This is a genomic window from Rhodococcus sp. MPR-R1B, from assembly GCF_058793255.1.
In genome coordinates this window covers 113,502-169,558 of record NZ_JBXAFO010000012.1, presented here as the reverse complement: position 1 = coordinate 169,558, position 56,057 = coordinate 113,502, and the positions used below count along the sequence as shown (strand labels likewise).

The window sequence follows — 56,057 nt, the reverse complement described above, 5'->3', positions numbered from 1 at the left end:
TAGCCGAGACACCGCTGTAGCCGAGCAATGACAGATGCCCGCCACGACTTTCGTGGCGGGCATCTTTCGGTTCTTCACAAAGATCAGTTGCGCGTGCTCAGCGCCTGAGAGATCTGATCTGTCTGTGCCTGGCCCTCGAGCAGTTGGCGAACCAACCACAGCCGCAGCACCTTTGCCACCGATGCGGCCAGGAAGAGTGCGGCACCGGCCACTGTCAGGGCGAGGAAAACCACGGTGAGGATCTGGTACGACACCAGATCCCGCAGGTCCGAGAGCGTCAGCGAAGAGATGTAGACGACGAAGGCGCCGACCACTCCGACGACCATGAGCACCAGGCCCGCGATGCGCGTCGCCGCGTCGCCGCCTGCCTGCTTCTTGTCCAGCTTCAACTCTGCGATGTTCTTCTTGAATTCCTCACGGCGATCTTCGGCGAGAGTAGTCATCGTCATCCTCCTAGATAACTGGTAGAAAGTTCGTTTTCGATGTCGTGTGGATCGCCGGTCTTGACGACGCGTCCCTGCAACATCAGTGCGGCCGAGGTCGCGATGGGCAGCACCGCTCGCGCGAACTGCTCGGCGACGAGAATGGAAATGCCTTCGGCTGCAAGCGAGCCGACGACGTCGTACATCTGCGAGACGATTCGAGGTGCGAGACCCATCGACAGCTCGTCGAGCAGGAGCACCGTCGGGTGAGTGCCGAGTGCCCGTGACAGCGCCAGCATCTGCTGCTCACCACCGGACATCGATCCGGCCAACTGTCCGCGCCGCTCCCCCAGGATCGGGAACCTGCCGTACGCAACCTCTTCGAGTTCGGCCAGCCCGACGCCCGTTCCGGTGGCGATCCACAGGTTTTCCCGCACAGTGAGGTTGGCGAAGATCCCGCGTCCTTCGGGGATGGAGCAGACCCCCAGCCGAGCCAACTCCGAAGGCTCGACTCCGTTCACGACCTGGCCCGCGAGCCGGAACTCGCCGCGGGTGACCGGAAGGACGCCCGAGCAGATCTTGAGCGTCGACGTCTTGCCGCCACCGTTGGGTCCGAGTAGCGCCACCACGGCGCCCGGTTCCAGAATCAGGTCCACCCCGTGCAGAACTTCGATGGATCCGTAACCGGCGCGGACACCGGACAGTTCGAGCAACGGTTCGGCGCGGTCGGGGCTGCGTATACCCTCGTCGATTTTCGCCTCGCCAATTTTCGCTGACGTCATACCGCCTCCTCCTCGGTCCCGATGTAGGCCGCGATCACTTCCGGATCCGTCCGGATCTTCTCCGGATCACCCGAGGCGAGGACTGCGCCGTAGTCGAGCACGTGGATGGTCGAGCACACTTTCATCACCAGCGGAATGTCGTGCTCCACCAGACAGATTCCGAGTCCACCCGCAGCAAGTTCGGTGAGCATCTCGGCAAAGACCTCGGTTTCCTGCTCGGTCTGACCCGAGGCCGGTTCGTCGAGCAGCAGCACTCGCGGGTCGGTCATGAGCGCCCGTGCAACTTCGACGACGCGGGCGCGTCCGGTGGGGATGTCCGCGACGTCCTTGTCCGCGACATCCGTCAGCCCGGTCAGCTCCAGCAGACGATCCGTCTCGCTGTCCACGTCGATCTTGTTGCGGCCGTTCGCCTTGTGGATGTCTCCGGCGACGCGCAGGTTGTCACGCACCGACAGCGAGACGAACAGTTCGAGCCGCTGGAAGGTACGTGCAAGCCCGCGACCTGCCCGCTTGTGCGGCGGTAGCTTCGTCACGTCGACGCCGCCGAGGAACACCTGACCGGACGTGGGTTTCTGCAGCCCGGTGATGGTGTTGAAGAGCGTCGTCTTGCCGGCACCGTTCGGTCCGATGAGTCCTGTCACGGTGCCGGGTTGCACGGTGAGCGAAACGTCCTTGACCGCGACGTGTCCACCGAAACGAACGCTCACACCGCGCGTTTCGAGAAGTGGTGTATCAGACATGGACGGTCAACTCCTTCGGCGAGCCACCCTGGTACTGAGGAATCCCCAGTTCGCGGTCGATCTCGTCACGGATCTCGGGGCTGTAAGGGACATCGATCCCGATGTCCTCGGGAACGACTGTCGCTTTGGCGGCCAGTTCCTCCGGAGTGAGAACCGCGCTGGGCATGACCATCTCACCGATCACCGGCAGCATGAACACCACCGCGATCGTGATGGACGCGAACCACCAGTTGCCGAGTACACCGGTCAGAGCAAGGACGTAGGTCAGCAGAACGACTGCGGCGCCGCCGATCAGAACAGGCTTGGCACCGGCGAGCCGTCGGTAGCCCTCGATCACGCTGTGGACCGTTCCGCTGGGGTTCGCGCCGACGCCGATGCCGATCAGTGCCGGGCTGACTGCCGCGATGTTGCCGAAGAGCAGCCACATTCCCTCCAACTCCGGTTGCGCCGAAGCCAGATTGGTGAACGAGACCATGATGACCGCAAACCCGATTCCGGCCATCAGTCCACCGAACAGGGCGCCGGTGACGTATCCGATACCCGCGACGACGGTCAGCATGAGCAGCGAGAGGCTGACCATGATGGCAAAGCTCTCGCCCGAGACGGACCCCATGGCGCTCGACATCAGAATGCCGCCGAGACCGGCGATCCCCGAAGAGATCATGAAGACGCTCAGCTTGAGCCGAACCAGGCTCTGTCCGAGCATGGCCGAACCGGCCGGGCTGTCCTTCATCGCCGCGAGACGGCGCCCGTAGCCGCTGTTACGCAACGCGATGACGCCGACGCCGAGTATCGAGAACAGCGCGGTCACGGTCATCAGGAACACCGTCTCGTTGCTCAGATCGAGCGGACCGATCTTCAGCGGAGGGAGGGCGATGTTCCCGTCCTTGAACAGCGAGTACTTCATGCCGAACATCTCGTGTTCGGTGGTGTCACGAAGAACCATGTTGGAGAGGAACACTCCGAAGGCCATGGTTGCCAGCGCGAGATACAGCCCTCTCAGCCGCAGCGCCGGTAGGGCGACGAGGCCACCGATCACGGCGGTGACGAGGACTCCGACGACGATGCCCCACAGGTTGAGGTGCGCAGCCAACCCGGAACCGGAGATCCCGAAGTGGAAGGCCACGATGGTAGCGATAGCGCCGAAAGACACCGGCGCCAAGTTCAATTCACCCGCGTAACCGGTGAGGAGTGTGAGCGAGAGCGCGATGATCGCGAAAGTCATTCCGATGGTCAGTGTGGTGACGGCGGACGTCACCATCAGCAGACGGATCAGGTAGACGATGACGATCAGTGCCAAGCCCCAGACGACGGCCTTGCGCACGCTCGGCACGTGGTAACGCTCGCGAGTACGGGTGACCGCTCCACGCAACCGGTCCTGTGGGAGCACGATCAGCACCACGAACAGCGCGATCATCGGCAGGGAGACACGGAAATTCGACGTCCAACTCCAACTCGTCGGGAAGTACGCCAATACGTACGTACCGGCAAGCCCGAGGACCACGGCGCCGACGAACGTGCGCGGAATGCTGCGCAACCGGCCGAACATGGCCGCGGCAAACGCGTCGATCACCAAGAGTGTCAACATGTTCGCCTCGAGTGTGCCGCCACTGATCGGGGTGATCAGGATGCCGGCCAGGACTGCGAGCGTCGAACCCATCGCCCAGGACAGGGCCGCAAGACGCTCCGGATTGTGGCCGTTGAGGCGCAACAGTTCCGGATCGTCGACGACGCCGCGCATCGCGACACCGGCGCGGGTGCGCGTGAACAGGATGCGCAGGCCGACGGCGATGGCGATCGCAACGAGGATGCAGATCAACTCGTGGTAGCGGATGCTCGCGCCGAACACCGTGATCTTGGACTGGTCGCCGAAGAACATCTGCATCGTCCGAGCGGTCTCGGGGTGCCAGAACCAGTGCGAGATCGAGAGCATTCCGAGCAGGATCGAGACCGTCACAACGATTTTGGTGACCTCGGCGGTATCGCGCAGACCCTTCATGATCAGGACGTAGAGGCCGAGGCCCATCAGTGGCCCGACCAGGACGAGTGAAATCAGCAAAGCGACGACGGTGGGAAGTTCCCAGCCGTAGCGCAACTGCCAGTAGATGAACGCACCGAGCATTGCCTGTGCACCGTGCGCGAAGTTGAAGATGCCTGACGTGTTGTACGTGAGTACCAGCCCGGAGGCGGCGATCGCGTACACCGACCCCAGGACCAGGCCCAGGATCGTGAAAGTGACAAAAGTGTTCATGGCTGAACCCTCGTTAGGGACTCGGGCGGCGGTTGGCGCTCGCCGCCCGAGTCGGAAGAATCAGGACTGCGGCTTGATGACGTTGGCGTTCTGGTACTTCGTCGACACGCGGTCAGCCCCGAGTTCGGTTCCCCAGGTGCTCTTGTCGGTCGCGACGAGGTACTTGGGGTCGCACTTGAATTCGCCCGCGGTGGACGGGAATGCCTGCGCGTAGGTACTGCCCTTCAGCGAGGTCATGAGTCCGCAGGTGGCCGGCATGTTCTTGCCGGGATCGGTGACGGCATGCAATCCGCCGCCGTCCCACTCGTGAATGTTCGAGAGTTCGTTCACCATGCACTGACGCGTCAGATCGCTACCGCACTCGTCCGCGGCGGCCGCCCACAGCAGGAACGACGACGCCGCCTGCATACCGAGAAGCGCAGTCTTGCCACCTTGCTCGGAGACAAGATCGACGTACTTCTTCACTGCGGGGACCTTGTCCGCGTTCTCGAGCATCTGGAAGGTCATGCCCGCGTTGAGGTTGTCGAGCAGTCCGGTGTCCTTGTTCCAATCGGAGACGGTCGCGCCGTACCAGGTGGCTTCACCGAAGAAGATGGGATCGATCCCGACCTGATCGAGCGCCTTCACGAAGTTCAGCTCCGACGGGCTCGCCGATCGTGACGTCCAGATCCCCTTCGCGCCGCACTCCTTGTACTTCTCGGCGAACGGCACATAGCTCGATTCCCCCTCGTAGTTGAGGGTGACGCCGCAATCCTTGAGCTTGAAACCCGCAGCCTCGGCGATCGAGCGAATCTTCGTGGTGGAGCTGATGATCGTGGGCATCGTGCTGTTGACGACGTCGAAGTCGTTCACCAGATCGGGGTGCATCTCGGCCATCTGGAACCACTGCGAACCGTTCGCGTAGTCGACCGGGAACGGGACACCCTGGAATGTCATCGGTCCGTTGGCTGCGTCGGGTGACACGGTGAAGCCTGGCACGGACACCAGGTTGCACGCGACACGCGTCTGCTCGGCGGTCTGATCCATCGCGAAGCCGTAGCCGACCATCATGAACTGGCTCGCGCACGCTTCCTGCATGACCGAGTTGGCCTGCGTCATCGCGGCGTCGTAGTCGGTACCGACAACCTTGCGGCCGTTGATGCCGCCCTGATCGTTGCACCAAGAGATGAGCGCGTTCACCGCATCGCTCATTTCCTTGTTCAGCCCAGGAGACTTCACATAACCGCGGTCGTCACCGAACCCGATCTTGATCTCGGTGTCGCTGACGCCTTGATCGGTTGCGCCGGTGGCGTCGCCTTCACCACAGGGCGAATCGAGGGTGCCGAACTTCGCGTCGGATGTGCTCGACGCAAGGTCTGCGCTGACGCCGGGTCCGCCGACAGCGACGGCGTAGGGATCGTCACCACGATTCGATGCGCAGGCTGACGCCAGAACGGCGGTCGCGGCGAGTGCCACGATCAGCTTCGTGGACTTGTTGGGCTTCACGGTCGGAGCTCTCCTTCTCACTGACAGACACCGAGAAACAGGGGTGAAACCCCTGTTCCGGTGCGCTCGGTGCCCGTAGGTAATCAGCGTTTAAAACGGTCCGAATGTGCCTTCCCGGTGAGTGAGACCAAAAAGTGAGGTCCCACACAGGGTTCCGATTTCGTGGCGCTGAACACATCGCGAACGGCAGCGCCGCAGCCCACGCGCGGGGACGTACTCCGCGGAGCCCCTGTTCGCATCCCGTTCGCTGTACTTTTACGCGTTCGATACGCACAATTCACGTTGTGACCGCAGAGCTCGTAATCCTCCTGGTGGTAGTTGTCACCGCCCTCGCGTTCGATTTCACGAATGGTTTTCACGACACCGGTAACGCAATGGCCACCTCCATCGCGACCGGAGCACTCAAGCCCAAAGTTGCGGTCACACTTTCCGCGATCCTGAACCTGGTCGGTGCGTTCCTGTCCGTCGAGGTCGCTGCGACCGTGGCCAAAGGCGTCGTCAACCTCGGCGCGGTCAGTGGGCAGGATCTGCTGCTGATCGTCTTCGCCGGTCTCGTCGGCGGAATCATCTGGAATCTGGCGACCTGGCTGCTCGGATTGCCGTCGAGCTCCTCACACGCACTGTTCGGCGGATTGATCGGCGCCGCAATCGCCTCCATCGGTATGGGCGGCGTCGAGTGGGGTGGAGTTCTGACCAAGGTCGTCGTCCCCGCGATCCTCGCGCCGGTCGTCGCGGCCCTGGTCGCAGGCGTCGGTACCAAGCTCGTGTACCGAATCACCGCATCCGTCAAGGAAGACGAGCGTGAGCGCGGTTTCCGTTTCGGCCAGATCGGCACCGCCTCGCTGATCTCACTTGCGCACGGCACCAATGACGCCCAGAAGACTATGGGCGTCATCTTTTTGGCCCTGGTCGCTCACGGCACCATCACCGCCGAGACCGAGATGCCGTTCTGGGTGAAGTTCACCTGTGCCGTCGCGATCGCTCTCGGCACCTACCTGGGCGGTTGGCGCATCATCCGCACCCTGGGCAAGGGCCTTGTCGAGATCGCCGCGCCGCAGGGTCTGGCAGCCGAAGCGTCGTCCGCCGCCATCATTCTCACGTCGAGCCACCTCGGACTCCCCCTCTCGACCACCCACGTCGCCACCGGATCGATCCTCGGTACCGGCATCGGGCGCAAGGGCGCCGAGGTCCGCTGGGGCGTCGCAGGCCGGATGGCCGCCGCCTGGTTGATCACCTTGCCGTCGGCTGCAGTGGTCGGCGCCATCTGCTGGGCACTCGCGCATCTGATCGGCGGCCTGGCCGGCGTGCTCGTCGTCTTCGCTGCCCTCATCGCGTTCGCGATCTTCATGTACCTGCGTTCGCGTAAGGAACCCGTAGACGCCGCCAACGTGACCGCCGAATGGGACGAGAATCCGGATGCGACGGCTCGCGAGATTCCGACTGCTGATCCCACTCCGTCCACCGAACCCACTCGCAACTCCTGAAAGGGGCGCAAGAGAATGCATCTACTCACCGATACCCTCGATTCGCTCTGGCAGGTAGTGGCAGTCGGACTGCTCTTCGGAGCCGGACTGCCGGCGATCTTCGCCTTCGGCCTCAAGTCGCTGAGTCTGCCGAACGCCGACGGCACCGAAGGACCGTCCACCCTGGGTAAAATGGGTGCGTACCTCTGTTTTGCGGTCGTGCTCGTCACGATCTTCGCCGGAATTCTGTTGTTGATGAAGAACTTCTTGGCCAGCACGTTCGGAATCCACGTCTTCTGAGTGGTCGTCGCGGCGCACCACTGAAACCACCGAAACGAAAATGAGGCCGAGGATTTGAGCAAGTATTCATTGCGCAGCGTGCTCGACTGGCTGCGTGCCGGGTATCCCGAGGGCATCCCGGACAAGGATCATTTTGCGCTGCTCGCCGTTCTCCGTCGTCGTCTGACCGACGAGGAGATCGAGCAGGTCGTTTCGATGTCCATCGAGTCGGCACACGAAGTGCCGGACCGCCACGTCGACTACGACACCATCCGCGCCATCATCGAGGGAATCCTCAACGAGGAGCCGTCCGAGGACGACGTCGATCGTGTCACCGAAAGGCTGCGCGCAGGTGGGTGGCCGGTCATCGAAGACGTGGACACCGACAACGAAGTTCGAGACGTGAGCTGACGTCATGGCCCTTCCGCCCTTCCTCACGTCGATAGTCGGCTGGTTGCGGGCCGGCTATCCCAATGGCGTCCCCGAGCAGGACTACATCCCACTTTTCGCGCTCCTCACTCGCAGACTCTCCGAAACCGAGGTCGACGCCGTCGCCGATGCGTTGATCGAGGACGGCGATCTGCCCATCGAGAAGACCGACATCCAGGTCCTCATCACGAAGATCACCAACGAGATGCCACTCGAAACCGACGTCGACCGCGTACGAAGCCATCTGGCTGCCGGTGGTTGGCCGCTGGCCGGGCCGGACGTCCGGTGAACGTTCTTCGCACACTGGCCGTTCCACAGGGTGAGGCGGTCTTCGAGGTACTGCCTGCCATCGCGCAGATCCTGGACGGCGTGCACGACGCCGTGCTTCCCGTCCCGGCGGCCGACGCACGCGAGACGGCCCGACTGAGCGACGCTCTGCACCCCGATCAGCCCATCGACGACGGCATCTCGCTGGTGGTCGCCACGTCGGGGACCACCGGAACCCCGAAGGGCGCGATGCTCGCCGCGAGCGCACTGCGAGCCAGCGGCGACGCGACCCATGAACGCCTCGGCGGCACCGGATCCTGGTTGCTGGTTCTCCCCCCGCACCACATCGCCGGGATGCAAGTTCTGTTGCGCAGTGTCCTCGCCGGAACACAACCGGTGATCGTCGACGTCAGTGCGGGTTTCGACCCTGCCGCATTGCCGGGCGCTGTCGCCGCGATGAGCGGACCGCGCCGCTACACCTCGTTGGTGCCGACGCAGTTGGTCAAGGCACTCGGTGATCGCGCCGCGGTCGAGGCTCTGGCTTCGCTCGACGCGGTTCTGCTCGGCGGCGCTGCTACTCCCGCACCGGTACTCGCGCAGGCCACCGAAGCGGGCATCACCGTCGTCCGCACCTACGGGATGAGCGAAACGTCCGGCGGTTGCGTCTACGACGGAATCCCGTTGTCCGGAGCGCAGATTCGTATCGACGACGGCCGAGTTCTGCTGGGCGGTCCGATGCTCGCGTCCGGGTACCGCGGGCTTGCCGACCACCCCGCTTTCGCCGAGCCCGGGTGGTTCCGGACCGACGACGCCGGATCAGTGGTCGACGGAGTCCTGCGCATCACCGGCCGGTTGGACGAGGCAATCTCCACCGGCGGGCTGACCGTCGTACCGCAGGTGGTCGAGGCCGCGCTGGCCGATCACCCCGCCGTTCGCGAGTGCGCGGTGATCGGCATCAAGGACCCGCGGCTGGGGCAGCGGGTGGTGGCCGTGGTCGTACCCGAGGGCGAAGCTCCGACGCTCGACGAACTGCGCGCACATGCTCAGCGGACACTCGACGTCACCGCGGCGCCGCGGGAACTCTTCGTCGTGGACGCGCTCCCCCTGCGTGGACCGGGAAAGCTCGACCGCGCCGCCCTGGTAGAGCGGTTCAGCTAGCAGCCGCAGCACCGACCTCGCGCGCTGTGCAAGTAACCGCAAGTTCCACGCAAGGTCCATGCAAGATCGGTCTGCCAAGCTTCATCCCATGAACCACACAGCTTCGCCTCTTGCCATCGAGGCCGACGGACTCGTCAAGAAGTTCGGCGAGCACCGCGCGGTCGACGGCGTCAGCCTCACCGTCCCCACCGGCTCGGTGTTCGGCGTCCTCGGGCCGAACGGCGCCGGCAAGACCACCACCGTCCGCATGCTCGCCACTCTCCTTCGCCCCGACGGCGGTGAGGCGCGCATCTTCGGCCACGACGTCAGCCGTGAACCCACCGCGGTCCGATCCCTGATCGGCGTCACCGGCCAGTACGCCTCCGTCGACGAGGATCTGACGGCGACCGAGAACCTCGTGATCTTCTCGCGGCTGCTCGGCCTGAGCCGCCGCGATGCGCGCACCAAGTCCCTGGAACTCCTCGAGGAGTTCGATCTGGTCGAGGCCGCGACCAAACCGCTGAAGAACTTCTCCGGTGGCATGCGTCGACGCCTGGATCTGGCGGCAAGCCTGATCGCGCGCCCGCCGCTGCTGTTTCTCGACGAGCCCACCACCGGCCTCGATCCGCGCACCCGCGCCCAGATGTGGGTGACCATCCGGCGACTCGTCGCCGAGGGTTCGACGGTGTTGCTCACCACGCAGTACCTCGACGAAGCCGATCAACTGGCCGATCGCATCGCGGTGATCGACCGCGGCCGCGTGATCGCCAACGGCACCGCCGACGAACTCAAGGCTTCGGTCGGGATCTCCTCGCTCCAACTCAAGCTGGTCGATCGTGATCGCACCGAGGAGGCTCGCTCGCTCATCGCCGCTGCGCTGAGCGTCGAGGTGGGTGTCACTCCCGAGGTCGGGCGGATCACCGCCCCGCTGAGCGACCCGTCGATCACGGCGGACCTGTTGATCCGTCTGCGTGAGCAAGGTATCGCCGTCGACGAAATCAACGTACAGAAACCCAGCCTGGACGAAGTGTTCCTGACCATCACCGGGCACCAGCCCGAAGACGGTGGTCGCAACGACGCCCAGTCCGACAACGACTCCGATCGGAGCGTCGCATGACAACCACTCTCACCAAACCCCGGTCGCCGATAGCCCAGCCGGATGCCGCACCCCGCCGCATCAGCCTGCAGCAGAGCTTCGCGAACACGTTCACGATGGCGTACCGCGGAATTCTCAAGATCAAGCACAACCCCGAGCAACTGTTCGACGTCGTCATCCAGCCGATCATCTTCACGTTGATGTTCACCTACATCTTCGGCGGCGCGATCGCCGGTGACGTGACGGCATATCTGCCGACGATCATCCCCGGCATCCTCGTCCAGACCGTCATCACCGGTTCCATCGTCACGGGCACTCAGCTTCGTGAGGACATGGACAAGGGCGTGTTCGACCGCTTCAAGTCCCTTCCCATCGCTCGTATCGCCCCGCTGTCCGGTGCATTGCTCGCCGACGTCGTGCGCTACGGCATCGCCACGACCATCACGTTCATCGTCGGTTTCGCGATGGGTTACCGCCCCGCAGGCGGCGTGGTCGGCATTCTGTCTGCCGCGATCCTGGTCATGGTGTGCGCGTTCTCCATCAGCTGGATCTTCGCTCTCATGGGCGTGCTGATGAACAAAGCGTCCACGGTGCAGGGTGTTTCGATGCTCGTGCTGTTCCCGCTGACGTTCCTGTCGAATGCGTTCGTCGATCCTGCCACCATGCCGAGTTGGCTTCAGAAGTTCGTGAACGTCAATCCGGTCTCACACCTGGTGACCGCGGTTCGCGAGCTGGCCAACGACGGCCACTTCGGTATCCACGTCGTGTGGTCGCTGGTGGGCGCCGCGGTGATCGTTGCCGTCATGGCACCTTTGACCGTGCGGATGTACATGCGCAAGACATAAGTCCCGCACCATCGTCCAGACCTAGTCCAGCACCGGTCCGCGAAGCGCAGCCAACACTGCTTCGCGGACCGCTCTGCGTGAGTAACCCGATACCTTCTCGGTTTCCACAGACCACCTGTCGGCTCCGACCAGACCAACCGCGAAGTCGGAGAGGCGCGCGTGATGGAGCGAGACGAAGTCTTGTCTCCCCGGCATTTTCAACGACAAAGCCATCAGTTCGACTCCGCGTTCGATGTTGCCCGTGACAAGATCGAACGACCCGATCGCCGACGCCAACGAACCCGCGAGCGGCAGGTCCGCGTAACCGTTGGGATCGAGCTTGAGAGCACTCGACTCCTTCATCTGCAGAACGCGGCCCGCCACCAGTTCGTGCCGGCCGTGAACTGCGTGAGCGCACACAGCCGCGGCACCGAGCAGAACGACGAAGGGATCACCGAAGATGTTCTCGATCGCAGAACCCAACAGCTCCAGCGCTTCTCGATACCGAGCCAAGCCCTCGTCGATACGGCCGTCCGCGAGATCCGCCTCGGCGATACTCGCTGTGAGCGCCGCGCGCCGTTGATCGGTTTCGATGGCCCCGGTCCCACCCGAATGCGCCAATGCCGGACGTGCACGATCGAGAAGCACCCGACCACCAGCGGTGTCACCGGCCGCGATCATTGCTCCGGCTTGAAAGCAGATGAGCTGCATCGCCTCGTCACGCGCACCGAGGCGTTCCATCGACGCCGCCGCGATCGCGTAGAACTCGATGGCCTCGCCATAGCGGGCGGATTGGCTGTGAACCGACCCGACATGTTGGGCCGCCATCGCCAGACCCCACTCGTCACCGATGCTGGTGGCGTAGTCGAACAGAGTCTCCCCGTCCAGCAACGCACCGCGCAGATCTCCGATGTTCTCCCGCATGTTCGAACGCGCGGACAGCGCCGCCATTCGGGTCTCGGGATCGGAACTGCGAACGCCTTCGGCCACCAACCGCGCAAGTTTGTGGTTGGCGATCCCACTCGTGGTCAGCTTGATCAGAAATGCGAACAACGGACCGAGATCATCGCGCTCACGCAACAGCTTTCGAAGTCGGATCCGCGCACGGGCATGGTTTCGATCGGCCTCTCCGAAGAAGAGATGCATCGCCACCAGGATGAACGTAGCGCCCACCAGTTCTGCATTCACGTCGCGCAGATCGTTGTCCGCGGTCGCCCCGACGATCTTCGACGCCCAGTTCGAAATTTCCGAGTTCGATCCTCGTACGGCCCACAGAATCGCAAGGACGGGGAAGACGTTGGCTACGGTCACCGCGTCGCCGCGTTCCACGGCCCAGCGAAGTACAGCCAGAAGGTTGTCGTGCTCGGCGTCGAGGTCGGCAATCAGACGGAGCTGATCCGTCCGTGCACGCACGACGGCATCCTCGGCGATCGCAATCGCCCAGTCGTCGAGGCGCCGAATCACTTCCGGTCCCTCCCCGGACGCGGCGAGTTGCTCCTCGCCGTATTCACGGACAGTCTCGAGCATGTAGTACCGAAGATCTCCCTGCCCGTCGCTGACGGAAAGAAGTGACTGATTCACCAGCGCTTCGACGGCACTTGCCACATCGGTCAACTCGCCCCACCCGGCAACGGCCTGCGCCGAAGAAAGGGTGAAGCCGGCCGGGAATCGGCACAATCGACGCAACGCAATCTGATCCCCGCTGCCCAACAGATTCCAGCTCCAGTCGATCACCGCGTGCAGGGTGCGATGCCGATCCGGAGACGTCGGATCATCGGAGCGCAACAACGCGAACCTGTCTCGCAGTCTCGAACCGATTTCGTCGACGCTCATGGTGCGGACCCGCGCGGCAGCGAGCTCGATCGCCAGCGGGAGTCCGTCGAGCGTCGTACACAGCTTGACGACCGCGTCGACGTCCAGATGAACAGACGGCCGCACCGCACGGGCTCTCGCCGAGAAGAGTTCGACTGCCGAGCCGGTTCCGTCTTCGATCGCCAACGGCGGCAACGGGTACACCGCCTCGGCACTGATCATGAGCGGAGAACGACTGGTGGTCAGTACCGTCAGCTGACGACCGGCCGCGATCATCTCGGCCACGATCTCCGAACACGCGCCGATCACGTGCTCACAATTGTCGAGGATGAGCAACATCGGACCGGCGGACAGCGCCTCTTTGAGTCGCTCTCTCGCCGAATGCGTTCGGCCGACGGTCAATTTGCCTGGCGCCAGATCGGATTCGCTGATTCCGAGGGTGCCTCCGATGGCCGCGATGACATCTTCGCTGCTGCGCAACGACGCCAACTCCACGAGGACCACCGAGACGCCCGGCTGGTTCACGGATCCGCGCAAGCCCAATTCGTGTGCGAGACGGGTCTTTCCGGCGCCACCAGGTCCGAGAATGGTGACGACGCGCGAGCGGGCGAGCAAGGATTCGATCTGGTCGATGTCGTTGTCGCGACCGAGCAAGGTGTTGGGGGCAGCGCGGAGACCGATCGCACGCGCGGCCCGCGGTGTAGCCGCAGGTGCCCCGAGAAGTTCAGCATTGAGGGTCACCAGTGCGGGTGACGGATCAGCGCCCAGGCGATTGGCGAGGTGGTTGCGGAACTCCGCGAACACTTCGAGTGCCTCGTTGACTCGGCCTGCTCCGGCGAGCGCACGCATCAACGCCTCGGCCGCTGTGTCGTCGAATGGGCTCGCCAGATGGCGTCCGCGCACCAGGGGAATGGCTGCCGCGTACTCCCCCAATGTGAGCAACGCGTCGATCTGCGCCGTCTCCAGTTCGTCGTACACCCGGCCTGCGTCGAGCGCCAGACGATCTGCAACGTCGCCGACGACGTCACTCCCGGGGGTACCGCGCCACAGGCGCAATGACGCGGTCGTGACGGCGAGCGCTTCGGACGCGTCGGCGCCGACGGTGCGCAGACCACGGGCGGCGTCCGCAGCCCTGGCCAGGTCGACACGCTCCCGAGCGAGAGTGAGCCGGTATCCGGCCGCCGTGACTTCGAGGGCCCCGTCCGGGAGTGCAGATCGCAGGCGCGAGACCTGAGTGTGGAGGGCGTTCATCGGTGAGCGCGGCGGCTCCAGCCCCCAGACGTCGTCGATCAGGCTCTGCGCGGTACGTGGCTCACCCGGATTGCGAGCCAGCGCAACCAGCAGAGTTCGAGCTCGCGGACCCGGCAACGGAACCAGACGATCGCCCACTTTGGTCGAAACGGGTCCGAGCAAGGCAATGTCTGCCAGGTCTTCGCCCGACTGCGCGTACCTGGCGCGCTCACTCACGTCTCGAGTCATGTGCTGATCCACCGCGTTCGATCGTATTGCACAGTGCAAAGATCGTTGTATGGCAACAGCTGCTCAATGGATCGAAGGCGCGAGGCCGCGCACACTCCCGAACGCGATTGCGCCCGTGCTGGTCGGCACCGGAGCCGCGGCGTCCCTGGACCTCGCAGTGTGGTGGAAGGCGCTCCTGGCACTGATCGTCTCCTTGGCCTTGATCGTCGGGGTGAATTTCGCGAACGACTACTCCGACGGAATCCGCGGAACGGACGACGACCGCGTCGGGCCACTGCGCTTGGTCGGATCGAAGTTGGTCAGTCCCGGAGCTGTGAAGGCCGCGGCGATCAGCTGCTTCACCGTTGCCGCGGTAGCCGGGTTCGTTCTGGCGGCGACCACAGCCTGGTGGCTGGTTGCGGTCGGCGTGTTCTGCATCATCGGTGCCTGGTTCTACACCGGCGGCAAGAAGCCTTACGGATACAGCGGGTTCGGCGAGATCGCCGTGTTCATCTTCTTCGGACTGATTGCAGTGCTGGGAACTCAGTTCGTACAGGCCGAGCGGGTGGATCTGGCCGGGCTGGCCGGCGCGATCGCCATCGGCTCGTTCTCGAGCGCGGTGCTCGTTGCCAACAATCTTCGAGACATCCCGACCGACACCGAGTCCGGAAAGATCACTCTCGCAGTCCGGCTCGGCGACGCCAGGACACGCACGCTGCACGTGATCCTGCTGGCCGTCCCGTTCGTCGCGACCCTGCTGCTGATCCTGCGTACTCCGTGGGCATTGCTCGGATTGCTGGCGTTGCCACTGGCAATCCGAGCCAACGCCCCACTGCGTTCGGGCGGGCAGGGTATGGCCCTGATCCCCGCGTTGCGCGACACCGGACTCGCCATGCTCGTCTGGGGTGCCGCGACCGCAGTTGCGCTCAGTCTCGCCTGAAAGTCGACGGACTCAACGGTTGTCCGGGACGAACGCGCTGAGCAGGAAGTTCACGATCGAGATGATCAGCGCGCCCCAGACTGCCGTCCAGAAGCCGTCGACCGTCAAGCCGTAGGACGTTCCGGACGAGATCCACGCCGTCAGCATCAGCATGAGGGCGTTGATCACGAGCGTGAACAATCCGAGAGTCAGGATGAGCAGCGGTAGCGAGAGAAGCTGCACTACCGGCTTGATGAACGCGTTGACCACCGTGAAGATCAAAGCGATCACCGCGATCACGAGAACCGTGCCCCAGGTGCCGTTGTCGTGGTTGGCGATCGTGATGCCGGTGACCCACGCCGACGCCAGCCAGATGGCTATGCCGTTGATGATGAGACGTGCCAGAAATGTCATGTCTGAATGCTGGCACATCCCTCCCGTGCATGCGGAACCGTGCCGAATCTAGGCCGCGCGATTCATCTTCGCTTCCAACCGCTCACGGATCGCCGACATCGTGACCTGCGTTTCGAGGGCCTGACGGGTAGGCCCGTCGGCGACACGCAGGATGCCGAGCAGGATGTGTTCGGCGCCGATGCGATTGTCCTTGTGCGCGAGCGCTTCACGGAGCGAGAGTTCCAACACCTTCTTGGAGTCCTTCTCGAATCGTGAACGAGGGAACCCGAATCGGCTCTTGCGAGAAGTATCGACGCCGTCCGGCACAGGAGTCTCGTCCAGCACACCTTCGCCGAAGGACTGCTCGAGACTCTCCCGAACCGCATCGAGATCGATGCCGATCGACTTGAGTATCTCGGCGTCGTCGTCGAAATTGTTCGAGCTACCTTCGTTCGAGCCGGCGCCGGCGTGGCGGATCACGTCGAGCGTGACACCAGACTCGGTGAGCACCTCGGTGGCGATGCCCCGATCAGAGGTGAGCAGCGCGGTCAACAGTTCCATCGGAGTGACAGGACCGGAGCCGGCGACAGCATCGACAACGACGCCTCGAGCCTGTGCGGAGAACCTTTCGAACATGGCAATTACCTGCCCTTCTCGCGCAGTGAACGCAGCATCGATTCCGACTGCGCGGACGCGTATTTCTTGTGGACGGCTTGACGGCTGACCTCGAGAGCTTCCGCGATCGCCTGCCAGGACCATCCGTGACGGCGCGCATTGGCGACCTGAATGGCCTCGAGTTTTTCGAGTAGACGACGCAGCGCTCGAACAGCACGCAATCCCTCGGTGGGATCCGGGCTACCGGCGGCAGCAGCGAGAGAGGTTGCTTCGGTCATGTTGTCAATTTAGGTTGACAACCGGAATTTGTCAACCAAAATTGACAGGCGCGCCTAGTACCCGGCGACGGCCCCGTCCACTGCCACCTGCAAGTCGGCCTGCACAGTTCGGGCGATATCCATCGGCTTGTCCGGAAGTTCGGTCACCGGCATTCCGACAAAGACACTCGCGGCCTTGACGTCGCCGGCCACCGGACCGTAATTGATGCCGATCGACACCAGCGCCGGTGAGCATCCCAACTTCTCGGCGCGCGCGACGATGTGGCCGATTCCGCTGTTGACGTGCTGCAGCCGCGTCGGATCTTCGGTGTTGCACGTCCCTTCCGGGAAAATCGCCAGACAGTCCCCGTTGCCCAGCCGCTCGGCCGCGACGTCCATCATCACTCGGCCGGCATCCGAAACTGCACGGAGGCCGTAGTTCTTGCTGCGAAAAACCGGGATGCTGCCCATCATGTCGACCTTCTTGCGCTGTGAAGGATCAACGAAGAGTTCGTCTTTGGCGAGGACCCGGGTCCGTCCGATCACTCGACGCAACGGAGTACGCCACGCGGTCGCGGCGAGCGTGAACTGGTCGCTCTCGGTCAGATGATTGACTGCCACGACCAACTGCGTCTTACGTTCCAGGAGAGTCTTCAGCGCAGCTTCCGCACCCGGCGCGTACCTCACTCGCGGGCGGTACTTCAGCGCCAATGCGGCATAGGCGAGCTTCGCCACGAATCGGTTCTGCTGATGACTGCGGTAGTACTCGTACACAGCCTCGTAATTGTCGAGTGAAACTTCAGGATTGCCCATGATCCGCCCTCGCTGGAGAAGTGCCCCTTGACCAAACGATACACAACCTACGGTTGCGTAGGTTTGCGTTACAGAAGGCGTAGCGCTGGGAGAAACGCACTTCTCGAGGTAAAACGGTTTCTGTGATCCGCTCGGCCATATCCACCGACCTACCCGCACTGCAACAGATCGAGGTCGCCGCGGGCGAACCGTTCCGAGACATCGGGATGGACGCCATCGCAGACGATCCACCGCCGACGCTCGACGAGTTGAACGATTTTCTCGCGGCCGAGCACATCTGGGTTCAGACCGACGCGAACGACGTGCCCGTTGCGTACGCACTCGTCGAGATCGTGGACGGCGGCGCGCATATCGAACAGGTCTCCGTTCACCCCGATCATGCCCGCAAAGGCCTCGGAGCCCAGCTGATCGACGCCGTCACCGAATGGGCGGCGGACCATCACCACGATCTCGTGACTCTGACGACGTTTGTCGACGTTCCGTGGAACGCGCCGTACTACGAGCGCCTCGGGTTCGTGCGCCTGGCCGAGAACACGCTCTCCCCCGGCCTGATACGCATCAGAACGGACGAGCAGTCGTCCGGGTTGGACGCCTGGCCGCGCGTGACGATGAGCCGCCCGTCACACGGTCCGGCGCCGGCGATTCAGGAACTGGCCGTCCACGCACCCGAACGGACGAACTCGTCCAGCACTGTCGTCGGGCCGAGCAGGTCGATCCCTTCCGAAGCCACCCATTCGTCGTTGTAATAGGTGCCCGAGTAACGCTCTCCGCCGTCGCACAGGAGGGTGACGACGCTGCCGCTGCGCCCGGCCGCCATCATTTCGGCAATCAACGCAAAAGCTCCCCACAGGTTCGTCCCCGTCGAGCCGCCCACTTTGCGCCCCAGGGCTGCGCTGGCATGCCGGGCAGCCGCGATCGAGCCTGCGTCCGGCACCTTGATCATTCGGTCGACCACCTGACCGACAAAAGACGGTTCGACGCGCGGACGGCCGATGCCCTCGATCCGGGAACCTCGAGTACCGACGATCGACGGATCGCTCGCTCGCCACGCGTCGAAAAACACGGAGTGCTCCGGGTCCACCACGCACAGCCCCGTGTCGAATTTCCGGTAACGAAGAAAGCGGCCGATCGTGGCACCGGTTCCGCCCGTCCCGGCTCCGACGACCACCCAGTCGGGAATCGGATGTTCCTCGTGTTCGAGCTGAGTGAAGATCGATTCGGCGATGTTGTTGTTTCCGCGCCAATCCGTCGCGCGCTCGGCGTGGGTGAACTGGTCCATGTAGTGACCGTTCAACTCACTCGCGAGCCGATGCGATTCCGAGTAGATCGACGACGGATCGCTCACGAAATGACAACGTCCCCCCTGCGCCTCGATCAACGCGATCTTGGCGGGACTCGTGCTCGCGGGCATCACCGCGACAAAATCCAGGCCCAGCAACTTCGCGAAATACGCCTCGCTGACAGCCGTCGATCCGGACGACGCTTCGATGACAGTGGTCTCTTCGGTAACCCAGCCGTTGCAGATCGCGTAGAGGAAAAGCGACCGTGCGAGTCGATGCTTGAGACTCCCCGTGATGTGGGTCGACTCGTCCTTCAGATAAAGCTGGACGGTCCAGTTACTCGGCAGCGGATAGCGCAGCAGGTGAGTGTCCGCGCTGCGTTGCGCGTCGGCTTCGATCAACCGCACCGCGTTGTCGACCCACTGGCGTGAGGTCCGACGGTCGACGTCGAGCGACCCCGTGGTCACCGCCCGTCTCCGCGCAGCTTGGAGCGAAGATCGTCACGATCGGACCGACGCTGGGCGTCGACCGCCGCAATGCCCGCATTGACACGCTTGCGCAGTTTCGCGAAGAGCAGCAACGACAGCGGCAGCGCGATCAGAACTGCGAACAGCGCCGCGACGATCAAGGGAACGTCCGTGCCGGCGAGCTTTCCGCCACCGATGATGACGGCACCGATCACGACGACAAGCAGCAGCCGAGCGACCGAGTACAGCACCACATCGCGGGCTAGTTGACCCTTGGTCACCGGCCCGGAAGCCGACTTTGCTTGCCCAGAGTTTGCGGAAGGTTTACTGGCCTTGACCGGCTCAGAAGGAACATTTTCGGGGTTTTCAGACAACTGACTCACCCTCTCAGGTTACCCATTCCGAATACGGGTGGGACCGAGCCCGCTATATCCATTTTGTCCTTTACTTAAACATTACTTTTTCTTGAAAGATCGACTACCCGGCTATATCTGTGCAAACATTGCGCTACCACTCAGAAAACGGTCGAATGTGAGCGAAGGACTTCGAAACAAACTCGACGCAGGTTTTTGGCAACTGGTCGACACACCGGTTCGGAACCAAAGTTCGGAATCACTGCTCGGTTCGGAATCACTGTTCGTCAAACGTTCGACATCAACATGGAGGACCTCACAATGAGCGCACCAACCTTCAATACCGCCGCAGACGCACTCATGACGCCCGGACAGGTAGCGGCATTGTTTCATGTCGATCCCAAGACCGTGACCCGCTGGGCACACGCAGGACGACTGGGCTCGCTTCGCACGCCAGGAGGACATCGTCGATTCCGTGAGACCGAGGTCATGCAGCTTCTGCGCTCGCTGACCACCGAAGCAGACAACAACTGAGCAACTTCAGCTCACTTCGAAGCACTTTGCGGTACCCGACAGATCTTGCAGTACCCGACAGATACAGCACTAGCGCACTGAGCCGAAACGCTTGTCCGCACCACTTCTGGTGAAGCGGGGCGGAGACTGAGTAGGCTCGACTTCAGTTCCCTGAGGAGGTGCGCCGTGTTGTATCTGTTGGCGTTGGTGGGTTTGGTGACATTGATCGTTCTGATGTGGAAGGCATTCGGGCCCGATCCGTCGACGCGCACCCCGGTGAGCGGTGTACGCGGGCCGGATGACGATCCCGAATTCCTGTGGAATGTGAACCAGCAAACACGACGCAAGCGCACGGAAGGTCCGGACGTACCGCCGACTGACGCGTCGACGTAGCGTCCGGGCTCGCCCGGCTATCCGATTACCGCCCCGTCAACGCGAACGGGGAGGCCGGAAAGTCCTGCGCAACCACCGCAGCCAACTCCAGCACCGCTTCCCGAGTACCTGGACGCAGCCGGTCCAGATCGATTTCGGCGCCCTCTTCCAAATGCGGATCGAACGGAATCAGTTTCACCGCTCGACAGCGCTGCTCGAAGTGCTCGACGACCCGCGGCAGATCAACCTTGCCCGAGCGAGGCCGTACCGCGTTGATGACAGCCACGGACGTGGCGACCAGCCTGCTGTAACCGTGAGCGTCGAGCCAGTCAAGTGTTGCGGAGGCGCTACGTGCACCGTCGACGGAACCGGAACTGACGACGATCAACGAATCTGCACCTTCGAGAATGGCCTGCATCGCCGAGTGCATCAATCCGGTGCCGCAATCGGTCAGAACTATGCTGTAGAACTTCTCGAGCATGTCGACCGTGCGCGTGTAGTCCCCACCGCTGAAGGCCTCTGAAACTGCTGGATCGCTGTCGGAGGCAAGCACTTCGAGCCGGTGTCGATTTTGCGATGTGTAGCCACGGACGTCGCTGTACTTCTCGATGCTGTTCTCGTCGCGCAGCAGGTTTCGCACTGTTGCCGGAGTTTCGAGCGGGATCTTCTGGCTCAGCGTTCCCCGGTCGGGGTTTGCATCGACAGCGACGACGCGATCGCCGCGGATCGAGCCGAACATCGACCCCAGTGTCGCTGTGGTCGTGGTCTTTCCGACGCCGCCTTTGAGACTGAGCACCGCAACCTTGTAGCAGCCCTGCAGCGGCTGGTTGATCTGGCGCGTCAACTCGACGAGGTGCTGCTCCTTTGCACCGTTTCCGAGGTTCACCGATCGGCCGGACAACGTGTACAGCGCCTTGCGCCAGCCGCCCACCGGCGCAGGCCGGACAGGCCGCTTGACGAGGAGCGCAGCCGAGAGATCTTGCGCAGTCATCGGGAGAGCGGACTCGAAGCGACTGTCCGGAGCCGAGGTGAGTCCGGTCTGCGGCATCGGAGCGCGAGTAGGTGGCACTGTCGGCGGGGCCATCGGCACGGCCTGACCATTCTGGAGGGTGTGGCCGTTCTGCACCGGCGCAGCGCCGGGATGACCGAACTGCCGAATCGCGGGATTGGGCGGATGGACGCCGGGCGAAAAAGGTGCCTGCGGTTGCTGGAGCGGTCTCGCGGATGAATGCGCCGTCGGGCCGGGCTGCGAATTCTGAACAGGATGCAGGTTCTGAACAGGCTGCGAGTTCCGAACAGGCTGCGAATTCTGAACAGGCTGCGGAACGCCAGTTCGTGAATCCGGAAGCGACCCTCCACGATTCGTAGGTTCGTAGGTCTGCATCGGCATCGCAGGCGAGGTCGAGAACTGGCCGTTGATCGGGCCTGGCTGCGCTGCCGGATACTGGATGACCGGAGTCTTGGGACCTGGTACCGGAGCCGCTGGGGTCGTCGTCGGCGGCGGAGCGGCGGGTGCACTGGGCGCCTGGCCGGCGACTTGCTGGAGCGGCCCGGAGTCGACCGGGGCCACGAAGAGACTACGAACGTCGCTGGGAACCGAGTCCGATGACGGCTCGGGCGCGGATGCGCGCGGCTCGCGCCGCGTCGGCTCGGCAGGGCGCACCGGCTCCCACAATCCTGCTCCGGCGTCTTCAATCTTGTCGGCCATCTCGCCGCTCCCCCTCGTCGATCCCACAGCTACCAGACAGCTAGTAATTCGCCAAGCTGCATCGTAACTGTTGCCCGCCCCTGACGTACCTACCGGTAATACCTACAGACCGGTCGGCAGCCACCCACGGTACCTCGAGAGGATCAGGTGAGTCCCGCGTAGGAGTGCAAGCCGGAGACGACCATGTTGATGATGAAGAGATTGAACAGCATCGCAACAAAACCGGCGATGTTGATCCAGGCGGCCTTCGTCTCCCGCCACCCGGAGGTTGCCCTCGCATGCAGGTAGGCCGCGTAGATCACCCAGGCGATGAAGGACATCGTCTCCTTCGGATCCCAACCCCAGAAGCGTCCCCACGCAGCTTCCGCCCAGATGGCACCGAGGATGACGCCGGCGCCGAACAGCGGAAACGCGATGATCGTGCTCTTGTACGCCAAGCGGTCGAGAGTCTGGGCATCCGGCAGTCGCTCTGCGATCCGGCCACCGATGCTCGTGCCTTCCTCACCGGGCGGGAACTTCAGTCGCAGCAGGAACAGAAGGCTCGCGATACCGCCGATCATGAAGATTCCGGAGCCGACGCTGACGATCGTCACGTGAATCGGAAGCCAGTACGAGCGTAGCGCCGGCACCACGGGAGCCGCGTCGGCGTAGAGGACCGTGCCGGCGAGGAACATCAAGATCAGAACCGGCACCAGCAAGAAGACCCACATCGGACGGTACGCCGGCTTGATCAACAGGACGTGCCCGACCAGCAACGACGCCGCACACGCCATCGCCACGAATTCGTACATGTTGCCGAGCGGGAATCGTTCCGTCGCAAATCCGCGGAGCACGATCGACGCGATGATCAGCACCGTTCCGACGACCAGGACAGCTCGGCCCATTCCGCCGAATCGTTCCGAGAGCGACTTGCTCGGAGTCTCCGCGACCCTGCCAGGCACGGATGCGTCGACACCGCCGGCGGAGACCAGTTCCTTGTCCTGAACCGCCTTTGCTCTGGCCGACGCGTACTGCACGATGAGCAGCACAAACGCCAGCACGAGCACGGTGAAGGCGGACTTGAAGGCCCAGTCGCTGTACTGCGCGAGTGTCTCGTTCGTTGTCATCGGGCGTTCTCCTGCGCGTGCGGTTGGTTCACCGCGGTGGTCGGATTGCTTTTCAGCAAGCGGTCGGCGAGGCGGTCGAACTCGTCGCCCCAGCCTGCGTGGTCGGTGCGGGCAAGCCCACCAAGTTCTACTACAGTACGTCGTTCGTCATCTGGATAGATACGTGCCCAGACGCGGCGACGCTTGATCACGAGCGAGACGAGTAGGCCCGCCATCATGGTCAACGCCGAAACCAACACCCACACCTGAGCGGGATCGTGGGAGACCTGCAGGTTCACGAAGTCGACGGCACCATCGAATCGCACCTGGGTTCCGTCGGCAAGCGTCGCGCTCTCCCCCGGAAACAGATTGACTCGATCCTGCTTGACCAGTCGGCCCTGATTGATCAGTTCGGTGTTGAGTTCGAACAGCGATTGCGGGTTACCGGTATCGAGTCCGGTGTCCCCCTTGTAGATGTCGATGGCGACTGCCGGATCGTTCATCGCCGGGTAACTCGACGACAGCAGGTTGCCGTGGAACAGCGCGGTGGGCGCGAACAATCCTTCGATGGCAATCTGATTCTTCCGACGCTCGTCCGCATCGGGATACATGCCGCCCGGCGGGTCGAAGCGCATCGCGCCACTGCTCAGGAACGTCGTGGCGTCGTCCGGACGCCACTGGAGCGTCTCGGTGCGGGTCTCACCGTTCGGGAACGTGACGGTGAACGTCGGCGCGTATCCGTGTCCCTGCAGGTACACACGATCGCCGGCGATCCGCAGCGGGTGGTTCACCTGGATGGTCGTGTCCCGCCAGGTATCGGACTCGAGGTCGTCGCCTGCCTGGTACGAGATGTCCGAGGTGAACATCTCGGCCTGACCGGTCTCGAGGTAGTCGGCCTGGAAATTCTTCACACGTACACACAGCGGGGTCATGCCGGTGCCGTCGAGGCTCAGACCGGCGACGAAGGAGTCGAACACTGCCGGCGAGGTCGTGCAGAACCCGGGGCCGTCGTTGGCGATGACGATGCGATTGCCCTCGTAGCCGAACAACTTGCCCGCGGCGATCGCGATCAACAATCCGACCAGCGAGAGGTGGAACACGAGGTTGCCGAACTCGCGGAGGTATCCCTTCTCCGCCGAGATGGTGATCTCGCCTTCGCGTCGTGATTTCGAATCGCCGCGACGCGTTTCGACGCGCCACCCGCGCAGTTCTTTCGACACCCGGGCAGCAAGTTCGTCGGGAGTCTCGCCGTCCACGACGCTCGTGGTGTGGTGCGGCAGGCGAGCAAGATTGCGCGGCGCATTCACCGGACGGGTGCGCAGCGCCTTCGCGTGCTCCACGCAACGCGGCAGGATGCAGCCGACCAGCGAGATGAAGAGCAATGCGTAGATCGCGGTGAACCAGAAACTGCTGAACACGTCGAACAATTCGAGGCGGTCCATCCACGGACCGAGCGTCGGACGCGCGGCGATGTAGTCGGTGACCTTGCCCTCGTTGAGGGTTCGCTGTGGCAGCAGGGCGCCGGGGATCGCAGCGAGCGCGAGGAGGAACAGCAGTACCAGCGCGGTCCGCATCGAGGTGAGCCCGCGCCAGGTGTTGCGCCCGAGTGCAACGACTCGACCGATCACCGACTGCTTCGGCAGCACGGGTTTCGGGTGGTCGTTATTGTCGTCAGCTGTCATATCGGCAGCGTCACCTCCGAGATAAATGCGTCGCGAACCCAGCCGACGAACTGGTCCCACGCGCCGGTGACGAGGGCGATTCCCACTGCCACCAACATGATTCCGCCGAAAATTTGAATGGTGCGTGCATTACGACGCAACCAGCCGACGCCGGTCAGCGCGCGCGCCGATCCCAGCGCCAAGATGATGAACGGCAGGCCGAGTCCGATGCAGTACGCGACGATCAACGTGACACCACGCGCGGCGGTCATCCCGTCGGTTCCCGCCGCTACGGACATCACGCCTGCCAATGTCGGACCGAGGCACGGCGTCCAGCCCAGAGCGAACACTCCCCCGAGCAGCGGCGCACCCACCAGTGACGACACGCGACGCGGTTCGAAACGAACGTCCTTCTGCAGCGCCGGAATCAGCCCGATGAAGACGAGACCCATTGCGATGGTGACGACACCGCCCACTCGCATCAGGACCTCGCGGTTGACGAGCAGCGTGGAGATCACGCCGAATACCGACGCGGTCGCGAGGACGAACACAACGGTGAAGCCCGCGACGAACAGTCCGGCCGCACCGGCCACCCTCAGTCGACTGCTCCGGGTGATCGTCCGCGTCTTCGCCTCTTCGGCGGTGATCGCGGGAGCGTCGGCACCGACGACGCCGGCCAGGTAGGACAGGTAGCCGGGAACGAGCGGCACGACGCACGGTGAAGCGAACGACACCAGACCGGCGAGCACACAGGCGCCGAGGGCGAGCAGAAGCGGACCGGACGACGCCGCGTTCTGAAACGCTTCGCCCACACCGGCACTCAATGTGTCGCTGCCGGCCAGCAGCGTAGTGGTCGTGGTTGTCATCTTTACTGCGCGTCTTCCTGAGCTACTCGCTGGACGACGGGCAGTAAATCCTCGGCGAGAAGTTCTTGGAGGAACACCGCGGCGACGCGATGCTGGCGGTCCAGGACGATCGTCGTCGGAATGACCGACGTGGGGTAGCCGTCACCGAGGGCGATCAGCGAACGCATCGACGGGTCGTAGATCGACGGGTACGAGACCTTGTTGTCGACCACGAAGTCCTGCGCTTTGTTCTTGGTGTCGTCGCGGACGTTGATGCCGAGGAACTGCACGCCCGAATCCTTGGTCTGCTCGTAGACCTGTTCCAGGTCGTCGGCTTCGGCGCGGCACGGTCCGCACCACTGACCCCAGACGTTGAGAACGACGACCTTGCCCTCGAAGTCCTCGACACCGACCTTCTGACCTTCGTTCATCAGATCGGGCCCGGAGAGCTTGCCGATGGTGCCTCGGTCGGACGGCGGATCGTAGAAGATCTTGGTTTGTCCGCCCGGTGAGACGAAGTCGAAAGTTCCGCCCTGTGCGACGGCGTCGTCGCCGGTCGCGCAGGACGAGAGAAGAAGCATCGCCGACGCAGCGGCTGCGAATGCTGCGGCGATGCGGCGCGAAATCATGCTCCTGTCACTCTCGGGTCGGAGGCGCCGGCAGGTTCGGAGTAGACGATGTCGACCAGGGTGTCGCCTTCGTAGACCAGTGACGTCAACGACGCCAGTCCACACTGACGGTGACGGGGATCGTGCCACAGACGCTCACCCTGCAGGAATCGACGCAGAGTCCAGACCGGAAGCTGATGGCTGACGACGACGGCTTCGTGTCCGACTGCCGCGACGCGTGCGGCATTGACGGCTGCGAGCATGCGATGCGCGATCTGCAGGTAGGGCTCGCCCCAGGACGGGGTGAACGGGTCACGCAGTTTCCACCAGTGACGCGGACGCGAGAGCGCACCGTCCCCGACGGCAACCTTGAGACCCTCGAACTCGTTGCCTGCCTCGATCAGGTTTTCGTCCGTGACGATGTCGAGCTTGTGTGCCTCGGCGATCGGAGTCGCGGTCTCTTGCGCCCGCTGCAGCGGCGACGCGACCACGTGGGTGATGTCGTGATCGGCGAGCACCGACGCGACCGCACGAGCCTGAGCTTCGCCCGCCACCGACAACCGGAAGCCCGGGAGCCGTCCGTAGAGGATCCCGCGCGGGTTGTGTACTTCGCCGTGGCGCAGGACGTGGACGATGGTGCGGGTGGACGTGTGGTCGGGGTGATCGGCGTCGGTCACAGTCGAGGGTCCTCGCTGAAGATGATGGATGTCGGAAGCGTGCGGGTGTTCTGGAATGGGAACTGGTCAGGGCTTGACGGCAGCAGCTGCGGCCTTGGCTGCGTGAGGCATGGCGTCGGCGATGATCGAGAAGGCTCGATCGTCGAGGGCTGCGGAGACGAACCACGCTTCGAACGCGCTCGGCGGCGGGTACACGCCGCGGGAGAGCAGTGCGTGGAAGAAGGCGGGGAATCGCCAGGTCTGCGCGGCTTTGGCTTCGTCGTAGTTGGTCACCGTGTTCTCGGTGAAGAACACGCTCACCAAGGTGCCTGCGTACTGCACTCGGTGTTCGACGCCTTCGGCGGTGAGTGCTTGGGTCATGAGGTCGCCGAGGGCGGTCGCGTTCCGGCCGAGCTTGGCGTACACCTCGGCGTCGGCGGCGCGCAGGCTCGCGAGTCCGGCGGCGACGGCTACGGGGTTACCCGAGAGGGTGCCTGCCTGGTAGACGGGACCGTCCGGTGCGAGGTGGCCCATGATGTCGGCGCGGCCGCCGAATGCTGCGGCAGGCAGGCCGCCGCTCATGACCTTGCCGAAGGTGTAGAGGTCGCCTGCGACGTTGTCGATGCCGTACCAACCCGAGGCACTGACGCGGAATCCGGTCATCACCTCGTCCATGATCAGGAGTGCGCCGTGCTCACGGGTGAGACGACGCAGACCTTCGTTGAAACCGGGAAGCGGTGCGACGGCGCCCATGTTTCCGGCGGCAGCTTCGGTGATGACGCACGCGATGGCGCCGGGATTGGCCGCGAAGGCCGCGGCCACCGCGTCGAGATCGTTGTAGCGCACGACGATGGTGTCTTCTGCTTGAGCGCCGGTCACGCCGGGAGAGGTCGGCAGCCCGAACGTCGCGAGGCCGGATCCGGCGTCGGCGAGAAGGGCGTCGACGTGGCCGTGGTAGCAACCGGAGAACTTGACGATCTTGGTCCGCCCGGTGAATCCGCGGGCGAGGCGGACTGCGCTCATCGTGGCTTCGGTTCCGGAGTTGACCAGGCGAACCTTTTCCACGGGCGCGACGCGGGCGACGATTTCCTCGGCGAGAGCGACTTCGCCTTCGGTCGGCGCACCGAAGGAGAGACCTCCGAGCGCGGCTTCGCGAACGGCTTCGACGACTGCCGGGTGAGCGTGCCCGAGAATCATCGGACCCCAGGACGACACCAGGTCGACGTAGTTGTTTCCGTCGACGTCGGTGAGGGTGTAGCCGGATGCTTCGCGAATGAATCGCGGTGTTCCGCCGACCGAACCGAACGCGCGGACGGGCGAGTTGACGCCACCCGGAATCACGTTGCCGGCACGTTCGAAGAGCCGAGCGGAGTTCGTTGCATGCACGTCGGGATCACCGGAAGACACAGTCACGGCTTCCAGTGTCCCAGTTCTGTCGAATCTGACAACGACAGGGTGTAGGACTTCGGTGCTCGAGGCGAGTTTTCCGGTCGAACCGGGCCCCGCGTGAGACGATTCCGGGCATGAAGCGACTGTTGACGACGCTGATGGTCTCGGCTGCGATTCTTCTCACATCGTGTGGTTCGGACGCTTCGAACGACGACAAGGCGACAGTTTCGTCGCCGCCGAGCGCCACCGACTCGGCTCGAACCACCGCGGCGACGAGCACCGACCCCGCGTTTCTCGGCGGGTGTTCGGCGGTGTCCGTCTACGTTCAGCAGCGTGTTCAGAGCGGCGACACGTCGACCCAGACGGCGGGCGCCGACTTCCTGAAGATCGTCGAGAACGACCCTTCGTACCAGGCTATGTCCGAGAGCGAGAAGGAACTCTTCCGCCAAGGAATCGAAGCGGGTGCCGCGGGCTCCTGCTGAATGTGAGGTTGGGATCGAACCGGGTTGCCCGCGGTGCGCTACGCGCTATCGTCGGTTCCATGGCCACCACAGCGGACCACCTCAGGACAACACTCGACGGACGCTGGCGGGAGGTGCGTGAGCGCGTTCGCGGCGAATTGAACGACGAACGTTTTGCTCCGCACTACACACCCAACACCGCCATTGCGCGCTCCAAGGCTCTCGAACAGATGCGGGTCCTCGCCGATCTCGGTTACGCCGCAAACGGTTTCGCCGTCTCTCACGGCGGAACGGGCGACGCGGGTGGCGCCGTCACCAGCATCGAGATGCTCGCGATGTCCGACCTCTCACTGATGGTCAAGGCCGGCGTCCAGTGGGGTCTGTTCGGCGGCGCCATCGAAAACCTCGGCACCGAGCGTCACCACCAGGCGTACGTCAAGCCGCTGATCGATCTGGACCTGCTCGGTTGCTTTGCGATGACCGAGACCGGTCACGGCAGCGACGTCCAGGAACTCGAAACCACGGCGACCTACGACGTCGAGACGGGCGAGTTCGTCGTCAACTCCCCCACTCCGTCCTCTCGCAAGGACTACATCGGCGGCGCTGCCCAGCACGCCACCGTCGCAGCGGTGTTCGCACAGCTGATCACCGGAGGCGAAAGTCAGGGCGTCCACTGCTTTGTCGTGCCGATTCGTGACGACGCCGGCAACGACCTCCCCGGCGTCACGACGTCCGACTGCGGGCTCAAGGGTGGACTGCCCGGAGTCGACAACGGCCGCATCGTCTTCGACCAGGTCCGCATCCCGCGTGAGAATCTACTCAACCGTTACGCCGACGTCGCCGAGGACGGCACGTACAGCTCGGCGATCGAGAACCCGAACCGTCGTTTCTTCACGATGGTCGGCACACTGGTTCGTGGACGTGTCACCGTCGGTGGTTCCGCGGCAGCGGCCGCCCGCGTCGGATTGGCCATCGCCGGTCGATACGCCCTGCAGCGCAGGCAGTTCAGTGCTCCGAAGAGTGACGACGAAGTCCTGATCATGGACTACCTCGTCCACCAGAAGCGTCTGCTGCCGTTGATCGCCCGCTCGTACGCTCTGCAGTTCGCACAGAACGAACTCGTAGCCGCGATGCACGACATCCAGAGCAGCGACGACCCAGATCCGCAGGAGCAGCGCGAACTCGAAGGTCGCGCCGCCGGACTCAAGGCCGCCAACACCTGGCATGCCACTCGGGCCATCCAGGAGGCACGCGAAGCCTGCGGCGGCGCAGGCTATCTCGCCGAGAACCGCCTCACCGCACTCAAGGCGGACACCGACGTCTTCACCACGTTCGAGGGTGACAACCACGTTCTGACGCAGTTGGTCGCAAAAGAACTCCTCACCTCCTACGCCGACGAAGTCCGCGGCATGAGCCCGGTCGACTGGATGCGCTTCGCCGCTACGACGGTCTCCGACGTGGTCAAGAAACGCACGGCAGCGCAGCAGATCCTGCAGACGATCGTCGACACTCGCCAGGACAACGAAGAGGACGGCAGCCTCTTCAATCGCGGCACCCAGATGAAGATGTTCGAAGACCGCGAAGAGTACCTACTCGCCACTGCGGCAAGGCGATTGCAGGCAGCGCAGAAGCGCGAGGAGAACCCGTTCGACGCGTTCAACTTCGTGCAGGACCACGTGCTCAAAGCCGCTCAGGCGCACATCGAGCGCGTCATCCTGGAAGCATTCGTCGCCGGCATCGACTCGTGTGAGGACGAGACCGCGAAGGAACTCTTCGGCGAGGTGTGCGATCTCTACGCACTGTCCGTGATCGAAGAGGACAAGGCCTGGTTCATGGAGCACCGGCATCTGTCGGTGGAGCGTTCGAAGGCCGTGACGCGCGGAATCAACGAGCGTTGCCGCACCCTGCGCCCCCACGTCGAGACACTGATCGACGGGTTCGGCATTCCGGACATCCTGCTGGGGTCCGCGATGCTCGACGGACCGGGCACCGACGCGGTACGGCTGAAGTAAAGGGTTCGGGTGGGGTCGGCAATCGCCGGCCCCACCACACTCAGTGCGCTGCTGCCTTTTTCGACTGGCGAGAGGCGAGCAGTCCGGTCAGGCCGAGTGCCGCGACCAGCCAGATCCCCAGAACGAGCAGGTGCGGTCCGGCGCCGCTGCCACTGAAGTAGATGACGGAGCGGATGGGCTCCATGGCTGCCGATCCGAGCCAGAACGAATGGATGTGCTGCCAGAATCCCGGCAGGAACGACACCGGAATGGCACCACCCGAACTCGGGAAGTTGATGAAAACGAGCACCGTCAGCACCGCGAAGATCGCGGCTTGGCCGAGCAGTCGATTGAGCAGGATGCTCACCGCACCGACGGTGAACGTGTAAACCATCGAGATTCCCAGCAGTTGCAGGATCTGGCCGAACGACGCCCCGAAGGCGTGCATGAAGATGCTGGTGATGCCGAAGGCTATGAGCGGGGTGAGTATCGCCGCACCGGCCAGGATCGAATACTGCTCTCGCAACCGCATTCTCGGCGCAACCTGACTGAGCACCGTGATGGTCAGGTAGCCACCGAGGGTGCAGACGATCAGGAAGTAGAAGAGTCCGACGGTCGAGGAGTCTCGCGCCGTGACAGGCGCCGAGTCGATCACCGTGACCTGCTGCCCCGTCTGCTCCGCAACCGAATGCGCCAAGCTGCTCACCACGGAAACCGTCGAGGCGCCCGCGCCGGTGGCGATATGTGCGGTCACGGTGTCACCGATCTCGATGGCGCCGATCGCATCGCGGTTGTCGATCCGAGAGAGTGCGTCGGCGGCGTTGGCTGTGGCAACGATGTCGAACTTGTCACCCGACGAAGCCTGGATTCCGTCGATCAGCGGGGCCGTGACGGACGGCGACCCGACCACCACGATCGGTGCCTGATTCGGCGTCGGCGCATGGAAGGCGCTGACGTAGCACAGGCAGAACATGATGACGAAGAACAACGGAAATGCGAGTCCACTGCCCACCATCTTCCAATTGGTCGGCGGATCGACAACTTCTTCGCTGGGTACTCGGACGTCGGTATCTGTCATATTCCACGCTCTCTTCACTAACCGCATCTAGCTGTCAACACCGTTGACAGACTCAACAGTCAACACCGTTGACACGTTATAGTCAACGCCGTTGACAACGCGGTCGGCGAGCGAGCACAGAGGTCGATGTCGTGACACCCACGAGGCACACGCCAGAGCAGAAGCAACCCTCGACATCCGAGGCGATTCGCGCGGCGGCGTTCCAACTGTTCGGCGAGCACGGGTTCGGCGGCACGTCAGTTCGCGCCATCGCCAAAGTTGCCGGAATCGATCCGGCCCTGGTCATCCGGCATTTCGGGTCCAAAGAAGCACTGTTCCTGGAAACCACGCCGGTTGCGGACTACTTCGAAGGCCAGTTCGACGGCCCACTCGACACCCTCGGTGAGCGAATCGCCGCCTTCGTCCTGGGCAAGGCCGACGCCCGGATGCTGTCGGTGTACACAGCGCTCATGCGAGCGTCGGACAGTCCACGCATCCGGGAGCGACTCCGAGACATGACCGGAGTATTCGCCACCAATCTCGCCGCTCGTCTAGACGGCGAAGACGCGTACACCCGCGCACTCCTGGTCTCCGCCCAGGTGTCCGGGCTGTTGAGCGTCCTCAGCGACGAGAGCATCCCCCAGTCCGCAGATCGCGACGAGTTGGCAAAACTCTACGGCCGGGCGATGCAGACGCTGATCGATCAGTACTGAGCGATGACCTCCTCGGCAAACCGCCGAACGGAGTCGAGTCGCCCCTGACGATCACCGGCGTCAACTCCGTAGCGATACCAGGGCAAAACTCTGATTTCCGTGACTCCGAGAGTCTCGAGTTCGCGATATCCGTCCAGATCACGAACATCCGTCGGCGAGACGTTGACGCCGAAAGGAACATCGGCACGACCGTACTCGACCCGCAATTCCGTGAGACAATCGATGGCGCAGGCTAATTTGGCTTTGGTCGTGTTCACCGACATCCAACCGTCAGCCAGCCTGGCTGCACGACGCAACCCCGGTTCGCTGTGCCCACCGATGTAGATCGGAACCGGAATCTCCGGAGCAGGACTGATCATCAGAGCGTCGAAATCGTAGTGCTTGCCGTGGTATTCGACCCATTCCGGCCCACGTCCCGCACACACCGCCTTGATGATCTCGATGGCTTCGTCGGTACGCGCGCCGCGGGTGCGCATCTCGGTACCGGTGAAGGTGAATTCCTCGGGAATCCAGGACAAACCGACGCCGAGAGCGACGCGGTTCCTCGACATCACGGCCATGGTCGCGACCTGCTTGGCTACCAACAGCGGATCGCGCAGTGGAAGTTTGAACACGTTGGTGTAGAAATGAATTCGCGATGTGACGGCCGCCATCGCCGCCATGGCAATGAACGGATCAGGCATCGGCGTCTCGGGCGCCCACATCCGCTTCCCGTCAGCAGTGTACGGGTACGGCGCCGACACCTGCTCCGGATAGAACACGGAATCCGGCATCGCGATTCCGTCGAACCCCACCTCTTCGGCGACCTGCGCCAACTCGCACAGTTCCAGGGCGTCGATCATCGCACCGGCCAAGGACCACTTCATCGTTCCACCGTTTCGCCGTTGGGCGAGATCCAAGCGCCGCCCAAGAACATGATGTCGGTGATGTTGCGTACGACGCCGTGAACATTGCCGTCCCATGCGGTCAACACCGACGCCGGCCCCCAGATCACGTAAGGCACAGTCGCGTTGGCGTACTCCTGCACCTTGCTGATCGCCTCACGGACAGCATCGTCCGTCGATGCCGTCTGCACAGCTGTGATCATCGCGTCCATCTCCGGGTCCGCGAAGCCGGACGGGTTGTTCCTCGAATCACTGGCCATACTGTTGTACAAATTGAGGTACGGCGCTTCTTCTCCGACCGGAGCGCCACCTCTGGTCATGTCGAAATCGTGGTCCTTGTATACCCGTCGAACCAGATCGGTCACATCGGTCGCGTAGTCGATGGTGACGTCGAAACCGATCGCGTTCAGCGACGCCTGAACCGTCAGTGCCGTCGCCTGTTGGCTCGGCTCCGAGGTGGTGAGGTAGCGGAGTTTCCCGTCGTACCCGTCGGACTTCGCTTGATCGAGCAGCGCCTTTGCCTTCACCTGATCGAACGGAATGCCTGCTGTGTTGTTGTACCAACGTGACGTCTGCGGGACCAGTTCGGAACTGGCGGTGCCCAATCCGTTGTTCGCCCGGGTATTGACCGCCGCCGGATCCACCCCGTAGGCGATCGCCTGACGGACGCGAACATCGGCCCCGGGCTTGCCCTCACGGTTGTTGATCGTGCCGATCCCGTTCTGTCCGGTCGGACTGAGGTAACCCGAGTATCCGTCGTCGAGAGCTTGTTCGATCACGGCCTCGTCGCGGAGGATGTACGTCATGTCGATCTGGCCGCTCTTCAACGATTCGTACTGAGACTGCGCACCCGACGTGGGAACAAACCGCACTGTGTCCAGTGGAGGTTTACCGCCCTGATAATCCGTGCGTGCGGCGAGTACCAGTTCTTCGTGCGGGGCGAACTTGGCCAAGGTGAACGGACCCGCCCCGATCGGTGTGAACGCTCTCTCCCCGGTTCCTGAAACCGACCCTGCCTCTCCCCCTGAACTTCGCGCAACGATCATTCCGGGCCCGAGCGACAACAGCGCCGGGAATTGACGCCAGGGCCGCTCGAGCACGAATTCGACTGTGGTGGCGTCGGGCGTCTCGATCCGATCCACGATGTTGAGCCAGGTCTGCGATACATCACCCTTGCCTGCCACGAATCGATCGATACTCCACTTCACCGCTTCCGCGTCGAGCGGACTTCCGTCGCTGAAGGTGAGGCCGTCAGCCAAAGTGACGGTGTACGAGGTGAAGTCGCTGTTGTTCGACAGTGTCTTCGCGAGTTGTGGCACGAAGCTCCCGTTTGTGGAGTCGCTGCGTACCAGCGTGTCGTAAATCGCGGCCATTTCGGTTCCGCCGGTCGAACCGGCGGCTTGCGTTCTCGTGGGGTCCAACGAGGAAGGGAACGAATAGGACCCGAAGGTGAGAACACCGCCGTCGATCCGCTCCCCCACATCTGGGGCGCCCACAAAACCAGCTGCGCCACTACTGCTCGGTGAAGCCGATCCCGAGTTGTCCCCACTGCTCGACGCGCAGCCGGCCAACATCAATGCACCGGCAAGCCCGAGCGCGACAAAGCGAGGGCCGAACCTAATCTTCCTGGTGTACATACGTTCCCAATCTCCGTCAGCGTGTCAGATCTTGACTACCTTCGACGTCGGGATCGGGTGCGAGTCCGCCTTGATCCAGCGCAGCGCCCATGTCCCCTCGGCATGCGAATCGGTGTCGATCCAGTTGCCATAACCCGGATCCTTCGCCGCCACGACGATTGTCATGGTGCCGTCGTCGTTGAGCTTCGCGGTGTGATTGTTGATGTAGATGTTCGTGCGGTTGTAGTCGAGGGACTCGACCCAGAAGTTCTGCAGCACGAAGTTGAAGTACTCGCAGTTCGGAACCTCGGTCTCGATGACCCACGCCTCGTCCTCGGCGAGCTTCCAGTAACCGTGGAAGTAGAAGATCGTCGGATCGCCGCCGGCATCCTGGAAGTAGTCCTGTCCCCAGTCGAAGATCTCGTTGGTGTGCGGCTGGAATTTGCGCGACCATTCCAGGAAGGTCTCCGCCATCCCCTTCACGATCCCGACGGACTTGGTGAGGCGCTCGCCGATCTCTTCCGGAGTCAACGGGACGAACTCCCCGTCCGGGTTCAGGCATTCGATGGTCAGATCACCGACAATCTCGTTGCGTCGATCCTGGTGAGTTTGCCGAACGGAGATGAGGTTGCTGTCGGGCGCCAAAGGCAGCCAAGCGCCCTCATCGGGCTTGTCGACGCTCGCGATGAACTCGAAACGGCCGTTCTCGTCGACCTCGAGGTCGTGGATATGCAGATCGCCGGTCTGCAGCATGGTGCCGTCGATGTGGTACCGATTTACGCGCGAGCCGAAGGTGATCAGCGGGACGGTGCCTCGGGTGCCGATGATCCGGTAGTTGTACTTACCGGAAATGTTGGCGCGCATGTAGACGTTGTCCGGGTTGTCGGCACCGATCTTCGTCATCATGTTCGGGTTCGGAGCCGACGAGAACTGCGGCCACCGCGGATCGGTGTACTCGACACAGTTGATCGTGCCGTACCGAAGCAACCGACTCAGGTAGCGGACGCCCTCGGCTTGAGTCAGCGGATCCTGAGGGACGATCTCGTCTTCCAGGACCTTTCCGACCTCGAGCAGATCTGCGCAGAACTTTTCCCAAACAGCATTCATGTGAATCTCCTTGTTTCGGTTGGGGCTTCGCCCTGTGCGCCTTTTTGGTAGTCGGCACTACCAAAAAGGCGCACAGGGCCGGTGGCCTTCAGGGTGTGGTGGCGAACTTCGCTTCGACGTCGGCAGCGCTCACGCCGAAATCCTCGAGCGAATAGCGATGCGACGGACGACGGTGCTCGGCAAGGCTGGCCTGATGCGACGCCTCCACCGCGGCGCGGGCGTCGTCTGTGAAGGGCAGGGCGAACTGTGCATAGATCTTCTCGACGGTGCCGACCGCATCGGCGATGAAGTCCTTGTAGTCGACGTCGATGAACTGATCGGGGTTGTAACGGCTACGGGCATTGTTGACGTTCGCATTCCCTCGCGCCCACAACTCCAGTTGCGTGCGCCCGATGGCCGGACGATCGAAGGCCCTCGACATGTCGTGTCCGCCCTGCTCTACGAGGCTGAAGGTGGACGCCATCGATGTCAACGGGTCCCGGAAGGTCCGAACGAACAGTGCATCCGGATAGACCGACATGATCTCGTCGATCGCGAAGACATGGCTCGGGCTTTTGAGCACCCACCGTCTGTCCTGGTCGTGCAGCCCGATCAACTGCAGGTTCTTCTTGTGCCGCGCATATGTTTCGGTCCAGTCCTGCTCCGCCAGCCACCGGGTGTAACTCGGCACGTACGCCACCGTCTCGAACGCGGTCGAGAGCATCGTCTGCTGCAGCAGCCGCCAGCATTCCTCGACCTCCTCCGCCCCCATGAAATGAACCTTCATCAGGTCTGCCTCGTTACGCTGGCGAGCACGGTAGAAGGCGTCGGAGCGAACGTAATCTTCGTTCTCCGACCACTTGTCGCGCTCGGGGCGCGGCTGCGGCGTCTCGGCGAGCCACATCTCGGCGCCCTGATGCGCTGGGTCGGCACCGAGCAAGCGGTGCAGCGCGGTGCTGCCGGTGCGGGTCAACCCGACCACGAAGATCGGGCGTTCGATCGGAACATCTACGTGCTCTGGATATTTCGCGAATCCGGCCTCACTGGTCAGGCGACCCGCGAGCGCTCCGACGATCATCTTGCGAGCGATCACCTTGCCGTGAGGAGTGAGGTCGGCCTCGTTCTGGAACGACTCGAGGAGAACTCGAAGTCCTTCGAGATAGCTTTCGCTGCCGAAGTTTTCGTACCCGGCCGCCTCGCGCGCAGCCTGGTGCAGGTCATCGATGGAACCGATGCCGTCGTAATCCTGTGTCATGGCTAGTCCTTGTATGAGTTGATCAGTGGTGCGTGTGACCGCAGTTGACGTCGAGACATTGCCCTGTGATGGCCCTGGCTGAATCGGACAGGAGGAAGACGACAGCGTTTGCGATGTCATCTGGCTCCGGCAATCGGCGCAGATCGGCGCCCGCTGCGATCTCGTCGTAGATCACCTTGGGGTCGACTCCTGCCGCCGCCGCCTTCTTCTCGAACATGTTCTTGACCGAGTCCGCCCAGATATAGCCGGGAGCAACCGAATTGACTCGAACGCCCTTGGGACCGAGATCGATCGACAAACTGCGTGCCATTGCCAGGAGCCCGGATTTCATGATGCGGTAGGCCCCGAACCCGGGAAGCTGGTTGCGCAACACCATGGACGTGACCATCACGACGGACCCGTGCGACTCGATCAATGCCGGAGCAAATTCTCTGGTGACGTTCAACGCCGCGAGCAAGTTGATGTCGATGCCCGACTGGATGGACGCCACGTCGGCGTCCAGGAGCGGGACCTGCGCGGGTTGAACAAATGCGTTGTTCACCAAGCAATGCACCGCACCGAACTCAGCGACAGTTGTCTCCGCCAACGAAGCGATCGAATCGACGTCGGTGAGGTTCGTCGGGACGGCCAACGCGATTCCGCCGCGGTCTCGAATCTCCCTTGCCACCGATTCCAAGCGCTCGGGTGTGCGGGCAGCCAGAACAACCTTCGCTCCGGCCGCCGCACTCTGCAGCGCAATCGAACGACCCAGCGCCGGGCCCACTCCCGAGACGACGACAACCTTGCCTGCCAGCAGGCCCTGATGGGTCAGCACAGCGCCTGCGGATCGAGAACAACACTCAGGGAGATGATCTTGCCGTTCTCGTCGAACTCGAACACATCGGTGGCAGCGAAGTCAGGGATACCGGCGCGCTGCACCCGAAGCTGCATGGCTGCGTACTTTCCCGTCACCGAAATCGGACCGAGCAGGCTGACTGTGAAATCGACCTGCGCGTTCGCGGTATCGAATTCGCGAATCTCGTCGATTCCGCGGTAGGTCTGGACCCCCAGCGGTTCGTGTTGAACTGCGTCGAGCGCAAACAGCGCAACCAGTCCGTCGACGTCGTGACGTCCGAGACACTTGACGTAATCTTCTACGGCAGAAACTATTTCAGCCCTGTCAGGCATGGATGCTCCTCGTGTTCAGGCGGATCAAGAAATGGTTCCGCGGGCGCGGAGATGGTCGACGATCGCGATCGCAGCGTCCTCGGTCGTCGTGACACTGGTGTCGATGTGAATGTCAGGGTTCTGCGGCGGTTCGTACGGCGAATCGATGCCGGTGAAGTTCACCAACTCGCCCCGTCGAGCCTTCTTGTACAGCCCCTTGGGATCTCGCTCCTCTGCGACGGCAAGCGCGGTGTCGACGAAGATTTCGACGAACTGTTCGTCGCCGATCAATTCGCGGGCGGCATGACGCTCGGCCTCGAACGGTGAAATGAAGGACGCGAGCACGATCAGACCGGCGTCCGCCATCAGTCGGGTGACCTCGGTGACGCGACGGATGTTCTCGACGCGGTCGGCTTCGGTGAATCCGAGGTCTCGATTCAGCCCGTGACGGACGTTGTCTCCGTCGAGGAGGTAGGTGTGCGCGCCGAGTGCGTGCAGTTGACGCTCGACATCGTTCGCGATGGTCGACTTTCCCGAACCGGAGAGACCGGTGAACCACAGAACTGCGGGTTGGTGTCCCTTGAGCCTGGTGTGCGCGGCCTCGTCGACGTCGACGGATTGCCAGTGAATGTTGTCCGATCGACGCAGCGAGTGCGTGATCATGCCCGCACCGACAGTGCCGTTGGTGAGGCGGTCGATGAGGATGAAGCTACCGGTGTCACGGTTGCCGACGTACGGGTCGAACGGGACCGGTCGATCGAAACTGAGGTTGCACACACCGATTTCGTTGAGCGCGAGAGTAGTCGTTGCGGTCTTCTCGAGAGTGTTGACGTTGATCTTGTGTTTCGGTTTGGTGATGCGCGCAGTGACTGTGACGGTACCGATCTGGCACAGGAACGGCCGTTCGGGCAGCATGGGAGCCTCACCCATCCAGACGATGCAGGCCTCGAACTGATCGGCTACGGCCGGCGGATTGTCGCCGATGGACAGCACATCACCGCGACTGATGTCGATCTCGTCGGCGAGCGTGATGGTGACCGAGCGGCCCGCACCGGCAACGTCGAGGTCGCCACCCATGGTCACGATGCGCTCGACTGTGGACGTCTTTCCACTGGGGAGCACGCGGATGGGATCTCCGGGAGATACGGTGCCTGAAACGATCTGGCCGGAGAATCCGCGGAAGTCGAGGTCCGGCCGGTTGACCCACTGCACCGGCATCCGGAACGGAGCCGCGGCGGCAGCATCGTCGATGTCCACGCTTTCGAGATGCTCGATCAGGCTTGGTCCGGAATACCACGGGGTATTCGCACTGCGCTCGGTGAGATTGTCACCCATGTATGCCGACATCGGGATGGCGACGAACCCGTCCAGACCGATCTCGTGAGCGAACTCTGCGTAATCCGCGGTAATGGCATCGAAGACCTCTTGCGAGTAGTCGACGAGGTCGAGCTTGTTCACGGCAAGCACCACGTGCTTGATCCCCAGCAACGACACCAGATACGAGTGCCGGCGGGTCTGAGTCAGTATCCCCTTGCGGGAATCGACAAGGATCACAGCAAGATCGGCGGTCGACGCGCCCGTCACCATGTTTCGGGTGTACTGCTCGTGCCCCGGAGTATCGGCGACGACGAACTTGCGTCGCTCGGTCGTGAAGTAGCGATAGGCGACGTCGATCGTGATGCCCTGCTCACGTTCGGCGGCGAGACCGTCGACCAGGAGCGCGAAATCGAGCCCCTCCCCCTGGGTTCCGCTCTTGCGCGAATCGGCTTCGAGCGCCGTCAACTGGTCGTCGAAGACGAGTTTCGATTCGTAGAGCAGACGGCCGATCAAGGTGCTCTTGCCGTCGTCGACGCTGCCGCACGTGATGAATCGCAGCATGCTCTTGTTCGCATGACGTTCGAGGTACGCCTCGATGTCGTCAGCGATCAGATCCGAGGAAACAGTCATCAGAAGTACCCCTCTTGCTTCTTCTTCTCCATCGACGCACTGGAGTCGTGGTCGATGACCCGTCCCTGGCGTTCGGAAGTGGTGGTGAGCAACATTTCCGAGATGATCTCGGTCAGGCTCGTGGCGGTCGATTCGACGGCTCCGGTCAGCGGGTAGCAGCCGAGGGTGCGGAAACGAACGCTCTTGAGTTCCGGAGTCTCTCCCGGCAGCAAGGGCATCCGGTCGTCGTCGACCATGATCAGCGCACCGTCCCGCTCGACGACGGGCCGCTTGTCGGCAAAATACAGCGGAACGATCGGAATCTCTTCCTGGCGTATGTATTCCCACACATCCAGCTCGGTCCAGTTCGAGAGAGGGAAGACGCGCAGGCTCTCGCCCGGCGCTTTGCGGACGTTGTACATCCGCCACAGTTCCGGTCGCTGCTGCTTGGGATCCCAACGGTGCGCAGCTGATCGGATCGAGAAGATGCGTTCCTTGGCGCGGGATTTTTCTTCGTCACGGCGGGCGCCGCCGAATGCAGCGTCGAACTTGTAGTGATCGAGGGCTTGTTTGAGGCCTTCGGTCTTCCACATGTCGGTATGGACAGCGCTGCCGTGAGTGAACGGGTTGATCCCCTGCTTCACGCAGTCCGGGTTGGTGTGGACGATCAGATCGAGATCGCCTGCAGCGGCGGTACTGTCACGAAGTTTGTACATTTCACGGAACTTCCACGTGGTATCGACGTGCAGAAGCGGAAACGGCAGCTTCGACGGATAGAAGGCCTTGCGCGCCAGATGCAGCATCACGGCGGAGTCCTTGCCCACCGAGTACAACATCACCGGGTTCTCGCTCTGGGCAACAGCTTCACGCATGATGTGAATGCTCTCGGCTTCGAGTCGTTCGAGGTGCGTCAGTGTCGCGGTCATCGGCCCAGTTCCTCCAGTGCTTTCGGGGCGAGTTCGGGTCGGCAGATCAGCAGATCCGGCAACCACGGGTTTTCCTGGTTGTAGCGCAGTTCGCTGCCATCGATACGCGAAACATGCAGTCCCGCAGCATGTGCGACAGCAACGGGCGCCGCCGAATCCCACTCGTACTGTCCGCCCGCATGTGCGTAGATGTCTGCCTCACCCGAGACGACCGCCATTGCTTTGGCTCCGGCGGATCCCATTTCGATCAACTCCGCGCCCATCGAGTCGGCCATGCGCATGACCGGTTCCGGACGACGCGTCCGCGATACGACGACTCGAACCGGCGTCGCGGCATCCCGTTCGGTCCGATCATCGCTGCTCGAATAGGTGACGCCAAGGGCAGGCATTGCGACCGCACCGGTTGTGAGGACACCGTTTTCGGTCAGCGCAACATGAACGGCCCAGTCCGATCGTCCGGCCTCGCCGTACTCACGGGTGCCGTCGAGAGGGTCGACGATCCACACCCGATCCGCAGCCAGCCTCGCGAGGTCGTCAGCCCCTTCCTCCGACAGCACTGCATCCGCAGGAAAGCGTCGGGCAAGTTCGGCGACGATGAATTCATGACTGAGCCGATCGGCCGCGTTCTTGAAAGTCGCGACATCACCGTCGTTTTCGCCGAGGGATTTCCGATGGTCGAGCAGAAGTTCTCCAGCCGCAGCGGCGATGTCGATCGCCGCGCGTTCATCGTTAGTGCGTGTCATAGGTACTCCACAACTGTGTAGACCTCCCGATCGATACGGGAAGAAAGGTCAGGCAGACCGCAGAGTGTCCAGCGCTTTGCACTGGCCTCGATGTGGTCTGCGCCATACCGTAACACCAGAATGAACGATGTTCATTCTATTTCGAACAATGTTCATTCTATGATCTGAGTCACATTGGTTTCTGGGTGGCGTTCGACAACGAACAGTGTTCGATGTGAATTGAGGATGCCGACCACCGCGACTACGGTGATCAAATGAGCAGTACCAGCAGCAAGTCGATCTACGGCGACGCCGAAGTGCGTCGACGCCGAACTCTCGACGCGGCGATCTCGCTTCTGGACGAAGGAGGCTACTCCGCGCTCACGATCCGCGCTGTCGCCAAACGAGCCGGCACCAGCACTGGCCTGATCTACCAGTACTTCGTCGACAAGCAGGACATCTTCGCCGCCCTCCTCAGCGAAAGTCAGCTGGAAATGGCGGACTTCGTGAACTCGCTCCCCCGCGAGCAGGGACTGAGCGCCTTACTCGAGTCCATGATTTCCGAGTTTGCTCGGCACTGGGCACGGGTGGGTCGACTCACCACCACTTGGCGCGACATCGAAGGCATGGCCGGGTCCGACCGAGAAAGCATGCGGGAACTTCACGCATCCGTAGCGGTCTACAACTCGGCATTGATTCGAGCGCTCACCGAATCTGCTGCAGCCGAAGGGAGCCGGTTGATCGACGACCCCGCGTTGATCCATCTCGTGCTCTCCGGACTCAAAGGCCTGTCGGACACCATCGTCATCAACATCGCCAAAGAAGTCACACCCGAGTACTTCGTGAGCTTCTCCGCCCGGGCGCTCGCGCGGTCCATCACGGAGTGACGGACCGACACCTTACGAACGAACGAGGCGAGCGATGGCCGCCTGAGCTTCCTTGATCTTGACGTCCGCTTCCGGACCACCCTGCTTGGCAGCTTCGACGACGCAACCCGCAAGGTGGGCGTCGAGAAGCTTCAGGGACACGGACTGCAACGCGCTCGTCGCGGCGGATACCTGGGTGAGCACGTCGATGCAGTACCGGTCGTCTGCGACCATGCGTGAAATTCCGGCTACCTGACCTTCGATACGACGAAGGCGCTTGAGCAGATCGTCCTGCTCGGGGCTGTAACTACTCATACCGCAACTATACCCCCTACCCGTATGAGGGCTACTGCGATGCGACGAAGCCCACCCGGACGCGGCGCACGACATCGATGGCCATCAGCCCCGCAACCAGAATCGACAACCCGGCGCCCGAGATCCAGAGACCGTCGTAGTGCGTGCTCTCGAACGGTGGAGCGCCCTCCAGTATCGGTCCGAAGTCGGACGTCGTCGTACCCGCTCGCCAGCACACGACCGCCAGAATCGTTGCGGCGACGATACCGAGTACACCGATCCACGTCTTCACGTCGACACGCGGGGATGGCGGTGGCTCAGTCATCGGCAGACCCGTCCGGTTCGACACCAACCACAACGACCTGACTCAACGCCTCGCGAAGTGCCTGATCGTCCTTTGCCCACGCCCGCACCAATCCCCCGGTGGTCAAACGTAAGCCGATACCGTGCCGACGCCTGGGCACTCCGGACAGCTCACCGAGCGCGCGTGCCGTTTCCCACGGTTCCATTTCGTCCTCGTAGGCAGCGTCGTCGGACTCCGGGAACACCTCGGCGATCTCGGTGATCGGCACCTCTTCGGTTCCCTGACGCAACGTGGTCGCCGTCAGAAGTACGCTCGCGTGCCGCCGTGCTGCGATCACCTGCACGTAGACCAATCCGGTGAGGATCACGGCGAACATCGCCAGACCGAACCAATGCACCACCGGGCCGGTGAACAGCTCGATGACCAAGGCGATCAGGCAGAAGATCGGACCGAACGCGACGGCCCACCACCGAGAACCCGGTTCGTAGTACAGAACGTCCGGGCCGATTTCCGGCGCGCGATCAGCCACGGGCAAACCAACTTCGGGTGGTGTCGCGGTAGATCGCGACGCAGGCACAGATCAGCATGACGGGAACAACCAGCGCGAGCACGGTACTTATCCCGGCCACGACCAGCGCGATCTGCAGCACCGCGAACACTCCGGACACGATCACCAGGATCCGTCGGCACAGCGCCCTTCCGGCGCGAGTGGGACCGGCGAGGCCGCCGATCGCGAGGCCGGTCAACAGCAGAACCAGCCCTGACACCCGCACGAAGGTGACGTAGATGTCGATGTTTCCGGCCGAAACGCCTTGATCGGTGAACTGCTCACGCAACGAGTACGAAGCGCTGGTGACATTGATCAGGCCGAAGAGTATGAGCAGGAACGCGCTGGCGATCCACAGCCAGAATGCTGCCTCGACAGCCGTCGGGCGCCTGACCTTCGTAGAGATACTCACGGGTTCAAGTGTGCGCTATCCGCTGACGATGCCCGGAATCATGAGCATCAGGAGTGTCACCAGAACAGAGGCTCCGAGGATCGCGAACAAGATCACTTCGGTGCGTGAACCACGTTGGCGCAGTGGCGCGTCGTGGGTGCTTTCCGTACGCAGGGCTTCCTGAGAACTCATCGCGTCCGACCTCTCCCCTACTACTTCAGTGACCCGTTTCACAGTACCCCGAGCTACCTACCGGTTCCCCGCCGGGGGGAAACGAAGAAAGTACGGATTGGACTCTTTTCGGTGCATCATCACGATCGCCCCGACAGCAGCAACTGCCTGCAGGATTTCCGCTCCGCCGAACAGCAGAGTGGCCGCGCCGCCGTCTCCGCCGAGCCCGAAGATCACCGGGATCGCGGAGACCAGCATGAAGACGCCACAGAACGTCAGCAACATTCGAGCCCAGTTCTTGCCGCGACTCATCGCGCGCACGAACAGAAGGAACACGGCGGTGACGATCACGACCAAAACCGCAGAGAATACGATGACCAGTGGGAACATGCCCTCCACGTCGGAACGCGTCAGACCGGCGTCGACAGCTGCCTGATTTCTGAGCATCTCGTCGACGAACATCGACTTCTGCCCGAGCAGCATCCAGATCATCGCGCCGCCCTGGACCAACCCCAGCGCCGTCACAGCCCACCACAACTGAATCGCAGTCACGACGTCCGTCGGCGGCTCGGGTTTCGGCGCAGGTCCCGGGTATCCGTTGTAACCGGGGCCGTATCCCGGGATCTGACCCGTCGGCATCGGTCCGAGTTCGCGGTACGGCTGATTCTCGAACGGCTGGTTCTCGTAGGGAGGTTCCCGGCGGGGCGGTTCCTGGCGCGACGGCGGCCACTGCTCGGTCATGACACCAGCGTATCGGTCGATACCGGCGCAGCCACCATGCGTGACTCCGTCACAGCCATCCGGCAACTTCCGACGCCCAGTACGTGAGGACCACGTCGGCACCGGCGCGGCGAATGCTGATGAGCGATTCGAGAATCGCCGCGTCCCGATCGATCCACCCGTTCTGCGCGGCCGCAGTGATCATCGAGTACTCCCCCGAGATCTGGTACGCAGCGACCGGAACCGGGGACCGGTCGGCGGTCTCACGCAGAATGTCCAGGTAGGACATTGCAGGCTTGACCATCACCATGTCGGCGCCCTCGGCGACGTCGAGGTCTACCTCGCGCATCGACTCGCGGCGATTGGCGCCGTCCTGCTGATACGTACGACGGTCGCCTTGCAGTGAGGATCCGACGGCTTCACGGAACGGCCCGTAGAACGCTGACGCATATTTCGCGGCATAGGCGAGCTGGCCGACATCGACATACCCCGAAGCATCGAGTGCACCACGGATCGCAGCCACCTGACCGTCCATCATGCCGCTGGGGCCGAGCAGGTGCGCACCCGATTCAGCTTGCGCGAGAGCCATTTCTACGTATCGGATCAAGGTCGCGTCGTTGTCGACAGCGCCGCCGGCAGTCAACACGCCGCAGTGGCCGTGATCGGTGAACTCGTCGAGGCAGGTATCGGCCATGATGACCGTCGAATCGCCGAGTTCGTCTGCCAGAGCGCGCAATCCGACGTTGAGGATGCCGTCGGGATCGGAGGCACCGGACCCCTGGGGATCCTTGTCCTCCGCCTTCGGGACACCGAAGAGCATCAGGCCACCGACGCCGGCTTCCACCGCCTCCACCGCTGCGGACCGCAGCGAATCGAGGGTGTGCTGGAAAACGCCTGGCATGGAACTGATCTCACGCGGTGCGTCGATGCCGTCGGCGACGAACATCGGCAAAACGAGGTGCCGGGGTTCGAGCGAGGTCTCTGCCACGAGTCGCCGGAGCGCAGGAGTGCGCCGGAGCCGGCGAGGGCGATGAGTGGGAAACACGAGAAGTAGCCCTCCTTCGTCGGAACCTGTGAGCGGTTGAGGAGTCCACAGACTCCTCAACCCCTCACGGATGCGCTAGCGCCTTCGAGACTTCTTGCGCGGGGGCGGCAAAGCACCTTCGGCGCGCAGACGAGCAGCATGCTCGGCGAGAGCCTCCACCAGCGGTCCCACCTGCGAGGTCTCGGGCTGCACGTCGACGCGCAGACCGAACTCGATAGCGGTTTCGGCCGTCTTCGGGCCGATGCACGCGACCAACGTGCGGGCGTGCGGCTTGCCGGCGATGCCGACGAGGTTGCGCACGGTCGAGGACGAGGTGAAGCAGACGGCGTCGAATCCACCGGTCTTGATCATCTCGCGGGTCTCGGCCGGCGGCGGCGCTGCCCGGACGGTGCGGTAGGCGGTGACGTCGTCGATCTCCCAACCGCGTTCGCGCAGGCCCTCTGCGAGGGTTTCGGTCGCAATGTCCGCCCGCGGCAACAGAACCCGGTTGACCGGATCGAAAACGTCGTCGTACGGGGCGAATTCGGCCAACAGGCCTTCGCTGGACTGCTCACCGGTCGGGATCAGCTCGGGGTTGATGCCGAACGAGCGCACCTTGGCTGCGGTTGCTTCACCGATGCAGGCGATCTTCACTCCGGAGAAGGCGCGAGCGTCGAGGCCGAACTCTTCGAACTTCTCCCACACTGCGCGAACAGCATTGGTGGAAGTGAAGACGACCCACTGGTAGCGACCGTCGACGAGTCCCTTGACCGAACGCTCCATCTGAGCCGGGCTGCGAGGCGGCTCGACGGCGATGGTCGGAACCTCGATCGGGATCGCTCCGTGAGTGACCAGACGGTCGCTCATCTCGCCGGCCTGATCCTTGGTGCGCGGCACGAGGACGGTCCAGCCGTACAGAGCGCGCGATTCCCACCACGACATCTTGTTGCGCTGCGCGACAACCTTGCCGACGGTGACGATGAGCGAGCCCACCAGTTCGGATCCGGCTTCGTTGAGCGTCGCGAGAGTTGCCTCGACGGTTCGCTGCTGACGAGTGGTACCGCGGACGGTGATCGCAGCAGGCGTCTGCGGGGCCAAGCCGTTCTCGACCAGCGCGCTGGCGGTCTCGGCGAGATGTCCGGACGTCGCGTGCAGGACAAGCGGTCCCGGTGCAGCGGCCAGAGCAGCCCAGTCGACTTCACCGCGAACGTCGGCCTCGGTGTGACCCGAGCCGAGCGCCATGCCGGCGTAGCTCGGCACAGCCGAACCGGAAGGCAGACCCGGGAGAACCTCGAACTGAACCTGCGTGCGGGCGACTGCGGTGACCTCTGCGATCACGGAATCCGTGGTCAGCGGGTCGCCGGAGACCAGACGCACGACGTCGTGACCGTTCTTGGCCTCGTGCACCAATGTCTTTGCAACCTCGGCAGGCTCGCCGAGTGCCGGACGCACGTCCGCGATCAGCTCGCCGGTCTCCTCGTCGCGGCCCATGTCGATCCCGACGAGTGCGACGACGCCCTTGTCGACATCCGGATCGGTGAATGCCATTGCGGCGCCGGTGAGGACGTCACGTGCGCGAACGGTGAGCAGGGCGGGGTCGCCCGGTCCCGATCCCACGAACAGGATCCGTCCGGGAGTGTTCTTTCGGACTCGGGTCATCGGTGATTCTCCAGTGCGCTGTATCGAAATGGGAACTTGGTGCAAGTGCAAAGTGGGGCGTCAAACATCGGCTGCCTCGCCTGTAGTCACGTTCATCAACTCGCGGGCGCCGAGTTCGAGTAACTCGCGCGCTACCGCTCGGCCGAGTTCCTCGGCCTTGTCCGGCGCACCCACTGCGCCGGTACGGATGACGTCCGAACCGTCGATGGCGGCTGCGCAGCCGCGTACCGACAGTTCGTCGAAGATTCTGCCGTCGTCGTCGAGGGATTCGACGATCTCCGCGATCGCTCCCACCGGAGCGGTGCAGCCGGCTTCCAACTCGGCGAGCAGGGCGCGCTCGGCAGTAACTGCCGCCCGGGTACCCGCGTCGTCGTGCTCGGCGAGGATCGCCGCCAATTCCGCATTGGCAGAAAGGCATTCGACGGCCAGGGCACCCTGCGCCGGAGCGGGGAGCATCTGCACGGGCTCGATATTCTCGGTGATGAGATCGAGCAGCCCGATACGGGACAGGCCGGCGCGAGCGAGGATCACGGCGTCGAGTTCACCGGATTCGACTTTGCCGAGACGGCGCTGCAGGTTGCCCCGCAACGGCACGATGTCGAGGCCGAGTCCGAGTGCCTTGAGCTGCGAAACACGGCGGGGCGCCGAGGTTCCCACCTTGGAGCCGGCCGGAAGCTCCCCGAGGACCAGACCGTCGCGGGCGACGAGCGCGTCACGCGGATCTTCGCGTGGCGGAATCGCCGCGATGACGAAACGCGGATCCTGCGCGGTCGGTAAGTCCTTGTAGGAATGCACAGCAACGTCGACGCGGTTGTCCAGCAAAGCTTCTCGAAGCTCTGCCGTGAACACTCCGACGCCGATCTTCTGGACGGGATCGGTGGACTGGTCGCCCTTGGTCTTGATGATGACCAACTCGGCGGGATGTCCCGCTGCAATGAGGGCATCGCGCACGGTACCGGCTTGCGTGGTCGCGAGAAGACTTCCGCGAGTGCCGATCCGCAGCGGGCTCCCCGATCGAGGGGTGGTGACGCTCATGCCTGCAGGTCCCTTCCAGTGCGGTCGCCGTCCACCAGGTCGGTGGGTGTGGCCACGGCCGCGGGAGATCCGGGGCTGAGTTCGAAGAGTTCGCGCAGCGCTGCTGCGTAGGAGTCGCCGCCGGGGGCCGACGCCAGTTGCTTGACGCGCACGGTCGGGGCGTGGAGAAGCTTGTCCACGACGCGTCGCACGGTGCGTGCAACCTCGTCGCGCTGCGGATCGTCCAGGCCGGGCAGACGCGAATCGAGCCGCATCAGTTCGGCTTCGACGACGTCGGCGGCGCGCTGACGCAAAGCCGTCACGGTCGGAGTGACCTCGGCGAGGCGCTGTCCGGCAAGGTAGGTCGCAAGCTCGCCAGCGACGATGGTGCGTGCGGCATCTGCGTCGGAGGCGGCTGCGCCCGCCGCTGGATCACGCTGCAGCGTCTCCATGTCGAGAACGGTCACACCCGGCAGGCCGGCGACGGCGGGATCGATGTCGCGCGGCAGCCCGAGGTCGCAGATGACGAGGTGCTTGGTGTTGTCGCGATCGGTCTCGGCGAGTGCGCGGTGCACATCCGCCAGGGTGACCACTGCCCCGACCGCGCCGGTACAGGTGACCATGACATCTGCCTGCGCCATCGCGGCCGAAAGCTGATCGAAGGCAACACCGTCGGCGTCGACGCCGTTGGAGCGTGCCGTCTCTGCCAGGTGCTCGGCGCGTTCCTGTGTCCGGTTGACGACGACGATGCGTGCGATTCCGGCGCGGGTGAGATGCGCAACCGACAGACCGCCCATCGATCCTGCCCCGACGACCACGGCAGTGCGGCCGACCAGGCCGCCCTCACCGATGATGCCCGCTGCACGATCGAGAGCCACGGACACGACTGATGCTCCGGCGGAGTCGATTCCGGTTTCGGAATGCACTCGCTTGCCGACGCGCAGTGCCTGCTGAGCCAGTTCGTGGACGACGCGTCCGGCGGCCTGCTGCGCATCCGAAGATGCGTAGGCCGAACGGATCTGGCCGAGGATCTGCTGTTCGCCGATCACCATGGAATCGAGGCCGCTGGCCACCGCGAAGAGGTGCTCGACGGCTGCTTCGCTGTAGCGGACGTACGCGTGAGCGTGCAGCGCTGTCAGGTCGAGACCCGAATGGTCGGCCAGGATTTCACCGACCTCGGTGAGTGCACCGTGGAACGCGTCCACCACCGCGTAGACCTCCACCCGGTTACAGGTGGAGACGATCATCGCTTCGGAGATGTGCGAAGACGCCAGAAGCTTGTCGATCAGCTTCGGACGATCGGTGTCGGTGACAGCTACTCGCTCGAGCACCGGGACGGGCGCGGTTCGATGCGAGACCCCGACAAGCAGAACACTCACGGCGCGATCACTGATCCGTTTCTTGTCGAACCTGCTCCGACCGGAGCGGGTGAACTGGTGGATGGGACTGACGAAGCGGATGCGGCGTGAGCCACTCGTACTCGCGGCGCGCTGGATGCCTGATCGGCGTTGCGCGCACTGTTGAAGGAGAGAACCTGCATCTCGACGGCTAGATCTACACGTCGCAGTTCCACGTGATCGGGAACGTCGAGGGCGATCGGCGAAAAACTCATGATGCAGCGCAGCCCGGCGCTGACGAACTGGTCGCACACGCCCTGAGCTGCCTCGTCCGGTGTGGAGATGACGCCGATGGTCGCATTCAGTTCACGGCAGGCGACGGTCAGTTCCTCGGTGCTGCGCACGACGAGATCCCCGACTCTGCTTCCGATTCGATCTGCATCACTGTCGAAGAGTCCGACCATCTCGAAACCGCGGCGGCTGAATCCGCCGTAGCCGACCAGCGCCTTGCCGAGGTTTCCGACTCCGACGAGAACGACCTTGTGCCCACGATCGAGTCCGAGTGCACGCTCGATGCGGATGCGGAGCCTGTTGACGTCGTACCCGACGCCGCGGACACCGTTGGGTCCGAGGAACGACAGATCCTTACGCAATTTCGCTGATCCGACGCCGGACGCCTGGGCAAGTTCCTCGCTCGAGACGATGGAGGTACCCCGGTCGGACATCACTCCGAGGACCCGCAGGTATGCGGCCAAGCGCGTCACCGTAGCCTGGGGGATGACGCGATCCTGAGCGATCGGGTCGGTAACCGAGGCGCTGGCAGCGTCGGTGACGGAAGAGCCCGCAGCGCCGGTGACGCGCTGAGCCACAGGCTCATGCGTCTGGTGCGGTTCGGTCACGTCGCTGGCTCCTCGTCCGGTCGACACGACTGTCGACCTCCACGATGCTCCGGGGGAATGTTCACACCACGGTAACCGCTTGTGAACCCATGCACAAAGTTGCTCGAGACGGGTTCGATGTGCCGTTCACCTGCAAAGCGGCTCCGCGGACAACTTTGAGGGTTGCCTTACTTGCGTAAATCGTCACGAAGGCGCTCCTCGTCGACTTCCCAGTAACCGTGCTCGCGTCCGTCGAGAAGAATGACGGGCAATCTGTCTCCGTACTCCGCTCTCAGCTCTGGATCCGTCGCGGCAGCTTCGTCCACGTCGATGCACGTCAATTCCAGCTCGAACTCGGAACAGACCCGTCGCAGGACCTCCGCCGCGCCGACGCAGGACGCGCATCCTGCGCGTGTCAACAGGGTCACTTCATGCGTAGCTGCAGTCATCGACGCATACCTTTCTTCTACGGGGACGCCATCTACTTGATCGGTCGAGTGTGCCTTCGGAGCCCCACTCGGTGCCAAATCGGCGGAGAGGAACGTCACACACCACAGGGAAGGTCACCATCCAACCCATCGGGCCTCATCGCGGAGGATAGGCTGACTCGAAGAGTTCTCTGCTCGAGAATGCAACACGGGAGGTGCGGGTGCCTGCGCGATCACTACCGAACGGCTCCGGATTCGGATCAGGGCTTGCCGGGGTCATTCTCCCCGGACGTCGCCATGTGAAGAATCCGCTGGGCCCGAGTGAGTCGGAAGTTCGAGCCAATCTCGCCGGCGAGGCGAGCGCTGACGCAGCTCTGGCATTGCACGAAGCTGCCAACCCCACAGAACCGGAAACCGGCGAAGAGCCCCCGGCCGTTCCGCGCGACCTCACGGCCGCCGCATTCTTCGACGTCGACAACACCATGGTGCAGGGTGCGTCGATCATCCACTTCGCCCGTGGTCTCGCTGCACGAAAGTATCTCAAGACCTCGGATCTGGTGGATTTCGCGTGGAAGCAGATCAAGTTCCGAGTCACCGGCCGAGAAAGTAGCGACGACGTCGCCGAAGGCCGCGAGAAAGCACTGTCCTTCGTGGCCGGTCGATCCACCGCCGAACTCGCCCGCCTCGGCGAGGAGATCTACGACGAGGTCATCGCCGACAAGATCTGGCCAGGCACGAGGGCGTTGGCCCAGATGCACCTCGACGCCGGACAACAGGTGTGGTTGGTGACGGCAACTCCGGTCGAACTGGCTCAGGTCATCGCCGAGAAACTGGGATTGACCGGCGCCTTGGGCACTGTCGCCGAGAGTGAGGACGGCGTCTTCACCGGCCGACTCGTCGGCGACATCCTGCACGGCATGGGCAAGGCGCACGCCGTACGGACGTTGGCGGTGCGTGAAGGACTCAATCTCAAGCGCTGTTCCGCCTACTCCGACAGCCACAACGACGTTCCGATGCTCTCGTTGGTGGGGACACCGGTGGCGATCAATCCCGACGCAGATCTTCGTGAACTCGCGAAGAACCGCGGGTGGGAAGTTCGCGATTTCCGCACCGGACGAAAGGCCGCCAAGATCGGCGTACCGACGGCGCTGGTGCTCGGAGCGGTCGGCGGGGCGCTCGCGGCAATTCTCGCCAGGCGCAAAGAACAGAACGCCTGAGCGGGTTCGGTCCGGATCGAGCAGCGATCCGGACCGAACTCAGCCGAGAAAGACGTTGCGACGCTTGGCCAACAGTCGATACAGCGTCTGCTGAATGGTTTCCCGGACGTGGTCCGTGACCTCGAACAGGACCATCGGATCGTCGGCGGCACCGCTCTCGAAGGTGTCGGTGACGATGGGCTTTCCGAACTCGATGTACCACTTCGACGGCAACGGAACCAGGCCGAGCGGCCCGAAGTGTGGAAACAGCGGTGTCACCGGGAAATACGGAAGACCGAGAACGCGTGCGAGTGTGGTGAGATCACCGATTTTGGGATAGATCTCCTCCGAACCCACGATCGAGCACGGAATGATCGGAACACCGGTTCGCATTGCGGCCGACACGAAGCCACCGCGCCCGAACCGCTGCAACTTGTACCGCTCACTGAACGGTTTCCCGATGCCCTTGAATCCTTCCGGGAACACGGCCGCGACTTCACCGTCGTTGAGCAGACGCTCGGCGTCGGGGTTGCAGGCCAACGTATGACCGGCTTTGCGCGCCAGTCCACCCACCACTGGCATCTCGAATGCCATGTCCGCAGCCAACATTCGCAGTGGACGATGCGCTGGATGGTGATCGTGCACGGCAACCGACGTCATCAGTCCGTCGATCGGGATCACACCGGCGTGGTTGGCGACCACAAGCGCTCCCCCGGTGAGGGGAATGTTCTCGATCCCACTGACCTCGACGCGAAACCACTTCTCGAACAACGGGCGCAACATCGGCATGACGACGTTGTCCGCGAAATGCGGGTCGAATCCGAACTCGTCGACCTCGTAGTCGCCCGACACCCGACGTCGGAAGAATTCTGCTGCCGAGGCGATCTGGTCGACGATCGCCGACCTGGCCGAATCGACGAACGTGCTCTCACCGCCGTGGTCGGCCGCCGAGGACACTCCGGACGGATGCCGACGTTCACTTTGTTCACGGATGTCACGCTCCGCACCGGTGACGGACTCACGCGAACGGGAAGTTGCCGACTTTCCGGTGTGAGTTGCGCTGGGCCGCAGGGGAATTACCTTCGCCACGTCAGTCACCCCTTCACCGCACTTCGTCCCGACAGCGGCATGTGCATCACGTCTGCACTTGTTGCCGCCGCGGCGGTGTCACCGCCGAGGATGGCGGTCAACGCATTCTCCGCCCGATCGATCCACTCGGACTTGATGATCCGGCGCGTCTGCATCGCACGCATGAAATCGTCGAGTGCTTGCATGGTGGTCCATCGCGGCTCGAACCCCAGCTCGCTGCGCATGCGAGTGGTGTCGAGTCCGCAGCCGAACCGGAAGTACTCGAGTTGCTCGTCGGTGTACAGCCTCATGGACGACCCCACCAACGCGCTCCCGACGCTGCGGAACAGAGCGAGCGGCATGGGAACTTCCACCCTGCCTGCCCGGCGGATCGCCTGCGACATCATGACCACTCCGTCGCCGGCGATGTTGTACGTACCCGAAGCGTGTCCGATGGTCGCCTTCTCCAGCGCCGCGAGGGCATCCTCGACGTGGAGCAATTGCAGGCGCGCGTTGCGCCCGACGATGGTGGGCACGAGTGGGGCGGTGACGTAGTGCCCGACGGTTGCAGTCAGCTGAGGTCCGATCAACGGCGCCAACCGCAGAATCCCGACCGAGATGTCCGGGCGCCGACGCCCCATTCCGCGGAGGTATCCCTCGATCTCGAGGCTGTCGCGGGCATATCCGCCCGGCGGCCGGCGGCGCGCACTCATTTCTTCGGTGAACTGAGCGGGATCCTTGGCACTGCACCCGTAGACGACCGAAGCCGAGCGCAGGACCACCTTGCGAACCGTCGGAGCTTTCTGACAGACCGCGAACAGTTGCATGGCGCCGATGACGTTCATGTCCTTCATCGCGGCGCGGCTGCCGGCTTTGGGGGCTTTCTGAAGCGTCGACGCGTGCACGACGGTGTCGACCTCGGCGTTTCGGATCACTTTGCCGATCAGCGGATTGCGGATGTCTGCTCGCACGAATTCCGCGCGGCCCATTCTGCGCATCATGTCCTTGCTCGGACTGACGGCGTCGACGGCGATGACACGCTCGATCGACGGATTCTGCGCAAGCCTGGTCACCAGGTAGCCGCCGAGAAATCTGCTCGCCCCGGTCACCAGTACGACGCGAGGCGTCGTGCCCCCTGAAGTGTTGTCACCTTCAACCACCAAGTACCCCCATATCCAGTAGAAACGCGCTCTGCCGAAGCGTCCCTCCCGCGATTTTCCCCCACTTTACGGGCAGAGGGGGTCCCGCGCTGACTACCCAAATTTCGGCCATTCAAGACAAACCGCCCAGCCAATGAGACGTGGCACACATCGCTTTCCCCCGAATATGCTGATGCCCGCCACCCCGGAAGGGGTGGCGGGCATCAACAGGTACTGCTTATTTACCGAGTTTCCTGCGCTGTACTCGGGTACGACGAAGCAGCTTGCGGTGCTTCTTCTTCGACATGCGCTTGCGACGCTTCTTGATCACTGAACCCATAGCGGGTGTCCCTCACGTTCTTCTCTAGCGTTCCTGCGCACGCCGGTCACGTACGCCTGCGCCAAGCAATTGGCGCCTGGCCCTCGTTTTAACTAGCTCAGCGCCTTACGACACCAGCTTGCTGGTACGACAGTGACTCATCGTACCGGTGTGGAGTCACTCGGCATAAACCGAGCCTCCGGCACAGCAACCGCTGTGCCCGCGACTCGGCTCACGCCGAGGTCATCCTCTTCGAACCGGCTGGTCAGCCGGCATCGAAGTACGAGGTTTCGAGGTAATCGTGTACTGCCTTCGCATGTACACGGAACGAACGGCCCACTCGTACAGCAGGCAATTCGCCACTGTGTACCAACCGGTACACAGTCATTTTCGACACCCTCATCAAAGTTGCTACCTCAGCAACAGTGAGGAATTGCGTGCCGGCCACTGCCGGCTTTCCGTCGTGGGACGAACCCATGGACGGCTTGTTTGCAGACACCATTAATCCACATACCTCCAGCACGACTCGCGCCGCCGGCT

Annotated in this window: 61 protein-coding genes; 16 read left to right on the top strand and 45 right to left on the bottom strand. The window is 63.2% G+C overall.

Annotation, left to right across the window (positions count from 1 at the left end; genetic code table 11):
* Window positions 1-83 precede the first annotated feature (83 nt).
* From AC1Q61_RS18575 to AC1Q61_RS18555, 5 genes are read right to left on the bottom strand one after another with little or no spacing between them, the layout of a single operon-like run.
* Window positions 84-443 (bottom strand): hypothetical protein, encoded by a 360-nt coding sequence (locus AC1Q61_RS18575; protein ID WP_042925653.1) that lies wholly within the window; start codon window positions 441-443, stop codon window positions 84-86.
* Between the two features lie 2 nt (window positions 444-445).
* Window positions 446-1,204 carry an ABC transporter ATP-binding protein gene (locus AC1Q61_RS18570; protein ID WP_003941866.1) on the bottom strand — a complete coding sequence of 253 codons (759 nt, stop codon included), beginning with the start codon at window positions 1,202-1,204 and terminating at the stop codon, window positions 446-448.
* Entirely contained in the window at window positions 1,201-1,944 is a 744-nt protein-coding gene (locus AC1Q61_RS18565) for an ABC transporter ATP-binding protein (RefSeq protein ID WP_007728482.1), read from the bottom strand. Before AC1Q61_RS18565 ends, AC1Q61_RS18570 begins: the two co-directional genes overlap by 4 nt.
* On the bottom strand, window positions 1,937-4,195 hold the full coding sequence (locus tag AC1Q61_RS18560; protein WP_042925622.1) for an ABC transporter permease: 2,259 nt from the start codon (window positions 4,193-4,195) through the stop codon (window positions 1,937-1,939). The genes AC1Q61_RS18565 and AC1Q61_RS18560 overlap by 8 nt, the downstream gene beginning before the upstream one ends.
* 60 nt (window positions 4,196-4,255) lie before the next feature.
* Window positions 4,256-5,680, bottom strand: a complete 1,425-nt coding sequence (locus tag AC1Q61_RS18555; protein WP_003942040.1) for an ABC transporter substrate-binding protein — start codon at window positions 5,678-5,680, stop codon at window positions 4,256-4,258.
* Between the two features lie 284 nt (window positions 5,681-5,964).
* Here AC1Q61_RS18555 and AC1Q61_RS18550 point away from each other — a divergent pair, with 284 nt between their 5' ends.
* The 7 genes from AC1Q61_RS18550 (at window position 5,965) to AC1Q61_RS18520 (ending at window position 11,196) form a co-directional block, all read left to right on the top strand.
* Complete coding sequence (locus tag AC1Q61_RS18550) at window positions 5,965-7,164, top strand: inorganic phosphate transporter (protein WP_007728486.1); 1,200 nt, start codon at window positions 5,965-5,967, stop codon at window positions 7,162-7,164.
* Between the two features lie 15 nt (window positions 7,165-7,179).
* The gene (locus AC1Q61_RS18545; protein WP_003942079.1) at window positions 7,180-7,443 is read left to right on the top strand and encodes a hypothetical protein; all 264 of its coding nucleotides are present in this window, start codon (window positions 7,180-7,182) and stop codon (window positions 7,441-7,443) included.
* 54 nt (window positions 7,444-7,497) lie between these two features.
* Window positions 7,498-7,833 (top strand): DUF3349 domain-containing protein, encoded by a 336-nt coding sequence (locus AC1Q61_RS18540; RefSeq protein ID WP_003941853.1) that lies wholly within the window; start codon window positions 7,498-7,500, stop codon window positions 7,831-7,833.
* Window positions 7,834-7,837: 4 nt separating this feature from the next.
* Window positions 7,838-8,140 carry a DUF3349 domain-containing protein gene (locus AC1Q61_RS18535; RefSeq protein ID WP_003941976.1) on the top strand — a complete coding sequence of 101 codons (303 nt, stop codon included), beginning with the start codon at window positions 7,838-7,840 and terminating at the stop codon, window positions 8,138-8,140.
* Window positions 8,137-9,276 carry an o-succinylbenzoate--CoA ligase gene (gene menE / locus AC1Q61_RS18530; RefSeq protein ID WP_042925655.1) on the top strand — a complete coding sequence of 380 codons (1,140 nt, stop codon included), beginning with the start codon at window positions 8,137-8,139 and terminating at the stop codon, window positions 9,274-9,276. Before AC1Q61_RS18535 ends, menE begins: the two co-directional genes overlap by 4 nt.
* Before the next feature lie 88 nt (window positions 9,277-9,364).
* A complete protein-coding gene (locus AC1Q61_RS18525) occupies window positions 9,365-10,372 on the top strand; it encodes a daunorubicin resistance protein DrrA family ABC transporter ATP-binding protein (RefSeq protein ID WP_003941960.1) in 1,008 nt (335 codons plus the stop codon).
* Window positions 10,369-11,196 carry an ABC transporter permease gene (locus tag AC1Q61_RS18520; RefSeq protein ID WP_003941848.1) on the top strand — a complete coding sequence of 276 codons (828 nt, stop codon included), beginning with the start codon at window positions 10,369-10,371 and terminating at the stop codon, window positions 11,194-11,196. The genes AC1Q61_RS18525 and AC1Q61_RS18520 overlap by 4 nt, the downstream gene beginning before the upstream one ends.
* Before the next feature lie 21 nt (window positions 11,197-11,217).
* Here the strand turns inward: AC1Q61_RS18520 and AC1Q61_RS18515 are convergent, their stop codons facing one another.
* Window positions 11,218-14,466, bottom strand: coding sequence for an AfsR/SARP family transcriptional regulator (locus AC1Q61_RS18515; protein WP_051649750.1), 3,249 nt, complete (start codon window positions 14,464-14,466; stop codon window positions 11,218-11,220).
* 49 nt (window positions 14,467-14,515) lie between these two features.
* On the opposite strand from AC1Q61_RS18515, the gene AC1Q61_RS18510 reads away from it, so the two are divergent.
* Window positions 14,516-15,385, top strand: coding sequence for a 1,4-dihydroxy-2-naphthoate polyprenyltransferase (locus AC1Q61_RS18510; protein ID WP_007728497.1), 870 nt, complete (start codon window positions 14,516-14,518; stop codon window positions 15,383-15,385).
* 12 nt (window positions 15,386-15,397) lie between these two features.
* On the opposite strand, the gene AC1Q61_RS18505 is transcribed toward AC1Q61_RS18510, so the two are convergent.
* From AC1Q61_RS18505 to AC1Q61_RS18490, 4 genes are read right to left on the bottom strand one after another with little or no spacing between them, the layout of a single operon-like run.
* A complete protein-coding gene (locus tag AC1Q61_RS18505; protein WP_003941998.1) occupies window positions 15,398-15,778 on the bottom strand; it encodes a phage holin family protein in 381 nt (126 codons plus the stop codon).
* Between the two features lie 48 nt (window positions 15,779-15,826).
* Window positions 15,827-16,393: a Clp protease N-terminal domain-containing protein gene (locus AC1Q61_RS18500; protein WP_042925657.1), complete on the bottom strand. Its 567-nt coding sequence runs from the start codon at window positions 16,391-16,393 to the stop codon at window positions 15,827-15,829.
* Window positions 16,394-16,398: 5 nt separating this feature from the next.
* Complete coding sequence (locus tag AC1Q61_RS18495; protein ID WP_003941869.1) at window positions 16,399-16,650, bottom strand: helix-turn-helix domain-containing protein; 252 nt, start codon at window positions 16,648-16,650, stop codon at window positions 16,399-16,401.
* Between the two features lie 54 nt (window positions 16,651-16,704).
* Window positions 16,705-17,442, bottom strand: a complete 738-nt coding sequence (locus AC1Q61_RS18490) for a lysophospholipid acyltransferase family protein (RefSeq protein WP_007728504.1) — start codon at window positions 17,440-17,442, stop codon at window positions 16,705-16,707.
* Between the two features lie 122 nt (window positions 17,443-17,564).
* Here AC1Q61_RS18490 and AC1Q61_RS18485 point away from each other — a divergent pair, with 122 nt between their 5' ends.
* Complete coding sequence (locus AC1Q61_RS18485) at window positions 17,565-18,188, top strand: GNAT family N-acetyltransferase (RefSeq protein ID WP_007728507.1); 624 nt, start codon at window positions 17,565-17,567, stop codon at window positions 18,186-18,188.
* Here the strand turns inward: AC1Q61_RS18485 and cds1 are convergent.
* The gene (gene cds1 / locus AC1Q61_RS18480; RefSeq protein WP_003941980.1) at window positions 18,086-19,189 is read right to left on the bottom strand and encodes an L-cysteine desulfhydrase Cds1; all 1,104 of its coding nucleotides are present in this window, start codon (window positions 19,187-19,189) and stop codon (window positions 18,086-18,088) included. The genes AC1Q61_RS18485 and cds1 overlap by 103 nt on opposite strands.
* Window positions 19,186-19,572: a DUF4229 domain-containing protein gene (locus AC1Q61_RS18475; RefSeq protein WP_030535490.1), complete on the bottom strand. Its 387-nt coding sequence runs from the start codon at window positions 19,570-19,572 to the stop codon at window positions 19,186-19,188. The genes cds1 and AC1Q61_RS18475 overlap by 4 nt, the downstream gene beginning before the upstream one ends.
* A 291-nt stretch (window positions 19,573-19,863) precedes the next feature.
* On the opposite strand from AC1Q61_RS18475, the gene AC1Q61_RS18470 reads away from it, so the two are divergent.
* Together AC1Q61_RS18470 and AC1Q61_RS18465 are read left to right on the top strand one after the other, a co-directional pair.
* Window positions 19,864-20,076, top strand: a complete 213-nt coding sequence (locus tag AC1Q61_RS18470; RefSeq protein WP_003942029.1) for a BldC family transcriptional regulator — start codon at window positions 19,864-19,866, stop codon at window positions 20,074-20,076.
* A gap of 165 nt (window positions 20,077-20,241) precedes the next feature.
* A complete protein-coding gene (locus AC1Q61_RS18465) occupies window positions 20,242-20,448 on the top strand; it encodes a hypothetical protein (RefSeq protein WP_003941996.1) in 207 nt (68 codons plus the stop codon).
* 25 nt (window positions 20,449-20,473) lie between these two features.
* Here the strand turns inward: AC1Q61_RS18465 and AC1Q61_RS18460 are convergent, their stop codons facing one another.
* From AC1Q61_RS18460 to hemL, 7 genes are all read right to left on the bottom strand, one after another.
* Window positions 20,474-22,135, bottom strand: coding sequence for a MinD/ParA family ATP-binding protein (locus AC1Q61_RS18460; RefSeq protein WP_118606343.1), 1,662 nt, complete (start codon window positions 22,133-22,135; stop codon window positions 20,474-20,476).
* Between the two features lie 143 nt (window positions 22,136-22,278).
* A complete protein-coding gene (gene ccsB / locus AC1Q61_RS18455; protein WP_047268895.1) occupies window positions 22,279-23,241 on the bottom strand; it encodes a c-type cytochrome biogenesis protein CcsB in 963 nt (320 codons plus the stop codon).
* Entirely contained in the window at window positions 23,238-24,902 is a 1,665-nt protein-coding gene (gene resB, locus AC1Q61_RS18450) for a cytochrome c biogenesis protein ResB (protein WP_042453041.1), read from the bottom strand. Before resB ends, ccsB begins: the two co-directional genes overlap by 4 nt.
* Entirely contained in the window at window positions 24,899-25,747 is an 849-nt protein-coding gene (locus AC1Q61_RS18445) for a cytochrome c biogenesis CcdA family protein (protein WP_007735278.1), read from the bottom strand. The genes resB and AC1Q61_RS18445 overlap by 4 nt, the downstream gene beginning before the upstream one ends.
* A 2-nt stretch (window positions 25,748-25,749) precedes the next feature.
* A complete protein-coding gene (locus tag AC1Q61_RS18440) occupies window positions 25,750-26,355 on the bottom strand; it encodes a TlpA disulfide reductase family protein (RefSeq protein ID WP_007735280.1) in 606 nt (201 codons plus the stop codon).
* On the bottom strand, window positions 26,352-27,011 hold the full coding sequence (locus AC1Q61_RS18435) for a histidine phosphatase family protein (protein ID WP_003941868.1): 660 nt from the start codon (window positions 27,009-27,011) through the stop codon (window positions 26,352-26,354). The genes AC1Q61_RS18440 and AC1Q61_RS18435 overlap by 4 nt, the downstream gene beginning before the upstream one ends.
* A 66-nt stretch (window positions 27,012-27,077) precedes the next feature.
* The gene (gene hemL, locus AC1Q61_RS18430) at window positions 27,078-28,403 is read right to left on the bottom strand and encodes a glutamate-1-semialdehyde 2,1-aminomutase (RefSeq protein ID WP_037129903.1); all 1,326 of its coding nucleotides are present in this window, start codon (window positions 28,401-28,403) and stop codon (window positions 27,078-27,080) included.
* 110 nt (window positions 28,404-28,513) lie between these two features.
* On the opposite strand from hemL, the gene AC1Q61_RS18425 reads away from it, so the two are divergent.
* Window positions 28,514-28,861, top strand: coding sequence for a hypothetical protein (locus AC1Q61_RS18425; RefSeq protein WP_007735283.1), 348 nt, complete (start codon window positions 28,514-28,516; stop codon window positions 28,859-28,861).
* Between the two features lie 59 nt (window positions 28,862-28,920).
* Complete coding sequence (locus tag AC1Q61_RS18420) at window positions 28,921-30,852, top strand: acyl-CoA dehydrogenase family protein (protein WP_024487810.1); 1,932 nt, start codon at window positions 28,921-28,923, stop codon at window positions 30,850-30,852.
* A 40-nt stretch (window positions 30,853-30,892) separates the two neighbouring features.
* On the opposite strand, the gene AC1Q61_RS18415 is transcribed toward AC1Q61_RS18420, so the two are convergent.
* Complete coding sequence (locus tag AC1Q61_RS18415) at window positions 30,893-31,909, bottom strand: ABC transporter permease (RefSeq protein WP_215515742.1); 1,017 nt, start codon at window positions 31,907-31,909, stop codon at window positions 30,893-30,895.
* 131 nt (window positions 31,910-32,040) lie between these two features.
* On the opposite strand from AC1Q61_RS18415, the gene AC1Q61_RS18410 reads away from it, so the two are divergent.
* The gene (locus AC1Q61_RS18410) at window positions 32,041-32,601 is read left to right on the top strand and encodes a TetR/AcrR family transcriptional regulator (RefSeq protein ID WP_042925640.1); all 561 of its coding nucleotides are present in this window, start codon (window positions 32,041-32,043) and stop codon (window positions 32,599-32,601) included.
* Here the strand turns inward: AC1Q61_RS18410 and AC1Q61_RS18405 are convergent.
* The 9 genes from AC1Q61_RS18405 to AC1Q61_RS18365 form a co-directional block, all read right to left on the bottom strand.
* Entirely contained in the window at window positions 32,592-33,467 is an 876-nt protein-coding gene (locus AC1Q61_RS18405; RefSeq protein WP_042925641.1) for a TIGR03619 family F420-dependent LLM class oxidoreductase, read from the bottom strand. The two genes, AC1Q61_RS18410 and AC1Q61_RS18405, sit on opposite strands and share 10 nt — an antisense overlap.
* Window positions 33,464-35,122 carry an ABC transporter substrate-binding protein gene (locus AC1Q61_RS18400; protein ID WP_215515741.1) on the bottom strand — a complete coding sequence of 553 codons (1,659 nt, stop codon included), beginning with the start codon at window positions 35,120-35,122 and terminating at the stop codon, window positions 33,464-33,466. The genes AC1Q61_RS18405 and AC1Q61_RS18400 overlap by 4 nt, the downstream gene beginning before the upstream one ends.
* A 24-nt stretch (window positions 35,123-35,146) precedes the next feature.
* Window positions 35,147-36,208, bottom strand: coding sequence for a DUF1214 domain-containing protein (locus tag AC1Q61_RS18395; protein WP_042925645.1), 1,062 nt, complete (start codon window positions 36,206-36,208; stop codon window positions 35,147-35,149).
* An 88-nt stretch (window positions 36,209-36,296) separates the two neighbouring features.
* Window positions 36,297-37,442 carry a sulfotransferase family protein gene (locus AC1Q61_RS18390; RefSeq protein WP_042925646.1) on the bottom strand — a complete coding sequence of 382 codons (1,146 nt, stop codon included), beginning with the start codon at window positions 37,440-37,442 and terminating at the stop codon, window positions 36,297-36,299.
* Between the two features lie 22 nt (window positions 37,443-37,464).
* A complete protein-coding gene (locus tag AC1Q61_RS18385; protein WP_042925648.1) occupies window positions 37,465-38,256 on the bottom strand; it encodes an SDR family oxidoreductase in 792 nt (263 codons plus the stop codon).
* Entirely contained in the window at window positions 38,250-38,609 is a 360-nt protein-coding gene (locus tag AC1Q61_RS18380; protein WP_042925649.1) for a nuclear transport factor 2 family protein, read from the bottom strand. Before AC1Q61_RS18380 ends, AC1Q61_RS18385 begins: the two co-directional genes overlap by 7 nt.
* A 24-nt stretch (window positions 38,610-38,633) precedes the next feature.
* Entirely contained in the window at window positions 38,634-40,535 is a 1,902-nt protein-coding gene (gene cysN, locus AC1Q61_RS18375) for a sulfate adenylyltransferase subunit CysN (protein ID WP_007735300.1), read from the bottom strand.
* The gene (gene cysD / locus AC1Q61_RS18370; RefSeq protein WP_019744365.1) at window positions 40,535-41,440 is read right to left on the bottom strand and encodes a sulfate adenylyltransferase subunit CysD; all 906 of its coding nucleotides are present in this window, start codon (window positions 41,438-41,440) and stop codon (window positions 40,535-40,537) included. Before cysD ends, cysN begins: the two co-directional genes overlap by 1 nt.
* Window positions 41,437-42,183, bottom strand: coding sequence for a 3'(2'),5'-bisphosphate nucleotidase CysQ (locus AC1Q61_RS18365; protein ID WP_042453014.1), 747 nt, complete (start codon window positions 42,181-42,183; stop codon window positions 41,437-41,439). Before AC1Q61_RS18365 ends, cysD begins: the two co-directional genes overlap by 4 nt.
* 254 nt (window positions 42,184-42,437) lie before the next feature.
* Here AC1Q61_RS18365 and AC1Q61_RS18360 point away from each other — a divergent pair, with 254 nt between their 5' ends.
* The gene (locus AC1Q61_RS18360) at window positions 42,438-43,049 is read left to right on the top strand and encodes a TetR/AcrR family transcriptional regulator (RefSeq protein WP_003942004.1); all 612 of its coding nucleotides are present in this window, start codon (window positions 42,438-42,440) and stop codon (window positions 43,047-43,049) included.
* Window positions 43,050-43,061: 12 nt separating this feature from the next.
* Here the strand turns inward: AC1Q61_RS18360 and AC1Q61_RS18355 are convergent, their stop codons facing one another.
* The 12 genes from AC1Q61_RS18355 to AC1Q61_RS18300 form a co-directional block, all read right to left on the bottom strand.
* Window positions 43,062-43,343, bottom strand: coding sequence for a metal-sensitive transcriptional regulator (locus tag AC1Q61_RS18355; RefSeq protein WP_003942012.1), 282 nt, complete (start codon window positions 43,341-43,343; stop codon window positions 43,062-43,064).
* A 31-nt stretch (window positions 43,344-43,374) separates the two neighbouring features.
* The gene (locus AC1Q61_RS18350) at window positions 43,375-43,647 is read right to left on the bottom strand and encodes a hypothetical protein (protein ID WP_051649637.1); all 273 of its coding nucleotides are present in this window, start codon (window positions 43,645-43,647) and stop codon (window positions 43,375-43,377) included.
* Window positions 43,640-44,155: a transport-regulating membrane protein Mce1N gene (mce1N, locus tag AC1Q61_RS18345; protein ID WP_058038150.1), complete on the bottom strand. Its 516-nt coding sequence runs from the start codon at window positions 44,153-44,155 to the stop codon at window positions 43,640-43,642. The genes AC1Q61_RS18350 and mce1N overlap by 8 nt, the downstream gene beginning before the upstream one ends.
* Window positions 44,148-44,585: a hypothetical protein gene (locus AC1Q61_RS18340; protein WP_003942066.1), complete on the bottom strand. Its 438-nt coding sequence runs from the start codon at window positions 44,583-44,585 to the stop codon at window positions 44,148-44,150. Before AC1Q61_RS18340 ends, mce1N begins: the two co-directional genes overlap by 8 nt.
* A gap of 15 nt (window positions 44,586-44,600) precedes the next feature.
* Window positions 44,601-44,756, bottom strand: coding sequence for a hypothetical protein (locus tag AC1Q61_RS18335; protein ID WP_003941930.1), 156 nt, complete (start codon window positions 44,754-44,756; stop codon window positions 44,601-44,603).
* A 57-nt stretch (window positions 44,757-44,813) separates the two neighbouring features.
* A complete protein-coding gene (locus AC1Q61_RS18330) occupies window positions 44,814-45,476 on the bottom strand; it encodes a hypothetical protein (RefSeq protein WP_003942024.1) in 663 nt (220 codons plus the stop codon).
* A gap of 49 nt (window positions 45,477-45,525) precedes the next feature.
* The gene (gene hemB / locus AC1Q61_RS18325) at window positions 45,526-46,500 is read right to left on the bottom strand and encodes a porphobilinogen synthase (RefSeq protein ID WP_007735309.1); all 975 of its coding nucleotides are present in this window, start codon (window positions 46,498-46,500) and stop codon (window positions 45,526-45,528) included.
* Window positions 46,501-46,575: 75 nt separating this feature from the next.
* Window positions 46,576-48,138, bottom strand: a complete 1,563-nt coding sequence (locus AC1Q61_RS18320) for a bifunctional uroporphyrinogen-III C-methyltransferase/uroporphyrinogen-III synthase (protein ID WP_003941969.1) — start codon at window positions 48,136-48,138, stop codon at window positions 46,576-46,578.
* 60 nt (window positions 48,139-48,198) lie between these two features.
* Window positions 48,199-49,173 (bottom strand): hydroxymethylbilane synthase, encoded by a 975-nt coding sequence (hemC, locus tag AC1Q61_RS18315; protein ID WP_019744374.1) that lies wholly within the window; start codon window positions 49,171-49,173, stop codon window positions 48,199-48,201.
* Window positions 49,170-50,531, bottom strand: a complete 1,362-nt coding sequence (locus AC1Q61_RS18310; protein ID WP_042923241.1) for a glutamyl-tRNA reductase — start codon at window positions 50,529-50,531, stop codon at window positions 49,170-49,172. The genes hemC and AC1Q61_RS18310 overlap by 4 nt, the downstream gene beginning before the upstream one ends.
* Window positions 50,528-51,415 carry a redox-sensing transcriptional repressor Rex gene (locus tag AC1Q61_RS18305; RefSeq protein WP_042923244.1) on the bottom strand — a complete coding sequence of 296 codons (888 nt, stop codon included), beginning with the start codon at window positions 51,413-51,415 and terminating at the stop codon, window positions 50,528-50,530. The genes AC1Q61_RS18310 and AC1Q61_RS18305 overlap by 4 nt, the downstream gene beginning before the upstream one ends.
* A 140-nt stretch (window positions 51,416-51,555) precedes the next feature.
* A complete protein-coding gene (locus AC1Q61_RS18300) occupies window positions 51,556-51,816 on the bottom strand; it encodes a glutaredoxin family protein (protein ID WP_003941953.1) in 261 nt (86 codons plus the stop codon).
* A gap of 200 nt (window positions 51,817-52,016) precedes the next feature.
* Here AC1Q61_RS18300 and AC1Q61_RS18295 point away from each other — a divergent pair, with 200 nt between their 5' ends.
* On the top strand, window positions 52,017-53,012 hold the full coding sequence (locus AC1Q61_RS18295; RefSeq protein WP_020968932.1) for an HAD family hydrolase: 996 nt from the start codon (window positions 52,017-52,019) through the stop codon (window positions 53,010-53,012).
* Between the two features lie 39 nt (window positions 53,013-53,051).
* Here the strand turns inward: AC1Q61_RS18295 and AC1Q61_RS18290 are convergent, their stop codons facing one another.
* The 4 genes from AC1Q61_RS18290 to AC1Q61_RS18275 all read right to left on the bottom strand — a co-directional run bounded on the left by AC1Q61_RS18290 (window position 53,052) and on the right by AC1Q61_RS18275 (window position 56,019).
* Complete coding sequence (locus tag AC1Q61_RS18290; protein WP_042923247.1) at window positions 53,052-54,089, bottom strand: lysophospholipid acyltransferase family protein; 1,038 nt, start codon at window positions 54,087-54,089, stop codon at window positions 53,052-53,054.
* Window positions 54,086-55,219, bottom strand: a complete 1,134-nt coding sequence (locus AC1Q61_RS18285; RefSeq protein WP_492651034.1) for an NAD-dependent epimerase/dehydratase family protein — start codon at window positions 55,217-55,219, stop codon at window positions 54,086-54,088. The genes AC1Q61_RS18290 and AC1Q61_RS18285 overlap by 4 nt, the downstream gene beginning before the upstream one ends.
* 217 nt (window positions 55,220-55,436) lie before the next feature.
* Window positions 55,437-55,538: a 30S ribosomal protein bS22 gene (locus AC1Q61_RS18280; protein ID WP_003402602.1), complete on the bottom strand. Its 102-nt coding sequence runs from the start codon at window positions 55,536-55,538 to the stop codon at window positions 55,437-55,439.
* A gap of 244 nt (window positions 55,539-55,782) precedes the next feature.
* A complete protein-coding gene (locus AC1Q61_RS18275; protein ID WP_003941845.1) occupies window positions 55,783-56,019 on the bottom strand; it encodes a helix-turn-helix domain-containing protein in 237 nt (78 codons plus the stop codon).
* Between the last annotated feature and the right edge of the window lie 38 nt (window positions 56,020-56,057).

Coding starts and splice junctions, on each gene's coding strand:
- AC1Q61_RS18575 (WP_042925653.1), bottom strand. CDS start 443: ATGACTACTCTCGCCGAAGATCGCCGTGAGGAATTCAAGAAGAACATC.
- AC1Q61_RS18570 (WP_003941866.1), bottom strand. CDS start 1,204: ATGACGTCAGCGAAAATTGGCGAGGCGAAAATCGACGAGGGTATACGC.
- AC1Q61_RS18565 (WP_007728482.1), bottom strand. CDS start 1,944: ATGTCTGATACACCACTTCTCGAAACGCGCGGTGTGAGCGTTCGTTTC.
- AC1Q61_RS18560 (WP_042925622.1), bottom strand. CDS start 4,195: ATGAACACTTTTGTCACTTTCACGATCCTGGGCCTGGTCCTGGGGTCG.
- AC1Q61_RS18545 (WP_003942079.1), top strand. CDS start 7,180: ATGCATCTACTCACCGATACCCTCGATTCGCTCTGGCAGGTAGTGGCA.
- AC1Q61_RS18535 (WP_003941976.1), top strand. CDS start 7,838: ATGGCCCTTCCGCCCTTCCTCACGTCGATAGTCGGCTGGTTGCGGGCC.
- AC1Q61_RS18525 (WP_003941960.1), top strand. CDS start 9,365: ATGAACCACACAGCTTCGCCTCTTGCCATCGAGGCCGACGGACTCGTC.
- AC1Q61_RS18520 (WP_003941848.1), top strand. CDS start 10,369: ATGACAACCACTCTCACCAAACCCCGGTCGCCGATAGCCCAGCCGGAT.
- AC1Q61_RS18515 (WP_051649750.1), bottom strand. CDS start 14,466: ATGACTCGAGACGTGAGTGAGCGCGCCAGGTACGCGCAGTCGGGCGAA.
- AC1Q61_RS18510 (WP_007728497.1), top strand. CDS start 14,516: ATGGCAACAGCTGCTCAATGGATCGAAGGCGCGAGGCCGCGCACACTC.
- AC1Q61_RS18505 (WP_003941998.1), bottom strand. CDS start 15,778: ATGACATTTCTGGCACGTCTCATCATCAACGGCATAGCCATCTGGCTG.
- AC1Q61_RS18500 (WP_042925657.1), bottom strand. CDS start 16,393: ATGTTCGAAAGGTTCTCCGCACAGGCTCGAGGCGTCGTTGTCGATGCT.
- AC1Q61_RS18495 (WP_003941869.1), bottom strand. CDS start 16,650: ATGACCGAAGCAACCTCTCTCGCTGCTGCCGCCGGTAGCCCGGATCCC.
- AC1Q61_RS18490 (WP_007728504.1), bottom strand. CDS start 17,442: ATGGGCAATCCTGAAGTTTCACTCGACAATTACGAGGCTGTGTACGAG.
- AC1Q61_RS18470 (WP_003942029.1), top strand. CDS start 19,864: ATGAGCGCACCAACCTTCAATACCGCCGCAGACGCACTCATGACGCCC.
- AC1Q61_RS18460 (WP_118606343.1), bottom strand. CDS start 22,135: ATGGCCGACAAGATTGAAGACGCCGGAGCAGGATTGTGGGAGCCGGTG.
- ccsB (WP_047268895.1), bottom strand. CDS start 23,241: ATGACAACGAACGAGACACTCGCGCAGTACAGCGACTGGGCCTTCAAG.
- resB (WP_042453041.1), bottom strand. CDS start 24,902: ATGACAGCTGACGACAATAACGACCACCCGAAACCCGTGCTGCCGAAG.
- AC1Q61_RS18445 (WP_007735278.1), bottom strand. CDS start 25,747: ATGACAACCACGACCACTACGCTGCTGGCCGGCAGCGACACATTGAGT.
- AC1Q61_RS18440 (WP_007735280.1), bottom strand. CDS start 26,355: ATGATTTCGCGCCGCATCGCCGCAGCATTCGCAGCCGCTGCGTCGGCG.
- AC1Q61_RS18425 (WP_007735283.1), top strand. CDS start 28,514: ATGAAGCGACTGTTGACGACGCTGATGGTCTCGGCTGCGATTCTTCTC.
- AC1Q61_RS18420 (WP_024487810.1), top strand. CDS start 28,921: ATGGCCACCACAGCGGACCACCTCAGGACAACACTCGACGGACGCTGG.
- AC1Q61_RS18415 (WP_215515742.1), bottom strand. CDS start 31,909: ATGACAGATACCGACGTCCGAGTACCCAGCGAAGAAGTTGTCGATCCG.
- AC1Q61_RS18405 (WP_042925641.1), bottom strand. CDS start 33,467: ATGAAGTGGTCCTTGGCCGGTGCGATGATCGACGCCCTGGAACTGTGC.
- AC1Q61_RS18400 (WP_215515741.1), bottom strand. CDS start 35,122: ATGTACACCAGGAAGATTAGGTTCGGCCCTCGCTTTGTCGCGCTCGGG.
- AC1Q61_RS18395 (WP_042925645.1), bottom strand. CDS start 36,208: ATGAATGCTGTTTGGGAAAAGTTCTGCGCAGATCTGCTCGAGGTCGGA.
- AC1Q61_RS18390 (WP_042925646.1), bottom strand. CDS start 37,442: ATGACACAGGATTACGACGGCATCGGTTCCATCGATGACCTGCACCAG.
- AC1Q61_RS18380 (WP_042925649.1), bottom strand. CDS start 38,609: ATGCCTGACAGGGCTGAAATAGTTTCTGCCGTAGAAGATTACGTCAAG.
- cysN (WP_007735300.1), bottom strand. CDS start 40,535: ATGACTGTTTCCTCGGATCTGATCGCTGACGACATCGAGGCGTACCTC.
- cysD (WP_019744365.1), bottom strand. CDS start 41,440: ATGACCGCGACACTGACGCACCTCGAACGACTCGAAGCCGAGAGCATT.
- AC1Q61_RS18365 (WP_042453014.1), bottom strand. CDS start 42,183: ATGACACGCACTAACGATGAACGCGCGGCGATCGACATCGCCGCTGCG.
- AC1Q61_RS18360 (WP_003942004.1), top strand. CDS start 42,438: ATGAGCAGTACCAGCAGCAAGTCGATCTACGGCGACGCCGAAGTGCGT.
- AC1Q61_RS18355 (WP_003942012.1), bottom strand. CDS start 43,343: ATGAGTAGTTACAGCCCCGAGCAGGACGATCTGCTCAAGCGCCTTCGT.
- AC1Q61_RS18350 (WP_051649637.1), bottom strand. CDS start 43,647: ATGACTGAGCCACCGCCATCCCCGCGTGTCGACGTGAAGACGTGGATC.
- AC1Q61_RS18335 (WP_003941930.1), bottom strand. CDS start 44,756: ATGAGTTCTCAGGAAGCCCTGCGTACGGAAAGCACCCACGACGCGCCA.
- AC1Q61_RS18330 (WP_003942024.1), bottom strand. CDS start 45,476: ATGACCGAGCAGTGGCCGCCGTCGCGCCAGGAACCGCCCCGCCGGGAA.
- AC1Q61_RS18320 (WP_003941969.1), bottom strand. CDS start 48,138: ATGACCCGAGTCCGAAAGAACACTCCCGGACGGATCCTGTTCGTGGGA.
- hemC (WP_019744374.1), bottom strand. CDS start 49,173: ATGAGCGTCACCACCCCTCGATCGGGGAGCCCGCTGCGGATCGGCACT.
- AC1Q61_RS18300 (WP_003941953.1), bottom strand. CDS start 51,816: ATGACTGCAGCTACGCATGAAGTGACCCTGTTGACACGCGCAGGATGC.
- AC1Q61_RS18280 (WP_003402602.1), bottom strand. CDS start 55,538: ATGGGTTCAGTGATCAAGAAGCGTCGCAAGCGCATGTCGAAGAAGAAG.
- AC1Q61_RS18275 (WP_003941845.1), bottom strand. CDS start 56,019: ATGGTGTCTGCAAACAAGCCGTCCATGGGTTCGTCCCACGACGGAAAG.